Origin of the sequence: Nocardioides sp. JQ2195 (genome assembly GCF_012272695.1) — a bacterium.
Taxonomy (GTDB): Bacteria; Actinomycetota; Actinomycetes; order Propionibacteriales; family Nocardioidaceae; genus Nocardioides.
This window is the reverse complement of sequence record NZ_CP050902.1, coordinates 1,026,150-1,080,865: the sequence shown is the minus strand read 5'-3', so window position 1 is coordinate 1,080,865 and position 54,716 is coordinate 1,026,150. Positions and strand designations below refer to the sequence as shown.

The following is a 54,716-nucleotide window of genomic DNA, read 5'->3' as shown; positions in this document are numbered from 1 at the left end:
CGCGAGGTTCGCCCCCGCACTGTCGCCGTGCACGAACAGCGGGAGGCCTTCGGACACCGGGAACCGATCGCCGCGCGCTTCCTCGCGGTAGGTCACCGAGCTCTGGCCGGCGAGCGGCGAGTTGTCCTCGAGCCAGCGCAGCACGGTGTCGACGTCATCGGGAGCCGCGGGGAACCTGTGCTCCGGCGGTCGCCGGTAGTCCACACTGAGCACGGCCATGCCGCTGCGGTTCGCCAGACGGCGTACGGCGGCGTCGTGCACGTCGACGTCGTTGAACACGAACCCGCCGCCGTGCAGGTGGATGATCAGCGCCGGCGCCGCCCCACGCGGTCGGTAGAACCGGCACGGCACTCCCCCGGCGTCGACGTCACGCACCTCGTGCACGTCCTCGCGGGGCAGCAGGGCGGCCGTTGCCCGGGCCTCGGCACGAGCGGCGGCGATGTCGTACGACGGATCGGTGACCGGGAGCTGTGCGGCGTACGACTCGACCGCACGCCTGGCCTGGGGGTAGAGCACGCGTCGAGGCTACCGGGCCATCAGCGCGTCGAGGCCGACCGCCATGGCCGCCGCGACGCGGAAGTCGACGCGGTCGTCGTGGACGGTGACGGTGTACTTGTCGCGCAGTGACCCCTTGCGCTCGCTCGACATCAACGGCTTGCCGTTGGCGTCGTTGAAGTCGAAGTGGAACCGCAGGAAGGGGATGTCGGAGAAGCGACGCAGGATCGCGACCAGCTGGCTGCGCTCACTGCCGGTCCCGGCGAACCCGGGTCCCTCGATGTGGAAGGTGGAGTTGAAGAGGCTGGCCTTGAAGTCCTTGCGGAAGAACCCGATCGGTCGGCCCTGCTCATCGGTCACGTCGTAGCCGGCGTTGAGGTCCAGCTTCTTGCGGGCCTTGAAGCCGAAGACGGGACGCGTCTTCGAGGCATCGCTGAAGAACGTCACCTGCTCCTTGAAGGCCAGGCGCTTCTGCTCGGCCAGGGCCATCAGCTGGCCCTCCGTGCCGTCGGGGTTGGCTGCGATGACCTCGTAGCGGTTGACCATCATGGTGATCTTCTGCTTGACGAAGAACTGGGGCACGTACATCTCGGCTGTCATGCAGGGAGCCTGTCCAGCTCCGCCAGGTCCCAAACCCGGAATCACTGCGCTGCGTTCATTTCGGCAGGAAGTTCGTCATACGTCGCGAGTCGCTGAGCGCGCCACGCCTGAGGACGGTCTGAACGTCCTGCCGAAATGACCGGCCAGCGAGCCGCTCAGCTCTCGAGCCGCGCCAGCTCCTCGTCGATGACGGCAGTGTCGAGCTTGATGAAGACCGGCGTGGGCTTCGCCACTGGCGTGCCGACGGCGATCGGCACCCGCTTCCACTGCCGGACCCCGGAGTAGTCGCCGGTGATGATCGGGTAGCCGGCTCCCCCGTCGAGGTCGTCGGCCTCGTCGATGCGGGGCTGCGGCTGCACATCACCGGAACCACCGAAGACGAGGTCGACGGCGTTGGCCGAGAACGGCAGGAACGGCGAGAGGACCAGGTTCAGGTCGGCGACGCACTGCGCGACCACGTGCAGGACGGTGCCGAGGCGCTGGGGGTCGTCCTTGATCTTCCACGGCTCCGCGTCGGTGACGTACTTGTTCACCTCGGCGACGGTGCGCATCGCCTCTCCGATCGCCTGCTTCTGGCGGTGCGCGCCGATCAGGTCACCGACCGTGGCGAAGGACTTCTCCACCTCGGCCAGGATCGTGGCATCGGCCTCGGTCAGGTCACCGGCAGCGGGGATCTCGCCGAAGTTCTTCGCGATCAGGGTGGCGGTGCGGTTGACGAGGTTGCCCCAGCCGGCGACGAGCTCGTCGTTGTTGCGACGGACGAACTCCGACCAGGTGAAGTCGGAGTCCTGGTTCTCGGGGCCGGCGGAGGCCACGAAGTAGCGGAACGCGTCGGGCTGGTAGCGCGCGAGCAGGTCACGGACGTAGATCACGACCCGCTTGGACGAGGAGAACTTCTTGCCCTCCATCGTGAGGAACTCGCTGGAGACCACCTCGGTGGGCAGGTTGAGGTCGCCGTAGGTGTGCAGCTCGCCTCCCTTGCTGCCCTTGCCCGAGTAGGCCAACAGCTCGGCCGGCCAGATCTGGCTGTGGAAGGTGATGTTGTCCTTGCCCATGAAGTAGTAGGACAGCGCCTCCGGGTCGTTCCACCAGGTGCGCCACGCCTCCGGGTCACCCGAGCGGCGGGCCCACTCGATGCTCGCCGAGAGATAGCCGATCACCGCGTCGAACCAGACGTAGAGCTTCTTGGTCGGGTTGTCCTGCCACCCCTCCAGCGGAACCGCGATGCCCCAGTCGATGTCGCGCGTCATCGCTCGCGGCTTGATCTCCTTGAGGATGTTCTGGCTGAACCGGATCACGTTGGGGCGCCAGGTGCCCGAGGCCTCGCGCTCGTCGAGCCAACCGGTCAGTGCCTCGGCCAGCGCCGGCAGGTCGAGGAAGAAGTGCTGGGTCTCGATGAACTCGGGGGTCTCGCCGTTGATCTTCGACCTCGGGTCCTTCAGCTCGTGCGGGTCGAGCTGGTTGCCGCAGTTGTCGCACTGGTCGCCACGCGCACCCTCGGCGCCACAGATGGGACAGGTGCCCTCGATGTAGCGGTCGGGCAGGGTGCGGCCCGTCGACGGCGAGATCGCGCCGTACGTCGTCTGCTCGACGAAGTAGCCGTTGTCGTGCACCCCGCGGAACATCTCCTGCACCACGGCGTGGTGGTTGCGCGTCGTGGTCCGCGTGTAGAGGTCGTAGGAGATGCCGAGGGCGGCCAGGTCCTCGGCGATCATCCGGTGGTTCCTGTCCGCGAGCTCCTGCGGGCTGACCCCGGCCTCGTCGGCTGCGATCAGGATCGGCGTTCCGTGCTCGTCGGTGCCTGAGACCATGAGCACGTCGTGACCGGCCATCCGCATGTAGCGGCTGAACACGTCGGAGGGCACACCGAAACCGGCCACGTGGCCGATGTGGCGCGGGCCGTTTGCGTACGGCCAGGCGACGGCGGACAGAACTTTGCTCATGGGTGAATCCTAGGAGTACGCCGACCGCGGGCGCGCATCGGTTTCGTCACTGGACGGGAATCGACGACGCACGGCCACCTGGCCCCTGTTCCGCGCTGCTCGCCGGAGACCCCGAGCGACTACTGCGGAACGGCGTACTTGTCCATCCGCTTCTGCGTGCGCCGCCGGATGGTGGGCAGCTTGTCGTAGAGCTTCTGCCCCGGGCACGCGGTCTGGTTCGTGTCGCGGTGCCCGTCGATCCGCGGCAGCTTCACCGTGGTGCCGGCCGGGAAGCGATCGCTGCCCTTCGAGGTGATCCGGACCCTGCCGGTGGCCAGCCTCTTGCCGTTCTTGCCGAACTTCCACGCCGCGAGCTTGACGATCGCGGTGCGGGCCTCACGCCGCGGGTCGGCCGACTCGAAGTTGCCGATCATCGCGATGCCGACGCTCTTGTGGTTGAAGCCGAGGGTGTGGGCGCCCCGCACCAGCCGGTGCGCTCCCCCGGAGCGACCGACCCAGATCCGGGCGAACCGGTCGACGAGGAAGTTGTAGCCGATGTCGAACCAGCCCAGCGAGTCGGTGTGGTAGTTGTACATGCCGCGGATCATCCGTGGGACGTCCGAGCGCGAGTAGCCGTTGCCGCTCGCGGTGTGGTGGATGTGCACCTGCTTGAGCCGCTTCATGTAGACCGGCGTGCCGTTCAGCTTCCTCGGGTCCGGGTTCCACGTGCGGCGCGCGTTCAGGTTGGGCCGCGGGGCGTGACGCGTGCTCGTGGCGAGACGGGCCGTGACGGGTTCGTCCTCGGCTGCGGCCACACGGGCTGCCGCCGTCCTCTCCGCCTTGTTCGACTCGGTGGTCGAGGTCGTCCTGGCGCGGTCCGAGGAGGTCTCCCCCGGGTCGATCAGCACGAGGTCCACGTCGTCGGCACGCGCGTTGCTCGACCTCACCTGGACGCCATCGGCCGATCCGACCCACACGAGGTCGCTCGCTCGTCGGTCGACCGCCCGGCGTCCCTCGGCCGACCCTCGTTCGGGGCCGTCACCCAGGGGTTCGAGGTCCTTCCACGTCGACCAGTGACCGTTGCGGCGTACTCGGACGGACGCGCCGGGATCCTTGCCCCGCCAGGTCAGCGCGACCTGGGAGAAGGTGCTGGTGCTCAGCCGGGGCGACAGCGTGCCCTGCGACGAGCTGCGGGCGGCGGCCGGGGCGGCGTCGGCCAGCGGCACGGTCGCCTTGGAGACCAGTCCGTCCGCCTGGAGCTCGAGCATGATGTCGGGTTCGGCGCTGGTGGCGGACGGCGGGCTCGCGGCTGTGGCGACTCCCCCGGGAAGCACGGTCAGGGCGACGGCCAGCGTGGTGCCGACCAGGACTGAGAGGTGGGCACACGAGCCCCGAGTGAAAGACATAACCCCTTCATCATGCGTCACATCTGTCACAAATTCGACCCCGGAGGTCGAGAAGCGGACCTGGCCGGCCCGATCCTGGCGCCCGGTCAGGTGAAGTCGAGCTCGCCGGTCCGGGTGCGCTTCAGCTCGAAGAAGTGCGGGTACGCCGCGAGGCCGACCGTGGCATCCCAGAGCTTGCCCGCCTCTTCCCCACGAGGCGTCTTGGTGATCACCGGGCCGAAGAACGCGGTCCCCTCGATCGAGATCACAGGAGTGCCGACGTCCTCGCCGACCTGGTCCATTCCTTCGTGGTGGGACTGCTTCAGCAGCTCGTCGAACTCGGTCGACTCCATGGCGTCGGCCAGGTCGAGCGGAAGCCCGGCGACCTCGAGGGCGGTGACGACCATCTCCCGGTCGAGGGGCTTCTTCTCGAGGTGGATCTGGTTGCCCATCGCCGTGTAGAGCGGCAGGAGCACCTCGTTGCCGTGCGCCTGCTCCGCCGCGATGCACACGCGCACCGGCCCCCAGGCCGGCCTGAGCATCTCGCGGTAGTCGTCCGGGATGTCCTTGTCCTGGTTGAGGTAGGCCAGGCTCATCACGTGCCACGACACCTCGATGTCGCGGACCTTCTCCACCTCGAGGATCCATCGCGAGGTCAGCCAGGCGAACGGGCAGAGTGGGTCGAACCAGAAGTCAGCTCTCGTCATGACAACAGACAACCACCGCGGGCCACCATCTGTTCCCCGGCCCGCCGCTGCCCCGTTCGGCAGCCCGGTCCGGAGGCCCGTCCGGAGGCCCGTCCAGAGGCCGGTCCGGGAGGCCCCTCCGGGAGGCCCGTCAGGTAACAATTGGATCGCGCTGTGACGTGGGTGACATGATGCAAACCATGCCTGGAACAAACCTCACCCGCGAGGAGGCGCAGACCCGCGCCAAGATCCTCGCCGTCGAGTCCTACACCGTCGACCTCGACCTCGCCCCCAGCAGTGACCGTCCCGCGACCACCTTCGGGTCGACCACCACCATCAGGTTCAGCTGCCGCGAGCCCGGCGCCGAGACGTTCGCCGACCTGGTCGGTGCGACCGTCCACGAGATCACCCTCAACGGGCGAAGCCTCGACCCCGCAACGACGTACGCCGACTCGCGCATCGCGCTCGGCAACCTCGAGGCGGAGAACACCTTGGTGGTGGTCGCCGACTGCACCTACTCCAACACCGGGGAAGGCCTGCACCGCTTCGTCGACCCGGTCGACGACCGCGTCTACACCTACAGCCAGTTCGAGGTCCCCGACGCACGTCGGGTCTACACCACGTTCGAGCAGCCCGACCTGAAGTCGGTGTTCACCTTCAACGTCACCGCCCCGTCCGAGTGGGTCGTGGTCTCCAACGCCGCCACTCCCGAGCCGGTGCAGCTGCGCGACGGTGTCTCGGTGTGGAACTTCCCCGAGACCAAGAAGATGTCCACCTACATCACCGCGATCGTGGCCGGTGAGTACCACGCCGAGTTCGACACCTACGTCGGCAAGTACGGCGAGATCCCCCTCGGCCACTACTGCCGCCAGTCGCTCAAGGAGCACATGGACACCGCGGACCTGGTCCGCACCACCAAGCAGAGCTTCGAGTTCTTCGAGGAGCAGTTCGACTACCCCTACCCCTTCGGGAAGTACGACCAGCTCTACGTGCCGGAGTACAACATGGGGGCGATGGAGAACGCCGGCTGCGTGACGCTGCGTGACGAGTACCTCCCGCGCTCCCGTCAGCCCCGCTCGTTCTACGAGTTCCGCACCTCGGTGATCACCCACGAGATGGCGCACATGTGGTTCGGTGACCTGGTCACCATGAAGTGGTGGGACGACCTGTGGCTCAACGAGTCCTTCGCCGAGTGGGCCTGCTACTGGTGCGAGGCGGAGGCCACCGAGTTCACCGACGCGTGGACCGGTTTCGCGAACGCCCGCAAGCAGACCGGGTACCGCGCCGACCAGCTGCCGTCGACGCACCCCATCGCGGCCGACAACGTCGACCTGCACGCGGTCGAGGTCAACTTCGACATGATCACCTACGCCAAGGGCGCGTCGGTGCTCAAGCAGCTGGTCGCCTGGGTCGGGCTCGAGCCCTTCCTGGCCGGACTGCGCCAGTACTTCAAGGACTTCGCCTTCGGGAACCCCGAGTTCAAGGACCTGCTGGCCTCACTCGAGAAGGCCTCGGGGCGTGAGCTCCAGAGCTGGGCCCAGGAGTGGCTGCAGACCGCTGGTGTGAACACGCTGGCACCGTCGTTCGAGGTCGACAGCGACGGCAGGTACACCTCGTTCAGCGTGCAGCAGAGCGCCCACCCCGACTGGCCCACCCTGCGTCGTCACCGTCTCGGCATCGGCCTCTACAACCCGGTCGACACCGGCGACGGCCCGCGCCTGGTGCGCAGCGACTACTTCGAGGTCGATGTCGACGGCGCGGCCACCGACGTCAAGGAGCTGGTCGGAATCGCCCAGCCCGCCCTGCTCCTGCTCAACGACGAGGACCACGCCTACGCGAAGATTCGTCTCGACGAGTCGTCCCTCTCGACGGCGATCTCTGGCCTCTCCGACTTCGACGACTCCTTGGCTCGCGCGCTGGTCTGGGGCTCGGCCTGGGACATGACCCGTGACGGTGAGATGTCGACGAGCGCCTGGCTCGACCTGGTGCTGGCCAACATCGGCAACGAGACCGATGCCTGGGCAGTGACCAAGCTCCCGGCCTCCACGGCCCTGGCGGTGAACTTCTACTCCGACCCGGCCGGGCGTGACGCGCTCAAGGAGCGCTGGGAGTCCGGGCTGCGCGAGCTGTTCCTGGCTGCGGAGCCGGGCAGCGACCACCAGCTCACCTTCGCACGCAGCTGGGCCAGCGCCGCCAGGAGCAGCGCGGGCCTGGACGAGGTCGCCGGCCTGCTCGACGGGTCGTTCGTGGTCGATGGCCTGGCCGTCGACCAGGACCTGCGGTGGGGCCTGGTCACGGCGTTGGCCGCGTCCGGTCGCTTCGGCGAGTCCGAGATCGCCGCCGAGCTCGAGCGCGACAAGACCATCTCCGGCCAGGAGAGTGCCGCCGCAGCACGGGTGGCGCGCCCCGACGCCGACGCGAAGGCCGCTGGGTGGGCCGCGATCATGGATCCGGCCACGCCCAACGAGACCTCCCGCGAGATGGTCTTCTCGATCTTCCGCTTCGGCCAGGAGGACGTGCTCGAGGGCTACCTCGACAAGTACCTCGAGGCTGCGGAGACCGGCATCGACGTGCTCGGGTTCCACAAGGGCTCCGTCGTGCTCGAGTACGGCTTCCCCAAGCCGCTGGCCTCCCCGGCCGTGGTCGAGCGCCTCGATGCCTGGCTGGCCGGCACCACGGCCCCGAAGGGCGCGGTGCGCTACGTCAACGAGGCCCGTGACGAGATCGTCCGGGCCTTGGCTGCGCAGGCCTGCGACGCCGGCTGACCGTCGCACGCCGGGGGCGGGGCGAGCTGGCCCCGCCCCCCGGCCGAAACGGGAACTGCCCGGCCGAGATGTCGGCCGGGCAGTTCTCATGTCCCCGGGTGCCGGGGAAAGGTGGGACCAGTGGGGGTCGCGGGGTCAGACAGAGGCGTGCGCGTGCTCGGCGATCTGGCTGATGCCCTGGCGCAGACCGTCGGCGAGGTGACCCTCGGCGAAGAGTGCCTGCATCGCGGTCACGACGTGCTCGATCTCGGTGTCGCTGACCTTGCGGCGCACGGCGGCCCCGGTGACGATCTCGAGCACCCGTGAGGTCGGGTCGACCAGGATCAGGATGCTCTTGGTCGGGGCGACGAGCGTGTTGTGCAGCCGCGTCGCGAACGGACGCGCGGCTCCGTCCGTGTCGCCGACGTAGACCGAGAACTCGAAGCGGCACAGCTGCTCCGACTTGCGGATCGTGGTGTCGATGGCGAGCCGCTCGGCGTTGTTGAAGAAGTCACCACTTGCCACTTGCGCCACCCGCCTGCGACTCCTCGGTGTCGGGTGCGGCGAGCTCGTCGTTGCTCTTGCGCGGTCCACCGAACCACTCGGCGTCGCGGCCGGAGCCGGCCGAGTCCCTGTCGCGGCGCGCCATGGCCGGGAGGTAGACCAGCAGGGCGATCAGGATGAACAGCGCCAGGGGGCCACCGACCAGCAGCAGGATCGCGTGCACGGGGTCGACGTCAGCGGGGTTGCTCCAGCCCTCGGGAACGTTGGCGTGGGCCGGCGAGGCGAGCACCACCCCGGAGAGAGCAATGCTCAGCATGGCGGAGGTCGTTGCCATTCGTGCCGCGCGTCGCACCGCGCGTGTGTTCGTGGAGATCATCACATTCGCCATGTTATCGGCTCTGCACTTGGTGCGGGTCGTCGGTGCCCGTAGCCTCCCTCACATGTCTGCGCTCGATCGTTATTCCCCCCAGTGCGACCCCGACCAAGCGATCTCCTGTCGACTCACCTGGAAGCTCACCCACAACCAGACCGCGGCGGACGTCGCCGAGTGGGTTCTCGGCCGGCCCACCGCGATCCTGGTCCTCATCCTCATCGGGCTGATGGTCCGCTGGCTGATCCACCGCACCATCGACCGCACGGTGCGCCATGCCGAGGAGGGTCCGGTCCGCATGGGCCGGATCCCGTTGGGCGGCAACGCCACGCTCGGCTCCGCCCTGCGCCGGGGCGACAGCAAGAGTCACAGTCGCCGCGTCCAACGCGTCCGCACGATGGGCTCGCTCCTCAAGAGCATCACCACCGGCATCGTCTTCACGATCGTGGCGATGATGTCGATCGGCCAGCTCGGCTACGACATCGGCCCCCTGCTGGCCAGTGCCGGGATCCTTGGTGTCGCCCTGGGTTTCGGTGCCCAGGCCCTGGTCCGCGACTTCCTCTCGGGCATCTTCATGATCTTCGAGGACCAGTACGGCGTCGGCGACCAGGTCGACGTCGGCGAGGCCTCGGGCGCCGTCGAGGCAGTCGGGCTGCGCGTCACGCGCCTGCGCGATGTCAACGGCACCGTCTGGTACGTGCGCAACGGCGAGATCCTGCGGGTCGGCAACATGAGCCAGAACTGGGCGCGCACCGTGCTCGATGTCGCGGTTGCCTACCACGAGGACCTCGCCCGGGTCCGCCAGGTCCTGGGCGAGGTCGCCCACGACCTGTGGGAGGACGACGAGTTCAAGGGGCTCATCATCGAGCCGCCCGAGGTCTGGGGTGTCCAGGACATCGGGCCCGAGGGCGTGCACGTGCGGGTGGCCCTGAAGACGGCGCCCCTCGAGCAGTGGGGCATCGGTCGCGAGCTCCGTCAGCGGATCAAGGCACGTTTCGACTACGAGGGCATCGAGGTGCCCTACCCGGAATGGGTGGTGAAGGCATCAGGTTGGCAGGACGCTCCCGGACCGAGCACGCTCCCCGCCGACCACGGGGACGTGCCCGGTTGATCGCCGGTTGATCGAGGCCGCCACAATGGCCGCATGGTCAGTGAGGCTTCGACGTACTACGACGAGATCGGTGGGTTCGAGACGATCCGCCGCATCGTCGACCGGTTCTACGAGGGCGTCGCCACCGACCCGCTGCTGCGCCCGATGTATCCCGAGGAGGACCTCGGACCGGCGGCCGAGCGATTCACGTTGTTCCTCGTGCAGTACTGGGGTGGCCCCACGACGTACTCCGACAACCGTGGGCACCCACGGCTGCGGATGCGGCACGCGCCGTACGACGTGACCCCGGCGGCCGCCGAGCGGTGGCTGGTGCACTTCCGCGCCGGCCTGGACTCGGTGGAGCTGCCGCCGGAGCAGGACGCCAAGTTCTGGGACTACGTGACCCACGCAGCCCAGTTCATGGTCAACTCCCCCGGTTGAGCTCGCGTCGGAGGCTCTGCCGGTAGGCCTCGGGAGCCGGCGCTGCGCGCTGGGTCGCCGCGTCGAAGGTGACCATCACCACGCGGGCCCGGCTCAGCAGGGTGCCACCGGCTGCGGCGTCGCCGGTCGACGGATCGCGGATCTCGGACTCGATGACGAACGACGAGCCGCCCACGTGTGACACCCAGGAGTGGACGTCGTACTCCTCGGGCCGGAAGAGGATCGGGACGCGATAGTCGACATCCATCTGGGCCAGCACCACGGAGACGTCGTCTGTCTCTTCACTGTTCTCCTCCCAGATGCGCCGCATGTAGGCAACGCGCGCCTCCTGGAAGAACTCGAAGTACTTCACATTGTTGACGTGGCCGTAGATGTCCACGTCGGAGAAGCGGACCCGGAGCGGGTAGTGCCCCACCTCGTTGTGGCGCGCCGGTGAGGCCTCCGGGCCGGACGGAAGCGGGCTCGCCTCGAGGAAGCGGCCCAGTGTCTCCTTCTCCGCGGCGGAGATCCGACGGGGTCGCTCCTCGGCGAAGACGAACGGCGTGAGCACGCTCGTCGCGCGGAGGTAGACCACTCGACCCTCGGGGGTCTCGTCGTAGACCTCGTAGGCCATCGTGAAGGTGGCTGCCCTGATCTCACTGACCCAGCAGTCGATCATCACCGGCTGGCTGCGGAAGGTCAGCGGACGGAGGTACTTCACGTCGTGCCGGACGACCACCACGCCTTCGGCCAAGTCGGTGGCCCGACTGTCCGGGGCGTGGGTGAGCAGCATGTCGATCCTGGCTTCCTGCAGGTAGTCGACATAGGTCACGTTGTTGACGTGACCGAGCAGGTCGAGGTCGGCCCACCGGACGGGACATTCATAGACGTGGCGCACGGCGCAAGTGTCCCAGAGTCGAGGGCCGGACCGGCCAGTGGATCAGTGGCTGAGGGCGAGCCGCCGGTAGTAGGTCGGGATCGACTGGTTGCGGGCCACCCGGACCTCGTGGTTGGACACGAAGAAGGAGACCAGCATGCTGATCGCGAGGATGCCGGCCATCGCGGCAAGGCCGATGAAACCGGCGGCGAACCACGCTGCGTGGGGAAGGAGTTCGAAGGTCATGGCGAGATCCTTTCTACAAATGTAGTATCTCTACGCAAATGAAACTACATCTGTAGTGGATTGCAGGCAAGGTGAGCGGTAGTGTCCTCCCTCACAGCCCCCGCCCGACTCATCCCCCGGCCCACCCATCCGACCGATCTCACTTGAGAGCGACCATGCCCGGAACCGAGCTCAGCCCGCGCCGCCGCCAGCTCCTGGAGGCGGCCATCGACGTGGTGGCCGAGCACGGCATGCGCGGCCTGACCCACCGGGCCGTCGACCGTCGGGCCGGCCTCCCGGAGGGATCGTGCTCCAGCTACCTGCGCACCCGTCTGGCACTGCAGAACGCGCTGGCCGGCTTCGTCGCCGCCCGGTTGGCCGATGACGTGTGCGGCCTCTCCGAGCAGCTCTCGGCCAACACCGAAGGCGTCGCGTTCGCGGTCGAGGCGACCCGGAGCCTGTTCCTCGGGTGGCTCGCGACGCCGTCGCTCCTGGTCGCCAAGCTCGAGCTCACCATGGAGGCCTCGCGCAACGCAGCGCTTGCCGACCTCTTCGGCGACTGGCGGCGCGACCTCGTCGTCCAGGTCGACCGGATCATGGCCGACGCAGGACGCGATCACGGGACCGAGCGTGCCGAGGCGCTGGTCGCCGCGCTGGACGGCGTGCTCATGAGCGCGTTGCTCAAGCCCGAGGGCGAGCAGGCTGCCCACGTCACGAACTGCCTCTCCCACCTGATGCTCCCACTCCTCGGGGACGAGCCGAACTTGGCAGCGTCAACGCACTAGGCTGCAACAAGCCTGACCCCATTCCCCCAGATCGGAGAACCATGCCCGAGGCAGTCATCGTTTCTGTTGCCCGCTCCCCCATCGGTCGCGCGAACAAAGGGTCCCTCAAGGACTTCCGCCCCGACGACCTGTCCGCACTGATCGTCAAGGCCGCGCTGGACAAGATCCCGGCCCTCGACCGCAACACCGTCGACGACCTCTACCTCGGTTGCGGCCTGCCGGGTGGCGAGATGGGCAACAACATGGGACGCATCGTCAACGTCCTCAACGACATGGACCAGGTCCCCGGCGCCACGATCACGCGCTACTGCGCGTCGTCGGTGCAGACCACCCGGATGGCCTTCCACGCGATCAAGGCCGGCGAGGGCGACGTGTTCATCTCCGCCGGGGTCGAGACCGTCTCCCGCTTCAAGAACGGCACCTCCGACCACATCCCCAACACACGCAACTCGGTCTTCGACGACGCGGTGGCTCGCACGGAGGTGAATGCCAAGGGTGACGGCACCACCACGCCCGACTGGCACGACCCCCGTGAGGACGGCGTGCTTCCCGACGCCTACATCGCGATGGGCCAGACGGCGGAGAACGTCGCTCGGCTGCGCGGCCTGTCGCGCCAGGAGCTCGACGAGTTCGGCGTCCGCTCGCAGAACTTGGCCGAGAAGGCCATCGCTGACGGGTTCTGGGCCCGCGAGATCACCCCGGTGACCACCCCGGACGGCACCGTCGTCTCCGCAGACGACGGCCCGCGCGCGGGAGTCACCTACGACGCGATCTCCCAGCTGCAGCCGGTCTTCCGACCGGACGGCCTGGTCACCGCCGGCAACTGCTGCGCGCTCAACGACGGCGCGGCCGCCGTGGTGATCATGTCCGACACCAAGGCCGCCGAGCTCGGCCTGACGCCGCTGGCGCGGATCGTCTCCACCGGTGTCTCCGGGCTCTCCCCCGAGATCATGGGCCTGGGCCCGGTCGAGGCGACCAAGCGCGCGCTCGCCAACGCCAACATGAGCATCGGCGACATCGACCTCGTCGAGATCAACGAGGCGTTCGCCGCCCAGGTCGTGCCGTCCTACCAGGACCTCGGCATCGACATCGACCGACTCAACGTCAACGGCGGAGCGATCGCCGTGGGCCACCCGTTCGGCATGACCGGCGCGCGCCTGCAGAACACGATGGTCAACTCGCTCGACTGGCACGACAAGTCCACCGGCCTGATCACCATGTGCGTCGGTGGCGGCCAGGGCATGGCGCTCATCCTCGAACGCGTCTGATTCCCGTCCAGCTCGCGCAGCGGCCCCCGGGTTCCATCCCGGGGGCCGCTGTCGTCCGGCTCCGAGCCAACCTCGGCGTTGACTGAGCACGCACCGCTCGCCAGCACTAGACTGCGCTCCATGACGGACAGCACCTCGGAAGCTGCCGCCGCGAATACTCGTTGGCTGGAGCCGGAACAACAACGCGCTTGGCGCGCCTACATGGTCGCCACGACCCTTCTCACGGATCGGCTCGACGACGAGCTGCGTGACGAGTTCGGGATCGGGCTCAACGAGTACGAAGTGCTGGTGCGGCTCTCCGAGCGCGACGACCACGCGCTGCGCATGTCGGCGCTCGCAGACGCCATGCGCTTCAGTCGCAGCCGGATCACCCACACCATCAAGCGGATGGAGCTGGCCGGATGGGTCAAGCGCAGCGACGCCCACGATGACGGCCGCGGCATCTTCGCGCACCTCACTCCGGCCGGCCACGACCTGCTCGTGCGAGCTGCCCCGACGCACGTCGAGGGCGTGCGAAACCACTTGGTGGACCTCGTCTCCACCGATGACTTCGCCGCCATGGGCCGGGTCTTCGACGCGGTGGTCGACCAGCTGGCCCAGGCCCACCCCGAGGCCGACCTGCGCACCTCCGGTTCCTGAGCCGGAACCGACACGACCCGGATCGCGCACGAGCACGATCCGGGTCGCCTTGGGCCCTGCGCTCGGCGTCGAGCGGTCCCGTCGGGTCAGTCGCGGGTGAGGCGCCGGTGGGTGACCCGGTGCGGCCGGGCCGCCTCGACGCCCAGGCGCTCGACCTTGTTCTCCTCGTAGGCTGCGAAGTTGCCCTCGAACCAGAACCACTTGGCGGGGTTCTCGTCGTCGCCCTCCCAGGCCAGGATGTGGGTGGCCACCCGGTCGAGGAACCACCGGTCGTGGGAGGTGACCACGGCACAGCCCGGGAAGTCGAGGATTGCGTCCTCCAGTGACGACAGGGTCTCGACGTCGAGGTCGTTGGTGGGCTCGTCGAGCAGCAGCACGTTGCCGCCCATCTTCAGGGTCAGCGCCAGGTTGAGCCGGTTGCGCTCACCACCGGAGAGAACCCCGGCCTTCTTCTGCTGGTCCGGTCCCTTGAAGCCGAACGAGGCGACGTAGGCACGAGAGTTCATCTCGAAGTTGGCGACCTTGATGAAGTCGAGTCCGTCGGAGACGACCTCCCAGACGTTCTTCTCGGGGTCGATGCCGCCGCGGCTCTGGTCGACGTACGACAGCTTCACGGTCTGGCCCACCTTGAGCTCGCCGGCATCCGGCTGCTCGGTCCCGGTGATCATCCGGAACAGGGTGGTCTTGCCGACACCGTTCGGACCGATCACACCGACGATGCCGGCGCGTGGCAGGGAGAACGAGATGTCGTCGAAGAGAGTGCGACCCTCGAAGCCCTTCTCGAGGTTCGTGGCCTCGAGCACGATGTCACCGAGCCGCGGACCCGCGGGAATGTTGATCTCGGAGGTGTCGATCTTGCGCATCCGGTCGGCCTCGGCGGCCATCTCCTCGTAGCGCGCGAGACGGGAGCGGCTCTTGGTCTGCCGAGCCTTCGCGTTGGAGCGGACCCACTCGAGCTCCTTCTCCAGCATCTTGGCGCGCTTGGCGTCCTTCTGGCCCTCGATCTTGAGACGGTCCTTCTTGGTCTCGAGGTACGTCGTGTAGTTGCCCTCGTAGGGGTGCGCCTGGCCACGGTCGAGCTCGAGGATCCAGGTGGCGACGTTGTCGAGGAAGTAGCGGTCGTGGGTGACGGCCAGGACTGCGCCCGGGTAGTCCTTGAGGTGACCCTCGAGCCACTGCACCGACTCTGCGTCGAGGTGGTTGGTGGGCTCGTCGAGGAGGAGCAGGTTGGGCTGCTGCAGCAGGAGCTTGCACAGCGCGACCCGCCGACGCTCGCCACCCGACAGATTGTCGACGATCGCGTCCGGCGGGGGGCAGCGCAGTGCGTCCATGGCCTGCTCGAGACGGCTGTCGAGGTCCCACACGTTGGCGGCGTCGAGCTCGCTCTGGAGGTTGCCGGCCTCCTCGTTGACCTTGTCGAGATCGGCATCGGGGTTGCCCATCTCCATGTAGAGCGCGTCGAGGCGCGCCATCTTGGCCTTCGTCTCGGCCACTGCCTCCTCGACGTTCTCGAGGACGGTCTTGCCCTCGGACAGCGGCGGCTCCTGCTGCAGCATGCCGACGGTCATGCCGGGGGTCAGGATCGCGTCACCGTTGTTGGCCTTGTCGAGCCCGGCCATGATCTTGAGCAGCGAGGACTTGCCGGTGCCGTTGGGGCCGACGACGCCGATCTTGGCGTCGGGCAAGAACGAGAGGGTGACGTTCTCGAGGACGACCTTGTCGCCGTGCGCCTTGCGGACGTTACGCAGTGTGAAGACATACTCAGCCATGGGCGCGAGCCTACGGGGCTGGTCCCTCCTCCCACCAACCGGATCTCACGGACGTGACGGGCGGAGACCATTCCGGTGGCTGCCGGTTGGACCCACTTGACCCGTCGTCAGGTGGCTGGGTGCGCAAGAAGGGCCCTGAACCCGAGAGGGACGGGGCCCTTCTGCAGCGTGCACGCCACGTCGGCTGCCTCAGGCGGCCGGTTCCTTGCTCGGCTCGTCGGTGACGAAGTCCCCCAACGCCTGGCCGTCACTGCTGATCTGTGGGCCACCGATGCCGAGCTCGGCGTTGAACTCACGCAGGGCCCCGTCGTCGGCCTCACCACCGGCACCGACGGTGGTCTTGGTGAAGAAGCTGGTGCCCTTGTTGAGGTCGTGGCCGACGGAGGTCGCCTCCACGACCATCGTCTGGAAGCGACGCTTCTCCTCGTCCTCGTAGACCTGGGTGCTCAACCTGCCGTGGACGACCACCGCATCACCCTTCTTCAACGCCTCCATGCAGTTGCGGCCCAGGGACCGCCAGGCGTTGACCGTGTACCAGTTGGTCTCGCCGTCGACCCAGCCGTTCGCCAGCTTGTTGTACTTCCGCGGCGTGGACGCCACGCGGAAGCTGGCGACGACCGCCTCGCCCACGTAGCGATCGGTCACGTCCGTGCCGATCCAGCCCTGGAAGGTCACCATCGTCTCGTTCACCATTGCCTTGTCCCTTGTCTCTCGTTCGGTTGTCGATGGGACAAGACTGGAGAAGAACACCACCACGCACGGGTGACCTCCCGCAGACCTGTGGACAAGCTCACCAGGACCGAGGACGGTGCGCGGAAACCGGCTCGTGGGACGCCCCCCGTGCCGATGTGGCTCACTTCAGGGCAGTGGCGAGACCTTCGCGCACGCGCTCGTAGGAGTCCAGCTCGGCCTCGATCGGCTGGATCACCAGGTTCTGGCTGATCCCCCGGATCTCCGAGCGCAGCTGCCGGTCAGCAGCACGGGCCCGGGACCTGGCCGTGAGACGGACCAGCACCTTGCAGACCAGGGCCAGCAGGACGCCGAGGAGCACTCCCCCGGCCAGCAGCAGCGTGGGCAGCGGGAACCCTTCGACGTCCGGCGTGGTCGGCTCGGGAAGGCGCAGGTAGGAGCCTCCGGCGAGCAGTGCCAGCCAGAGTCCTCCGACGAGTGCGGTGATGATCAGCAACCACTGCAGGACGCGCACCAGGCTGGCCCACCACGGCAGCTTCGCCACGCCGAGATCGGTGCCGGCCAGGGCGACGTCGAGCTGGTCGCCGATCTGGGTGCTGCGCGAGAGCGACGCGCGCCGGATCGCCTCCTGCCACGGAGGCGTGAGCCCCTCGCCGACGTCGTCGGCGACCCCACGCACGGCGGCGTCCACGCGGGCACGTTGCACCTTGGTGGCCTGCGGGATCGAGGTGCGTGCCGCCTTGTTCAGCGCACGACCCTCCTTCCCGAGGTCGAGGTGGAGTCTCTTCAACGGGTCGGGCTTCAGCTTCGAGAGCCACGACGTGACCGGCCATCCCGTCGCCCGACCGGCACGCATGCGGGTCGATGCCTCGACCGCGTCGACCACGACGGGAACGCCGGCGGCGTCGGCGAAGGCGTCCTCGAGCTCGCGGACGCGTTCCTTGCTCGGCGACGAGGACTTCGTCGAGCCCGATGCGTCGGCCATCTCGCCGGCAACAGCCTTCACGTCGGCCTCGAGCCGGGTCTTGGTTGCCTTCTTGGTGGCCACCCGCCGGGCGAGCTCGTCCTTGAGGGCATCCAGGCCGATGCCCTGGCGGGCACTGACCGCGAAGACCGGCACCTCACCGAGTCCGTCCTCGGCGAGCAGCCGGCGTACGTCGGAGAGCATCGCCTCACGTCGATCGGGAGCGACCGTGTCGATGTGGTTGAGCACCACCATCATCACGCCCTCGTGGCCGACCAGCGGCTTGAGGTAGCGGTCGTGGATCGCTGCGTCGGCGTACTTCTGGGGGTCGAGCACCCAGACGAGCACGTCGGCCAGCTTGACCAGCCGATCGACCTCGAGGTGATGGGAGACCTCGGTCGAGTCGTGGTCGGGCAGGTCGAGCAGGACCGTGCCGTTGAGCCTCCTGTCCTCGCGTCCGGTGTCGAGCATCGAGTCGCGGGTGACTTGGTGGCGAGCCGGGATCCCGAGCCACTCGAGCAGCTCCTGGGCACCCTCGTGGCCCCAGACGCACGCGGTGGCCCAGGACGTCGTGGGACGGCGCACGCCGACGGCGGAGAGCTCCAGGCCGGTCAGCGCGTTGAACGTGGACGACTTGCCGGACCCGGTGGCACCGGCGATCGCGATCACGGTGTGCTCTGCGGAGAGTCGCAAGCGGCTGGACGCGCGGTCCACCATGTCCTGCCCGCGATCGACCAGCTCGTCGTCGAGACGGCCCTGGGCATGCGAGACAGCTGCCTCGAGCCCACTGACACGGGCTCCCAGGTCGGATCCTCGGGAGACCAGTTTCTTGGCTCCGTCCAGCAGGGACGTCATCTTCTCCCTCGGAGTCGTGTCAGGCGTGCGGATGGTGTGGTGCAACTCTATGCAACGGAGTCTGACGGGATGGAATCAGGCGCGCTCACGCCGAGTGGTCGCCTCCGTGACGCTCACGCGTGGCGAATCGTTCGTCCGTGACACGACGCGCCGCCTGACGGATCTTCTCCGGCGCGGCAAGGTCGACACCGAGACCGTCGACCAGCTGGGTGAAGCGAGCCTGCTCGGTTGCCAGCAGGCCCTCGACGCGACGGTTGAGGTCGCGGCGCGCACGCTCGGCCAGGGAGCGGACTGCCTGGTCCCCGAAGACCGCCTCGAGCAGCTTCTGGCCGATCACCGCGCTCCCGCCGGCGATGCCGGCCTCCGCACCCGTCACGCCGGCCGTGTGGGCGAAGACGATCACCATCAGGGCGACGGACAACCCGTTCACACCGAAGGCGAGGAACCTGGCCGTGCCGCGCTTGTCGGCGCCCTCGGTGCGGACCATGTCGAGCACGCCCTGCTGCCACTCGCGGACCGCACGCTCGGCCTCGCGGCGGAACTCACGCGAGGCGCGCCCCAGGTCCGTGTGGCCGGCGGTGGCCAGCGACTTGCCCTGGGCGGTGGAACGCCACGACGCGACCGCCTTCTCAGCAGCCGCCTCCGCGTGCTCGAGCAGGAGCGTCTCGAGTCCGGACTCGACGGCCACGGTGACGCGTTCGGCCTGCTGCGGCTTGCCCTTGATCGCGGCGACGAGCCGGTCGCGCACCCGCCCGACCTTGGACTCGAGGGAGCGGAGCAGCTCGCCGGTCCCGACGAACTCCTGCCAGCGCGCCAGCACCTCGCCGCGCAACAGCGTGCCGTCGGCGGTCGCCGTGTTGATCGCCTCGAGCGCCTGTGCGTAGGCCTGTTCGACGTCCTCCCGAAGGGCGGTCGTCGCCGCGACCTGCTCCTCGCTGGCGTCCGCGACGGCGTACGCACGGGAGGACACGGAGCGGATCGCGCCTTCCAGGGTCTGCTTGACCACGGCAGCCCGGGCGTCGGCGTCAGCGGCCAAGGACTCGAGCCAACCGCGGATGTCCTTGACCGCGGCTGCGGGAAGCAGTCCGTCGTCGTCGACGGTGCCCTCGGTGACCACGAACAGCGGCGAGTCCTTGAGGCCGCGGCTCGCCAGCATCCGGGCGAGGTGGGCCGACACGGTGTCGACGGCCTCGGGGGCGGTGCGGTCGAGCACGATGGCGACCGCCGTGCTGCGCTCGGCCGCCTGCTTGAGGAACTCCCACGGGACCTGGTCTGCGTAACGTGCTGCCGAGGTGACGAACAACCAGAGGTCTGCCGCGGCGAGCAGCTGCGCGGCCAGCGTGCGATTGCGCTCCTCGACCGAGTCGATGTCAGGTGCGTCGAGAACGGCCAGTCCTGCCGGGATCGTCTCGGACGCGACCAGTTGCAGCGCGCTGGGATCACCGGTCGCGCGCTGGGTGCGTTCGAGGTCGGGCAGGATGCGGTCCTGGCCGAACCAGTGTGCGTCCTCCGGGTTGTGCACCAGGACGGGCGACCGCGTCGTGGGCCGGAGCACTCCGGGTTCGGTGACCCGCCTGCCCACCACGGAGTTGACCAACGTGGACTTGCCGGCACCGGTCGATCCTCCGACGACGGTGAGCAAGGGTGCATCGATCGTCATCAGCCGAGGGATCATGTAGTCCTCGAGCTGGTCGACCATCTCGGAGCGCGCTGCGCGTTGCTCGTCGACACCCGGGACGTCGAGCGGGAGTGTCGTCTCCTGCAGGGCACCCCGCAGGCGCACCAGCGCTGTGAGCATCTTCGTGGAGTCACTCATCGGTGACGACCTCCTGCGGGGAACGGGGGCGGAAAGGAAATCCACGGCCGGACCGCGTGCATCCGCTCGACGAAGTCCTGGCCACGGCGAACGGAGTTGCGCGGCGCGGTGCCCTGGAGGACCCGGTGGTGAAGGTACCCCAGCTCGATCGCGGCCTGCTGATAGTCACGCATGGCGTCGAGACCACGCTTGCCGCCGTTGGTCCTGGCGAACGCGCGGGCGCGGCGCCGCGCGCCGAGGTCGACGACGTGGGGGATGTCCTGGTCGGGGATCAGGCCCCAAACCGATGCGTCGCGCAGGGCCGCGGCCAGCACACCACGCTCCCGGCCACGGATCCAGACCGCCAGACCGACCACCAGCAGGAACATCGGGATCATCACGACCACGTAGACGCCGATGAAACCGGCTCCGTCGGCGAGCAGGGTGGAACCGTTCCAGGCGGCGTGCATGCCCACGGCCAACGCGTAGCCGAGCACCGGGCCGAGGATGCGTACGACGGTCGAACGGCTCGAGACGGCCAGGCCGAGGCCGATGCCGATGAAGGCGGTGAACAACGGGTGCGCGAACGGGCTCGCGATGCACCGGATCAGGAACAGGACGCCCAGGCCCGGGAGCCCGCCGGGGGCGCCACCCTCGGTGCCGTTGTAGGCGGCGCTGAGATAGAGGATGTTCTCGGTGAAGGCGAACCCGATCCCGACGACGCCGGCGTAGACGATCCCGTCGAGCACCCCGTCGAACTCCTGACGGCGCCAGATCAGGAGGAGCAGGAGGAACAGGCCCTTGGTGCCCTCTTCGGTGACCGGGGCGACGACGGTTATCGAGGCCTCGTCGGACCAGCCGGCCACGAAGCCACCGATGCCCTGCACCAGCAGGGCCAGCAGCGTCGACACGAAGGCGCCCCAGGCGAGGCCGAGCGCCAGCAACGTCTTCGGCTCGGGCTCGTAGCGATCCAGCCACAGGTAGCAGGCCAGCAACGGACCCACCGGGACCAGCGCGAAGATGGCCGCCAGGACCAGTGACGGTCCTTCCCCCGAGACCGCCAGCACGACGGCCATCGGCACGGCGGCGAGCCCGGCAACGACGGACACCACGATCGTGAAGATGAGGTTCTCGTGGCGGCGGGCAGGCATGGGGGGAAGCGTATCGGCTCCCTTGGTCCAGCCCACGTATGGTGGAGGGGTGAGTGAGATCGAGAACACACCCCCCGAGCCCTCTGACGAATCAGCGACATCCCAGCTGAAGACCGAGTCACACGACCCGAAGGTCCCCGAAGCCTGGTCCGCGTTCATGCGCCAGGGTTGGGGTGAACGCGAGCTGGAGCTGCCGCCGCATCCGGTCAGCACTCCGGCGGCCGCGCGACGGCGTCGACTGGCCGATGCCTTCCCCGGTGAGCGACTCGTGCTCCCGGCCGGCAACTACAAGGTGCGCTCCTACGACACGGACTACCGCTTCCGTCCGGACACCGCGCACACCTACTTCTCCGGCAACCAGACCTCCGACGCCGTCCTGGTCATCGACGACGGCGAGTCCGTGCTCTACGCCCGGCCGCGCTCCAGCCGCGAGACCGACGAGTTCTTCCGGGACCGCCAGTACGGCGAGCTGTGGGCCGGCCGCCGGCCGTCCCTCGGTGAGATCTCCGACTCCCTCGGCATCGAGTGCCGTCACATCGACGAGCTGGCCGGCGTGCTGTCCACCACCGGCAAGACCCGCGTGCTGCGTGGCATCGACCGCTCGGTCGACGGCCTGGCCCCGGCCGACGAGGAGCGCGACCGCGAGTTCTCGCGGGTGGCCTCCGAGATGCGCCTGGTCAAGGACGCGTGGGAGATCGGCGAGCTCGCCGAGGCCTGCGACATCACCGCCCTCGGCTTCGAGGACTCGGTGCGCGACTGGAGCAACGTGCTCAAGTACGGCGAACGGTGGATCGAGGGCACCTTCTTCCGTCGGGCACGGGCCATGGGCAACGACATCGGCTACGACTCGATCGTCGGTGGCGGCAAGCACGCCACGACGCTGCACTGGATCGAGAACTCCGGGCCCGTCACCCAGGGCGAGCTGCTCCTGCTCGACATGGGCGTGGAGGGGCACAACCTCTACACAGCCGACGTCACTCGCACCCTTCCCGTCAACGGCACCTTCACGACGCTGCAGCGCGACCTCTACGACCTTGTCCACAACGCCCAGGAAGCCGGCATCGCTGCGATCCGTCCGGCCACCCCCTTCCTCGGGGCGCACGAGGCAGCCATGAAGGTCCTGGCCCATGGCCTGGGCGACATGGGACTGCTGCCGGTCTCGGTGGAGGAGGCGCTCGACCCGGAGTCGAAGGTCTACTCCCGGTGGACCCTCCACGGGACCAGCCACATGCTCGGCCTCGACGTGCACGACTGTGGCCAGGCCGCCCAGGAGGTCTACCCGAAGGGTGACCTCGAGGAGGGCATGGTGCTCACCGTCGAGCCCGGGCTCTACTTCCAGGAGGACGACCTGCTGGTGCCCGAGGAGCTGCGCGGCATCGGCATCCGGATCGAGGACGACATCGTGGTCACCCGCGACGGCCACCACAACCTGTCTGCTTCACTCCCCCGCACGTCCTCGGCGGTGGAGGAGTGGATGGGCGGCCTCACCAGCTGACGCGTCGCGGCGACCCGTCGACGGTGGCCACGGTGCACCGGGAAACTTCTTCGCGGATCGAGGTTTGAGGTGCCCGGTGGCAGCGCATGGTGTCTTTCGGCATGACAGTATCCGTGCCGATAGTTCACCGACACAACGGGAGACACCATGTCCTACGAGAACCCCGCCCCGGCCTACGGCCAGCCGAGCCAGCCCAAGCCTGACTCCAACCTGGTCTGGGGCATCCTCACCACGATCCTGTGCTGCCTGCCGCTGGGCATCGTCTCCATCGTCAAGGCTTCCAAGGTCGACAGCCTGTGGGCCCAGGGCGACTTCGCCGGCGCCCAGGCTGCCTCCGAGGATGCCAAGAAGTGGGCGATCTACTCGGCCGTTGCCGGCATCGTGGTCAGCGTTCTCTACGCCATCTTGATGTTCACGGTGCTCGGCACCAGCTGAACTTGAGCCAGTCCTTCTCCATGACGCGCACCCGGTCTCTCGACCGGGTGCGCGTCGTCTCCCTGGGCGCAGCGACCGCAGCCTTCGGCGCCGCGCTGGTGCTTCGCGACCCGCACGGGGACGGGTCGTGGGCGAAGTGCCCCTCTCTTCTCCTCGGCTTCTACTGTCCGGGATGTGGCAGCCTGCGAGGCATCCACGACTTGCTGACCGGTCACCTCGTCGAGTCGGTCGGTCACAACCTCCTGCTGCTTCCCGCGCTCGTCTGGCTCGGCTGGTGGTGGGTGGCGAGGGTCGGTGCGGCCTGGAGTCGTCCGCTGACCGGTCCACCGGACAACTCGCGCTTCGCGATCGGGCTGCTCGTGGTCCTGCCGATCTTCATGATCTTGCGCAACCTTCCCGGCTCACCGCTCGCACCCTGACCGGCGTGGGGCATAATCTCCGCCTGTGGCCGACTGGTTCGGTCCCGACCTGCAAGGATTTCGCAACCCTGCCCGGGTGGCAAGCTGGATACAGAACGTGGAGCCCCCCCCACGACGAGAACGTAGACTCTCCGATTCACGGACGACGTCGGGACGCTCATCGAGAGCGCGCGGCTGGCTGGCTCGAACACTCATGCTTCACCTGTGCACGAGAACGACGCCGAGGCACTCGAAAACTGGACCCGGCCTCGACGAGAGCTGATCAGGTAGCCCAGTCGTTGCAGAAGCACTGTTGCCTCAACACTGATCACCGCCCTGGCCTTCGAACCCGAAACCTCCTTCGCAACTCCGTGCCCATCAACGACGCAACTGTGCGACTATTTCCCCTCACCATCCGTGCGAAAGTTCCGTTACGGGTATCGCAGAGAGGCATCCGTGCATATGACTCGCACTAGACGATGGCGACCCATGTTCGTGGTCATGGCAGCGCTGACCGGGACGATGATGGTGACCGCGGGCGTCTTCCTGACCACTGTGAGCGTTCGGGACCAAGGTCCTGCGCCAGTCGACGGATTGTCGTGCCAGCTCACCGAGCCTGACGGTGCCGCGGTCAAGCTGCAGGGTGAAGACTGTGAGGATCTATTCCTCAAGCACGGACAAACACGAGACGGCGGACCTCAAGCAAGGTGAGGCGTTGAATGTGTGATCGGCTCGTAGGATCGAAGCGCTTCGGTGCTGGCTGAGGCGCTCGAAGATCACAGAGGGCGCCGAATGGCTCAGGTGTCAACCAAACTATGGGCAGACCCGTTGCCCATCTACGCGCCGAGCGCGGGGCGCCTGAGCAACCCACTGAGGTATCGAACCAGCGGCAGACCCGCCAAGGCCACCCCGACGAAAATGAGTCGCACCGGCGAGGGGCTCGTGACGTAGTGTCCGTAGCCGCGCAGCTCCCAGGTGCACGTGGTGCCGGGAGGGAACCAGCTACGCGAGGCCTCCCCGTAGACCGAACCCCCTGGCGTCAGTTCGCAGCCAGACTCGCCGACCATCGATGGTGCGGCCAGGCAGGCGACGACATAGACGACGCTCGCGACCCAGAGCACGTAGCCCAAGATGATGAGCCAGCGGCCAGGGTAATGAGGCATGCGCACATCATGCCCGGCACTCCCTGCCGTGCAGTCGGAATTGCAGAATTCTGGGCTGTGGCCTCACCCAACTCACGCGAGCCGCTCCAATCCTGGGCGAAGTGCGACATAACGAGTGCGCGGGGCCACCCACCAGACACAGTGGTAGGTATGAGCCGCACCGATACGAGCACGACCCAGCAGACACCGAGCACCCTCGATCGTCCGATCCTCGTCAGCAACCTCGTTGCCGCAGCCGTCTTCCTCGCTGTCCTCGCCCTCCTGTCCGGGTCTGCTGCACGGATAGGTGACATCTGATCTGCGTCGATGTGTGTCGACGCTGGAAGGATGTGCACCATGCCGAAGGCGTTTCCCAAGGAGTTCCGCGAACGACCTCTACGCACGCTGTGCCAGAGGGCAACACGCACTCGTTGTTGCCACTGTTCGTCGTTCTGTCTGCGCTCGCAGCGGTTGTCTATCTCGTTCGCACCGGGCGCAGTTCCTGATCGAGATCAAGGGCTGCTCTCACGGCCCAACGCGAACCATGGACGTGCGTGAGTTCCGGTCACAGTTTTGAAAACGCTGATCCGAAGCGGCGTCCAAGATTCTCGCCTATACCTACAGTCACGGCAATCGGCTCGCAGACAGGAAAGCCTATGACCACCATCAGCCCGACAACCACCAGCAGGCTGGAACGCGTCATGAGTCTTCTCCTCGGACTCATCACCGGCACCGCACTGGTAGCACTGGTGTTCTTCGGCCCCAGCCTGCTCGGGATCCCGGAGTCCGGCAACTGGGACTTCTTCTACTCCTGGATCTTCATGTTCCTCGAAGTCGCAGCCATCGCGGGCATCGGCGTCGCCATCCACAAGAAGGCACGCCAGCGAACCCTCTTCGGGCTGGGTCTGGCACTCGGCTCCGTAGTCCCATTCCTTGCGTTCTTCGCATTCCTCGCCGCATTGGGGATGGCGATTGGCTCATGAGTACCCACACCGGAGTTCAGCGCCAACGCCCAACTCTGAGCACCGGATTGCACGCAAACATCGCGCTTAGGTCATCGAGTAGCTCATGAACCGTCCACGGGAATGACAGCGATTTCGCCCCACGTCACATGAACACAGGCGAAGGATGCATCTCGCCGACCCTCGCTCCGAGAACACCGTCAGACGACCGGAGTCCGGCGTAGTCCCCGGTTGGTGCATAATCGCCCCGGGAGTTGGACGAACGGCTGGGTGTAACGACACGGGTGCTTTCCCGATGTTTATCCCGACTGTAACCCCGACCCCCGGCCTCCGTAGCTCAGCTGGATAGAGCATCGGCCTTCTAATCCGACGGTCGCAGGTTCGAATCCTGCCGGGGGCGCCCACTTCTTCCGTGGAACGCGGTGTCCAGGTCACTCAGCACGCAACCGGTCACCCGCACAGTGACCACACCACCGCGACAGTGCACGGGGTCGAGGACCGAAACGTCAGCGACCAACGGCCGCGTACGCGGCTCGGGTGCGCTCGAGCGCGTGCGACGCTCCCGCTTCGGCGACGTCGCTTCGGCAGCCGACGAGGTGGATCTCTCGCGCGCGGACCCCAGGTGGCCGCATCATGGCGTGGCGCTGGCTCCCACCCTGGCGATCTCGTCGCGCACCTCGGACTTGACGAGCTCCGGCGCGAAGGACGCATCCACCGCGGCCCGGGCCAGGTCGGCGACACCTCGTGCGTCGAGCCCGAGCAGGTCCGCGGCGATCTCGTACTCACGATTGAGCGAGGTGCCGAACATCGGCGGGTCGTCGGAGTTGATCGTGACGGTGACTCCGGCGTCGCGGAAGAGCCCGATCGGGTGCTGGTCGAGCGACTCGACCGCGCGGGTGGCGATGTTGGAGGACGGGCACACCTCCAGGGCGATCCCGGTCTCGGCCAGGTGGGCCAACAGCTCCGGGTCCTGCGCAGCCGTCGTACCGTGGCCGATGCGTTCGGCACCGAGCAGTCGCACGGCGTCCCACACCGTCTCGGGGCCGGTGGTCTCCCCCGCGTGCGGAACGCTGTGCAGGCCCGCGGCGCGTGCGGCGTCGAAGTGGGGCTGGAACTGCGGGCGGGGTACGCCGATCTCGGGGCCGCCGAGACCGAAGCCGACCAGTGCGTCGGTGCGGTGGTTGAGCACGTAGTCGAGAGTCGCGTCGGCGGCGGGAATGCCGCTCTCCCCCGGGATGTCATAGATCCAGCGCAGCACGAGGCCGAAGTCGCGCTCCGCCTTGCGCCGCGCCTCCTCGATGGCCTCGGTGTAGGCCTCGATCGGGATGCCGCGGATCACGGAGGTGTACGGCGTGCAGGTCAGCTCGGCGTACTTCACGTTCTGACCGTTCGACATCTCTCGGGCGACCTCATAGGTCAGCAGCTCGACGTCCTCCGGGGTCCGGATCAGGTCGACGACGGCGAGGTAGACCTCGATGAAGTGCGCGAAGTCGCGGAACGCGAAGAACGACGTCAGCTCGTCGGGGTCGCTGGGCACGACACCGGGGTGGCGCTGGGCCAGCTCACTGACGATCCGTGGCGAGGCGGAGCCCACGTGGTGCACGTGCAGCTCCGCCTTGGGCAGGCGCGCGATGAAGGCAGACAGGGCGAGCTCGGACGAATCAGTCACCCCGGCAGTCTGCCAGCGGAGGGCACGCGGGCCAAAGAACGGGCCCGACGATCAGCGTTGCGCCGTGGCCAGCCGGTCGTCCGCGACCACACAGCTTGACGACCTCCTCGAGGAGCTTCGGGCCTTCGGCCGCGTCGAGCAGGTCGACGCCGCACCACCGGAGTGATCAGCTCAGCAGCAGGAACCATGCCCCGATGGCCGCCGGCAGGAGCCCGACCACCAACCACGGCGAGAGAATGCTGCGTTGGTTGATCGTGCGCACCCCTGCGACGGTCACGACGCCGACGGCAGCAGCCACGGCCAGCAGCCCCGGGCGGCCACCCGGGCGGTCCGCGATCGAGGCGAGCAGGCAGAGTCCGCCGGCGAAGACGAAGCCGACGGTTCCCAGCAGCGCGGACATCACCAGGCGCTGGACCTGCTCGATCTGCATCAGCCTGCGTCGATCGCCGAGATGGTGTTGTCGACCAGCTCCTGGATCGAGTTGCCCGTGACGGGCTCCCCGTCGACGACGATGGTCGGTGTCTGGTGGACACCACGCTTGGACGTGTCCTCGTTGCCGTTGACCACCCACTGGGCGAAGTCGTGGTTCTCGATCCCGTCCCGCACGTCGTCCTCGTCCGCTCCGGCCTCTACGGCCAGGTCGACCAGCTCGTCGTCGCTCGGCCACGGCCCGGACTCGGAGGGCTGTCGGTCGAAGAGCAGGTCGTGGAACGCCAGGGCGACCTCGCCGCCGGAGGCGTCGAGGACGACTCCGAAGGCGTTCAGTGCTCTCTCGGAGTAGTCGTTGAGGAAGGCGAAGGGCCGGTAGACGACGTAGGCGTCCCCATTGGCGGCAGCCTCGTGCAGCTGGTCGCGCGAGGCGACCTCGAACTGCATGCAGAACGGACACTGGAAGTCCTCGAACACCTCGACCTTGACCGGCGCCTCGGGGTCGCCGACCCCGAGGCCGTAGGTGTCGGCCACCCCGGCCGAGGCCGCGTCGGACGATGCTCCGGTCGCGTTCGTGGTTGCTGACTCCCCCGGGTTCCGGGCGTCCTCACCCGTGGTGTCCCGCTGCGACTGGACGGCCCAGCCGATCACGACGATCGCCACGAGGAGCAGGACGATCCCTCCGCCCACCAGGAGGTTGCGCTTGCCGGGAGTCGCTCGTCGATCGTTGGCATGGGGCATGTCTTGTCACCTTTCGTGGACGAAGATCACATTGTCGAGTGCGAGTCGGGTGCGGGGGCGCCGGACGAGGAACGCGGAGACGAGGAGCAGGCCGACGTCGCGGGCGATCTCCCACGGATAGTCGTCGGTGGCACTCGACGAGAAGCCGCCACCGCCGAAGCAGCCACACTCGATCTGGAGGCCACGGGCCCACGCGGAAGCGATGCCGACGATGAAGGCGAGGAAGAGCAGCCCGGAGACGACCGCCATCGACCTCGTCATCAACCCGAGCACCAGGGCAACCCCGACGACGACCTCCACGATGGGCAGGACGTGCCCGGTGACGGTGACCACGGACTCCGGGAGAAGCTCATAGGCACGCACCGCCCGCACGCTCGCCGCGGGGTCGGGCAGCTTCAGCGCTCCCGCGACGATCCAGACGACACCGACCAGCAACCGTGCCACCAGCCCGAACCAAGCACCCATGCCAGCGAGCATATGGTTGTTGCCTGAGCCGAGACTGAATCTGCTCCCGCACCATGACGCGTTAGTGTCGTGCGAGTGAATGAACGACTTGTGTGGATCGACTGCGAAATGACCGGACTCGACCTGGTCAACGACGCGCTGATCGAGGTGGCCGCCCTGGTGACCGACTTCGACCTCAACGTGCTCGGTGACGGCATCGACCTGATCATCAAGCCACCGGCCGCGGCCCTGGACCAGATGAACGAGTTCGTGCGTGACATGCACACGAAGTCGGGCCTGCTCGAGGAGCTCAACCACGGCATCACGATGGCCGAGGCGGAGCAACAGGTGCTCGACTACGTCAAGTCGCACTGCCCCGACGGGTCAAGGCCTCCGCTGGCCGGCAACACGGTCGCCACCGACCGTGCCTTCCTGGCCCGTGACATGACCGAGCTCGAGTCGTTCCTGCACTACCGGATCGTCGACGTCTCCTCCATCAAGGAGCTGTCGCGGCGTTGGTTCCCCAAGGCCTACTTCGCCTCGCCGCCCAAGCGTGGCAACCACCGTGCCCTGGCCGACATCCAGGAGAGCATCGAGGAGCTGCGCTACTACCGCGAAGCTGTCTTCGTGCCCGCGCCCGGCCCCGCCAGCGACGCGGCCCGCGAGATCGCGAGTCGCCACGGTGGTTCACTGACCGGGTTGACCGACCCCGATTCGCCGAACACCCCCTGACTATGGCTACAATTCTCACCGGTCACGCCGCAACGGCTGCGTGCCCATGGTGGGTATAGCTCAGCTGGTAGAGCGCCGCCTTGTGGTGGCGGATGTCGCGGGTTCAAGTCCCGTTACTCACCCCAGCCGGAGGCCCTGTCCGAACGGACAGGGCCTCCGCCCATTTCGGCGGCCACGAGCCGTCACCGTGGACGGTTGGTCCCGTTCGCCCGTGCGCAACGCCGGCCCTGCTCCCTCGTCGATCGCCGCTAGGCTCGGCCCATGACTCCCGCGACCAGCCCCAGCCGTTCGTCGTACGACGTGGTCATCGTCGGTGGCGGCCACAACGGACTCACCGCAGCGGCCTATCTGGCCCGGGCCGGGCTCTCCACCCTCCTGCTCGAGCGACTGCCGGCAACCGGCGGTGCCGCGGTGTCGAAGGTGGCCTTCACGGGCCACGACGCGCGCCTGTCCCGCTACTCCTACCTGGTGTCGCTGATGCCGAAGGAGCTGGTCACCGACCTCGACCTCTCCCTCGACCTCGCCTCGCGCACCACCGCGTCGTACACCCCGTGGCTGCGCGACGGCGTCGCCGGCGGACTGCTCGCCGAGCGCCCCGAGGGTTCGCGGACCCGCGAGTCCTTCGAGAAGCTCACCGGCTCCAACGACGAGTACGCCGCGTGGCAGCAGTTCTACGGCGACGTGGCGAAGCTGGCGGCCGTGGTCTCGCCCACCTTGTTGCAGCCCCTGGAGAAGGAGTCGGACATCGCCTCCCGGGTCGACCCCGACCTGTGGCGGGAGTTCGTCCGCGAACCCCTCGGTGCCTCGGTGGAACGGCGTTTCCGCGACGACACCGTCCGCGGCATCGTCGCCACCGACGGACTGATCGGCACCTTCGCCGACCTCAACGATCCGTCCCTGGTCCAGAACCGGTGCTTCCTCTACCACCTGATCGGCAACGGCGACGGCGAGTGGCGCGTGCCGATCGGTGGCATGGGAGCGGTCACCGACGCCCTGCTCAAGGCCGCTGTCGAGGCAGGCGCCGAGGTGATCACCGGCGCCGGGGTCAGCCGGATCGAGGCCGACGGCGTCGACGGCGAGGTCACCTGGCACGACGGCACGGCCTACCGCTCGGTCCGGACCCGCCACGTGCTCTCCAACGTCGCCCCCTGGGTGCTGCGCATCCTGCTCGGCCAGGAACCCGACGAGGAGTCCAAGCCCGTCGGCGCCCAGCTCAAGATCAACTTCCTCCTCGACCGGCTGCCGGCGCTCAGGTCAGGCGCCGACCCCGAGGTCGCCTTCGCCGGCACCCTGCACCTCTCCGAGGACTACTCCCAGCTCCAGAGGTCGTACGCCGAGGCGGCCGCCGGCCGGGTGCCGACCGAGATGCCGGGGGAGGTCTACTGCCACTCCCTCAGCGACCGCTCGATCATGGGGTCGTTCCCGGGGCACACCTTGACCTACTTCGGCCTGCACACCCCGGCCACCCTCTTCGAGGACCCGGCCAACAAGGACGTGGCCGTCTCCCGGGCGCTGGCGTCGCTCAACCAGCACCTGGCCGAGCCGATCGAGGACTGCCTGGCCAAGGACGCCGACGGCAGGCCGTGCATCGAGGCGAAGGTGCCGCAGGACATCGAGGCCGACCTCGCCATGCCCGGTGGCCACATCTTCCACGGCGACCTGGCCTGGCCGTGGGCAGCCAACCGGTCGATGCTCGAGACCCCGGCCCAGCAGTGGGGCGTGGCCACCGACATCGACAACCTCTACCTCTGCGGCTCCGGCGCTCGACGCGGCGGAGCGGTCTCCGGGCTCGGCGGCCACAACGCCGCCCAGGCCGTGCTCGCGGCGGTGCGCTAGGCCTGCCTCTCACGCGGTCCACGAACAGCAGAAGGCCGGACCCTCGGGAGGATCCGGCCTTCTGGTTGGTACGGCATCAGGGACTCGAACCCCGAACCCGCTGATTAAGAGTCAGCTGCTCTGCCAATTGAGCTAATGCCGCGCAATGCGTTTGAAGCGAGATGAACTTTAGCAGTCAGCGGCGCGGGAGAAAAATCGGGGCGCACACCGACGATGAGCACCGGATCAGTGGAGGATTTCACGCACCAGGTGCGTGAGATCCTCCACCGTAGGCGGCGTCAGAGATAGAGGCCGGTCGACTCGTCGGAGAGACGGTCGGCGGCCACGGCGTGGACGTCGCGCTCGCGCACCACGACGTACACCTCACCGTTGACCTCGACCTCCGCCTTCTCGTCGGGATCGAACAGCACGCGGTCGCCGATCTCCACGGCACGGGCGTGCGGGCCGACGCCGACGACCTTCGACCACGCCAGGCGTCGACCGCCCATGGCGGCGGTCGCGGGGATCACGATCCCGCCCGAGGAGCGCCGCTCCCCCGCATCCTTGTCGAGCTCGACCAGGATGCGGTCGTGCAGCATCTTGATCGGTGTCTTCTCACCCACGGTTCAGTTGACGACCTTGCGAATCACGCCGAGGAGGACGACCACGCCGACCACGCCACCGACGACCTTGAGGATGTTGTCGGTGCGCGGGGCACCGGTGTTCACGTCGACGAAGTGTGCCTTCACCGAGGCGATCTCACGGCTCACGATCGTCTTCGGGTGTGCCCGGTGGGCGAGCTGGTCGATGGTCTGGGCAAGACGCTCGCGCGTCTGCTCGATCTCGCTCTCGATCGAGCTGATCTCGTTGGCCACGATCAATCTCCTGGTTCCTCGCCGGACGGGGTGCGCCACGTGGTGCGTCAGTTGGGAAGGCTATCAATGGTGCGCGGATCGAAGCCGAACGGCAGTTCCAGACGGTTCTCGGCCATCAGCTCGTCGTTGGTCAGGATGTCGTACGTCGCCCCGTCGGCGGCCACCACGCCGCCCTGGAGCACGACGGCGCGCGAGCAGAGCTCCAGCGCGTAGGGAAGATCGTGGGTGACCATCAGCACGGTCACGTCGAGGGAGCGCAGGATGTCGGCCAGTTCCCGACGCGAGGCGGGGTCGAGGTTCGAGGACGGCTCGTCGAGCACCAGGATCTCGGGCTCCATCGCCAGCACGGTTGCCACCGCCACCCGGCGGCGCTGGCCGAAGGACAGGTGGTGCGGTGGGCGATCCACGAAGTCGGCCATGCCGACCCGGTCCAGGGCGTCGAGCACGACCTTGTCGAGCGCGGCTCCCCTGACGCCGAGGTTGGCCGGCCCGAAGCCGACGTCCTGGCGCACGGTGGGCATGAACAGCTGGTCGTCCGGGTCCTGGAAGACGATGCCGACCCGGCGACGGATCTCCTGCAGGTTCTTCTTCTCCACCGGCAGCCCGCTGACGGTCACCGAGCCGGCACCGGCGCTGAGGATCCCGTTGAGGTGCAGCACCAGCGTGGTCTTGCCGGCACCGTTGGGGCCGAGCAGGGCGACGCGTTCCCCGCGGTGCACGTGCAGGTCGACGCCGAACAACGCCTGGTGTCCGTCGGGGTAGGCGAAGGCCAGGCCACGGACGTCGAGGATCGGGGTGCTCACCGGGGGCTCGTCTCGGGCATCGTGCCGTCGTACCCTCGGGAAAGCATCGCCAGGTGGACGCGTTCGCCGCGCTCGTAGGAGCGGATGAACAGGGCACCGAGGGTGCGGGCCAGGGCCGGCCAGTGCCGCGGGGAACGCGGGTCACAGCCACGGGATCGCATGCCGACGACCATACGGCGCAGCTCGTCGGTGACCACGTCGAGGTAGCGGATCATGAAGCTCATGATCTGCACGATCTGGTCGGGCATGCGCAGCGTGCGCAGGCCGCGCAGCAGGTCGACCGGCTCGGTGGTCGAGGCCAGGGTGAGCGAGGCCATCACACCCAGGGTGGCCTTGGCCAGGAAGACGCCGGCGGCGACCAGTCCGGGCTCGGACACGCTCACGCCGAGCACCTCGACGCGCGGTCCGGTCGAGATGAACGGCATCAGCACCGCGAAGAGCACGAACGGCACCTCGACCACCATGCGGCGCACGATGTGGAGCGGGGGCACCCGGGACACCGCGATCACCGTGAGGAGCACGAGGAGGAACCCGCCGAAGGCCATCCACCAGCGGTGCGGCGTGGCCACCACGAGCAACATGAAGACGACCAGGGCGACCAGCTTCAGGTGGGCCGGCGCCCCGTGGATCGGGCTGTGGCCGTGGAAGAACAGCCGGTGACCGTGACCGGCGCCCACCTCAGGCCTCGTCGCTGCGTCGTCGTACGACGAGGAACAAGCCACCGGCCAGCACGAGGACGACCACGGATCCGACCACCCCGGCCAGTCCGGCACTGAGCCGGTCGTTGTCGACACCCTTCACGCCGTAGTCGGCGAACGGACTGTCCGCCGTCGCAGAGTCCTTCGCGGAGTCGCCGAAGCCGGTCTTGCTGGCGACGTACTCCAGGCCGTCGGGGTGAGAGCTGGCATAGAAGCTGCCCACGCCCGCGACCAGCAGCGACACGAGCAGGAAGATGGCGAAGAACCTGCGCGACTTCATGCCACGGCCTTCCGGATCTCGAGGTGCTCTGCGGAGGACAGGTGTCGCGCGCCGTGCACCAGGTCAGGGCGCGAGGCGACGACGGCTCCGACGACCAGGGCCGTGATCACTGCCTCGCCGATGCCGATCACGACGTGCCAGGCGACCATCGCGGTGAGCACCGTGCCGGTCTCGACCGGAGCCGTGCCACCGATCGCGAAGAGCACGGTGAATGCCAGCGCTGCGGCGGGCACACTGACCAGGGCCGCCAGCGCGGCAGCCGGAGGCACCGAGGCCCGGGTGCGCGGCAGCACGGCGACCAGGCCCTTGAAGACCAGCCAGCCCGCGGCGACACCGACCAACCCCATCAGGGTGATGTTGGTGCCGAGGGCCGTCACACCGCCGTCGGCCATCAGCAACGACTGCACCAGCAGGACGACGCTGATGCAGAGCACTGCGGTCCACGGACCGGCCAGGACTGCGGCCAGCACACCTCCGAGGAGGTGGCCACTCGTCCCACCGGCGACGGGGAAGTTGATCATCTGCGCCGCGAAGACGAAGGTGGCGACCAGCCCCGCCAACGGGGCGGTACGGTCATCGAGTTCCTTGCGCGCTCCGCGCAGTGCGACGGCGACGCCGGCGACGGCGACCACCCCTGTCGCGATCGACGTCGGAGCGTCGAGGAATCCATCAGGTACGTGCATGACGCTGACACTACGCCATTGCGAACTCTTCGCAACAAGGAGGCAATCCATGACCACCGCCACTCCCGACCGTCTCTCCGTCGGTGACCCGGCCCCCGACTTCACGCTGTCCTCGGACACCGGCGAGGAGGTCTCCCTGTCCGACCTGCGTGGTCGCAAGGTGATCGTCTACTTCTACCCGGCGGCGATGACCCCCGGCTGCACGAAGCAGGCCTGCGACTTCACCGAGTCACTCGACTCGCTCGAGGCGGCCGGCTTCGAGGTGCTCGGCATCTCCCCCGACAAGCCGGAGAAGCTGGCGAAGTTCCGCGAGCGCGACCACCTCACCATCACCCTGCTCTCGGACCCCGACAAGGCCGTGATGGCGTCGTACGCCGCCTTCGGTGAGAAGAAGCTCTACGGCAAGATCGTGCAGGGCGTGATCCGCTCGACGTTCGTCGTCGACGAGGAGGGCCGCATCGAGCTCGCCCAGTACAACGTCAAGGCCACCGGGCACGTCGCCAAGCTCCGGCGCGACCTCGCCCTCGACTGACGTCGAGGCGATCACGGCACCTACACTTCGGGGTGCAGCCGGAGTGGTGGAATTGGCAGACACGCAGGTTTTAGGTACCTGTGCTCCAGGGCGTGGGGGTTCGAGTCCCCCCTCCGGCACCCGGGGCCGATGGGCCGGATACCAGGAGAACGAATGAGCAGGCGGTTGTCGCGGGGGCGGACGGACCTGCGTGGCGCGCCCGGCCGGCCGAGCAGGACGCCCCTCGTGGCCCTGGTCGCAGCCGTCGTGGCGGTGGCCCTGGTCTGCGTCGCCGTGGTCGTGGCCCTGGTGCTCACCCTCGGTGGCGACGACAGCAGCCCGGTCGCAGATGACCCGAGCTCGTCCGTCGAGCCGTCGGACGGGCCGAGCAGCCCCAGGACACCTGATGCCAGCACCGTCGCCGGCGTCGGCTACTCCTACCTGCTCCCGGGGGGATGGTCCGACGTCTCGGACGACGTCGAAGGGGTGGGCTCCGGCGACGCCATCGACTCCGTGTCCGCGTGGGGCTCGCAGTTCCAGGGCGCCCGGGCGAACTTCATCGTCAACGTCACCCCGGCAGGGCCGTCGGAGACGCCTGAGGACCTGGCGGACGGGTGGAAGGAGGCGATGCGCAAGGAGCTCGACGCCCAGCCGCACGACATCGCCGGTCTGGTCATCGATGGTCAGGAGTCCGTCGGGGTGCGCTTCGCCCGCACGAACGAGCACGGAGTCGAGATCGTCCAGGTCGCCCATCTCGTGGTCAACGACGGCAAGGCCTACACCCTGGGGATGTCCACCACCCCCGAGCGTGAGTCCGACACCGACGAGGCCCTGGCCCAGATCGTCGACTCGTGGGTCTGGAGCTGACCGTCAGGATCCGCAGAGCACGGCCACGACGTGCGGTGCGATCTCGCGCAGTGCCTTTCCGCGGTGGGAGATCGCGTCCTTCTCCTCGCGGGACAGCTCGGCCGTCGTGACGTCGTGGCCGTCCGCCGCGAAGAGCACGTCATAGCCGAAGCCTCCTGTGCCACGCACCTCCCGGAGGATGCGTCCGTCCATGCGCCCGTGCACGACCCGTTCGACCACGCCGTTCGAGCCGCCCGGGTGGCAGAAGGCGACCGCACACGTGAAGTGGGCGCTGCGCCGCTCGTCAGGAACGTCGGACATCTGCGCGAGCAACAGCTCGTTGTTTCGCTGGTCCTGCCCGGAGGCCGCACCCAGCGGCGGTCCCGACCAGCGCGCCGAGAGCACGCCGGGCATGCCGTTGAGCGCGTCCACGCAGATGCCCGAGTCGTCGGCCAGCGACGGAAGGCCGGTGGCCGCGACGCCGGCCCGGGCCTTGAGCAAGGCATTGCCCGCGAAGTCGGGCTGGTCCTCGACGGGTTCGGCGTACGCCGCGACGTCGTCGAGCCCGAGCACCCGGACCCCCGTGACCAGGGGAGCCAGGATCCGCTCCATCTCCTCCAGCTTCTTGGCGTTCCGTGACGCCAGGAAGACGTCAGGCACCGAGTGCCTCGCGCTGCATGCGGGTCAGGTCGGCGCACCCCTTCTCACCGAGGGCCAGCAGCGCATCGAGCTCGGCACGGTCGAACGCCGCACCCTCGGCGGTCCCCTGCACCTCGATGAACTTGCCGTCGCCGGTCATCACGATGTTCATGTCGGTCTCGGCACGCACGTCCTCCTCGTAGGGCAGGTCGAGGCGCGGTGACCCGTCGATGATGCCCACGGAGACCGCGGCCACCGAGCCGGTGAGCGCGCCCCCGACGCCGAGGTGGGCGCACGCGTCGGCGAGGGCGACGTAGGCCCCGGTGATCGCCGCCGTGCGCGTGCCGCCGTCGGCCTGGAGCACGTCACAGTCGAGCTGGATGGTGTTCTCGCCCAGCGCCTTGTAGTCGATGACCGCCCTCAGGGACCGGCCGACCAGCCGGGAGATCTCGTGGGTGCGACCACCGATGCGCCCCTTCACGGACTCCCGGTCCGAGCGGGTGTTCGTGGAGGCGGGCAGCATCGCGTACTCGGCGGTCACCCAACCCAGCCCGGAGCCCTTGCGCCAGCGCGGCACACCCTCCGAGGCGGAGGCCGCACACAGCACCCGGGTCCGGCCGAACTCCACCAGCACGGAACCGGCCGGGTGGTCGAGCCAGTCGCGGGTGATCCTGATCGGGCGGAGTTCGTCGTCGGCGCGGCCGTCAGCACGGCTCTCAGCTGGGTTGCTCATGTGCGCACCCTAACCGGCAGCGCGCCGACGACGAACGGCCCGGACCTCCCCCGATTGGCAGGTCCGGGCCGTTCGACGGCACGAGATGCGTTACTTGATCTCGGTGCGGGTGATGCGCCACACGCCGATCGCGAGCGGCAGCACGATCCAGATCAGGACGCCGGTGCCGACCTGGGCCCACTGCTCACCGCTCATGCCATCGGGGTTGAACAGCTGGCTGGAGGAGCTCTGCAGGTCGAACCACAGGAGCTTGTCCTGCATGGTGGCCCAGATGGAGGTGACGATCGAGATCACGGTGGGCACCGCGAAGTAGGCCACGATCGCGAAGGCGCTGTTGAGCAGGGCGGCACCGAACGCGAAGCCCCAGACGGCGCCGAGCAGGAGCGCCAGGACGACTCGGCTCAGGTAGGCGACCGTGACGTCCTGCCACGGGTCGGTTGCCCCGGCGATCGGCGTCAGCACGAGCGCCACGACGAACGCGACCACGAAGGCGGCCAGCACGAACAACACTGCGGCGGCGAGCTTGGCGACCGTCACTCGGCCGCGGTGCGGCACGAGCGAGAAGGTGACCAGCCCGGTCCGCTGGCCCCACTCCTGCGTGACCAGCAGTATCGCGAGGACGGGCAGCAACATTCCCTGCGGCATCGCCGAGAACTGCAGGAAGGCCAGGAACGTCAGCTCCGAGGAGTCCCCGAAGATCAGGAAGAGTGTGTTCACCAGGACGGTGACCACCCCGATCGTGATCAGCAACCACAACCCGGCCCTGGTGTCGGTCATCTTCCGCATCTCGACGCCCACCAAGCGGGCGAACGAGGGCCGGCGGCTCTGGGAGATGTCGATGTAGCCGGGGTCGCCGGCTGCCACGGGTGCGGCGACGGTGCTCGTGCCAGCACTCATTTCTGGCCTCCTTCGGTGTAGGTCTCACGCTGGGTGTCGGCGGTCAGCTCGAGGAAGAGGTCCTCGAGGCCACCGTCCGCCAGCTTCAGCTCGACGAGGGTGATCTGGTGCTCGGCGGCGACCTTGCCGACCTGCACGGGCTCGGCGTCGGTCCGGAAGCCATCGGCCACCGGGTTCGTCCCGATGCCGGCGTCGGCGAGCGCCTTGACCAGCTGGTCCGACTCGAGAGCGCGGAAGAACGTGCCGCTGTCGCGCAACAGCTCCTCAGGCGTCCCCTCGGCCACGATCTCACCGCGACCGATCATCACCAGGTCGTCGGCGATCTGCTGCACCTCGTGCAGGAGGTGACTGGAGAGCAGCACGGTGCCCCCGCGCTGCGCATAACCCTTCAGCAGTCCGCGCATCCAGCGGATGCCGGCCGGGTCCAGCCCGTTGGCGGGCTCGTCCAGGATCAGCACGGACGGATCTCCCATCAGCGCATTCGCGATGCCGAGCCGCTGGCGCATGCCGAGCGAGTAGTTCTTCACGCGACGCCTGGACTCGCTGCCCGTCAGCGAGACCAGCTCGAGCATCTCGTCGACACGCGACGTGGGGAGCCCCATCGTCGCGGCGCTCAGTGCGAGCACCTCACGGCCGGTCCGGCCGGCGTGCTGGGCGGACGCGTCGAGCAGCACGCCGACGTGCCGGCCCGGGTCGGGGATGTCCAGGTAGTCGTGGCCACCGACGGTGACCGATCCGGCGTCGGCCTTGGTGAGCCCGACCATCATCCGCATGCTGGTGCTCTTGCCTGCGCCGTTCGGGCCCAGGAAGCCGGTGACGCGGCCGGGTTGGGCCACGAAGCTGATGTCCTTGACGGCGGTGAAGCCGCCGTACTTCTTGGTGAGGTTCTCGACCTTGATCATGGGAACCACTCTGGCGCGTCGCGGCCTGCCGGGAATCGGTCCAGGGGATGGTTCTCGAGCGACCAAAGTAGGGGGTGCTCCAGCCCCGGGGAGGGCCCGGGGCGGCCCGGACGGCCCTACGCTGGCGGCGTGCCGCAGACCGCCTCTCCCTCACAGCCCCCGTTGACCCGCTGGGGCAGCTTCTGGCGCTACGCCGGCTGCCTGGCGATCGCGGGACTGGTCTGGCCCACCTACCTCGACGCCCGCGACAACAACACCGGAGCGGTCTTCGTCATCGACGTCGTGATGGGCCTGGCCTCCTTCGCGGTGCTGTTCCTGCGTCGTCGTCAACCGGTCACGATCGGTGTGGTCACCGGGCTGATGGCCGGCTTCTCCCCCCTGGCTGCCGGGCCGGCCACCCTGGCTGCGGTGTCGGTCGCGACCAGCCGGCGTTGGCGCCCGGTCATCGTCGTCGGCCTGGCCCAGTGGCTGGGCGCTGAGATGCTGCTCTACTACCAGCCGGTGGACGACGGCCTCCCCGGCTGGATCAGCAGCGCCATCAACCTCGTGGTGATCAGCGCCTGCATGGGCTGGGGCATGTTCATCGGCTCGCGTCGCGAACTGTTGTGGACACTGCGCGAGCGGGCCGAGCGGGCCGAGGCGGAGCAGGAGCTGCGGGCTGGCAAGGCACGTGGCGACGAGCGCTCGCGGATCGCCCGGGAGATGCACGACCTGCTGGCGCACCGGATCTCCCAGGTGTCCATGCACGCCGGTGCACTCGCCTTCCGCGACGACCTCACCGCCGAGCAGATGCGTTCGTCGGCGGGGGTCATCCAGGAGCAGGCGAACCTGGCGCTCACCGACCTCCGTGCGGTGCTCGGCGTGCTCCGTGATCCCGAGACCGGTGAGCTGCTCGACAAGCCACAACCGACCTACACCGACATCCTCGACCTCGTCGAGGAGGCACGGGCCGGCGGCATGCAGGTGGAGTACGACGCGATCCTGGCGGACGGCGAGCCGGTCCCGGACCAGATCGGTCGCACGCTCTTCCGCATCGTCCAGGAGGGACTCACCAACGCCCGCAAGCACGCGCCGGGAACCACCGTGTTCGTGCACGTCAGCGGGTCGCTCCAGGACGGGGTCACCCTCCTCATGCGCAATCCGCTGGGCTTCGGCCCGAAGCCCGAGACCCCCCGCTCCGGGCTGGGGCTCATCGGCCTCGCGGAGCGTGCCGAGCTGGTCGGTGGCCGGCTCGAGCACGGCCGCGACGGCTCCATGTTCGTGTTGCACACATGGATACCGTGGGCCCCGTGATCCGCGTCCTGATCGTCGACGACGACCCCTTGGTCCGTTCCGCCTTGGCCCTGATGATCGGCGGGCAGGCAGACATCGACGTGATCGGGGAGGCTCCCGACGGCAGCGAGGCGATCGGCCTGGCCCGCCGGAGGAGTCCCGATGTCGTGCTCATGGACATCCGGATGCCGGTCCTCAACGGGCTCGATGCCACCCGCCAGCTGCAGACCTGGGAGCACCCGCCACGCGTGATCGTGCTGACCACGTTCGACGCCGACGACTACGTGCTCGAGGCACTCTCCGCGGGCGCGGACGGGTTCCTGCTCAAGGACACTCCCCCGGCCGAGATCGTGGCCGCCATCCGCAAGGTCTCGGCCGGCGAACCGATGCTGTCACCCTCGGTGACTGCCACGTTGATCCGCCAGGTCCGCAACGGGGCACCCGACGACCGGCAGGCTCGCGCGCTGACTCGGATCGCCCGGCTCACCGACCGGGAGCGAGAGGTCGCCATCGAGGTCGGTCGCGGCTTGAGCAACGCCGACATCGCCGGCACGCTCCATCTCTCCGTTCCCACCGTGAAGGCCCACGTCTCCCGGCTCTTCGACAAGCTCGACGTCACGAACCGGGTGCAGATCGCGATCTGTGTCCACGACGCCGACCTGGTCTGACCGCTACCGTCCTCCGCACCAACGGCACGCTGCCGCGCAGGATCCGCGTCGACGTCCAGACCGACGAGGCGGCTGGTACGGCGACCACGCACCGGGCCGCAAGGGGTGCAGCCCGTTCATCCACCGGGGCTGAGCGAACCCCCGTCAGACGTCGTACGTCGCGCCGGTGCGCGCCAGGTCGAGCGGCCCGTCCCAGAGCGTGCGCGCCTCGTCGTGGGCGACCTGCTTGTCGTGCCACGGCGGGATGTGGGTGAGCACGAGACGGTCGACCTTGGCGCGCAGGGCGAGCTCGGCGACCTCGACACCGGTCAGGTGGAGGTCGTCGGGGTTCTCGTCGCCGTCGCAGAAGGCGGCTTCGGCCAGGAGCAGGTCGGCACCCCGGGCGGCGCGATCCAACCCGTCACACGGACCGCAGTCGCCGGTGTAGACCAGCAGCCGCTCGCCACCGGTGACCCTGAGCGAGTAGGCCGGAACCGGGTGGACGACGCCGATCGCCTCGACCGTGAACGGGCCGAGATCGAACGGGTCCGCCGGGTAGGTGCGGAACTCGAACTCCTCGTGCATGCCCGGGTCGAGCGGCAGGTCATAGGAGCGCGCCAACCGATCGGCGGTCTCGGGCGGGCCCCACACCGGGATCCGTGGCTGGGCACCGAGCGGGTGGTACTTGCGCAGCACGTAGTAGCCGCACAGGTCCATGAAGTGGTCGGCGTGCAGGTGGCTGAGCATCACTGCGTCGATGGTGAGCGGGTCGACGTGGTTGTGCAGCTCCCCGAGCGCCCCGTTGCCCAGGTCGAGCAGGATCCGCCAGGTGCGGCCCTCCCACTCCTCCTCCACGAGGTAGCAGCTCGCGGGCGAGTCCGGCCCGGGGTAGGACCCCGAGCAACCGATCACGGTCACCTTCATCCACGAACCCCCACGAATTGGCTGGCCACGTGCAGCTCCGGACCGAGGAACCGTCGGCCGATGCTCTCGAACTCATCGGGGTTCCCTGTCGTCACGAAACGGTACGACGGATCGCCCCCTGCTCGCATCAGGTCGTTGCGCACGAGGAGCTTGTAGACGTCCTTGGCACACTCCTCCGCGCTGCTGACCAGGGTGACCTGGTCGCCCATCACGTAGGAGATCACTCCGGTGAGCAGCGGGTAGTGGGTGCAGCCGAGGATCAGGGTGTCGACACCGTCCGAGATCAGCGGGTCGAGGTAGGTGTGGGCGACCGAGATCAGCTCCTCGCCCGCGGTGATGCCCTGCTCCACGAAGTCCACGAAGCGCGGGCAGGCACGGGTGGTCAGCTCCACGTGTGGCGCTGCCGCGAACGCGTCCTCGTAGGCCATCGAGTCCGCGGTGGCACGAGTGCAGATGACGCCGATCCGGCCGGTGCGACTGGCGGCGACCGCGCGCCGCGCCGCCGGGAAGATCACCTCGACCACGGGTACGTCGTACCGCTCGCGGGCGTCACGCAGCATCGCGGCACTGGCGCTGTTGCAGGCGATCACGAGTGCCTTGACGCCCTGGTCGACCAGGTGGTCGAGGCACTCCAGGGCGTACTCGCGCACCTCGCCGATCGGCTTGGGGCCGTAGGGCTGTCGCGCCGTGTCGCCGACGTAGAGGATCGACTCGTGCGGCAGCTGGTCGATCACGGACCGGGCCACGGTGAGTCCACCGAAGCCTGAGTCGAAGATGCCAATGGGAAGTTCCACCACGATCGGACAATCGTAGACGGCGTGGCCGCCGATTGCGCCCAATGGCGACCGACATCACGATCGCGACCATGGACGCCAGCGGGCGGAGTAGGGTCGCGGCCATGCGATCGACGCCTCTTGTCCGCGCCTGCTCCGTCGTCCTCGGGTTGCTCCTGGCCGCCAGCGGTTGCAGCACCTCATCGGATGCGCCCCGGGAGCAGAACTCGGCGGTGATGGCCAGCTCGAGCGGCCAACCTGGCGCCGAGACCGCGGCCACCAGTCGCTACGTGCTCGCGATCTCGGTCGACGGACTCAACCGCAGGGCCATCACGAAGCTCGGCAAGGAGGGGGCACCCAACTTCCACCGGCTGATCCGCCGGGGTGCCTCGACCCTCAACGCACGGACCGAGCTCGAGCGCACGATCACACTCCCCAACCACACCGGGATGCTCACCGGCCGTCGCGTCGACAAGGACCGTGGTGGGCACGGCGTCTTCTTCAACGACGACAACGGACGCACCGTGCACGACGCGGCTGGCCACCACGTCAGCTCGGTGTTCCGCGAGGTGCATGCCCACGGCCGGAAGACCGCCCTGTTCGCGTCGAAGACGAAGTTCCGGTTCTTCAAGCGCAGCTGGCCGGCCTCCGTCGACACGATCACCATCGACCTCGACAACGCCCGCCTGGTGGACAGGACCCGGGCCGACCTGGTCGCCCACCCCCACGCCTTCACGTTCCTCCACCTGTCCCTGCCGGACGTGGTCGGTCACGCCAAGGACTTCATGTCCCGCCCCTACCTCCGGGCTGTCCGGTCGACCGACAAGCGCCTGGGCGAGCTGCTGCGCACCATCCGCCACCACACCCGCCTGCGCGAGGGCATGACGGTGATCCTGACCGCCGACCACGGCGGACCGACCGGGTCCGGCAACCACGGTGACATGACCAGGCGAGCCAACTACCAGGTGCCGTTCATCATGTGGGGCGCCGGTGTGACCAAGGGTGCCGATCTCTATGACCTCAACCCCGCCTACCGCAACCCCGGCAAGGACCGTCGTGGCTACGCAGCCGAACGCCAGCCGATTCGCAACGGTGACGTGGCCAACGTCGCCCTGACGATGCTGGGCATGTCAGAGGTCAGGGGCAGCGAGCACGACGTGCGACAGGACCTGCGGCCCTAGTCTCGGGTCGGTCAGCTCCACCGCGCGGGCCAACCGGACCGCATCGGGACTACGCCCACAGCTGACCTTCGAGGCGGTCCTCCGCCTCGTCGATCGTGCCCTCGTAGGCACCGGTGGAGAGGTACTTCCAGCCCGCGTCGGCCACCACGAACGCGATGTCGGCCGCCTCCCCCGCCTTGACCGCCTTGGCGGCCTGGCCCATCGCGGCGTGCAGGATCGCGCCGGTGGAGATGCCGGCGAAGATTCCTTCGAGCTCGAGCAGCTCGCGGACCCGGCGTACGGCGTCACGCGGGCCGACCGAGAAGCGCGAGTCGATGAGGGAGGCGTCGTACAGCTCGGGGACGAAGCCCTCGTCGAGGTTGCGCAGGCCGTAGACCAGCTCGCCGTAGCGGGGCTCGGCGGCGACGATCCTCACCTCGGGCTTGGCGGTGCGGAAGAAGCGCGAGACGCCCATCAGGGTGCCGGTCGTGCCGAGCCCGGCCACGAAGTGGGTGATCTCGGGAAGGTCGGCCAGGAGCTCCGGACCGGTCCCCTCCTCGTGCGCGAGGGCGTTCGCGGCGTTGCCGTACTGGTAGAGCATCACCCAGTCCGGGTGCTCCTCGGCAACCCGCTTGGCCACGCGGACCGCTTCGTTGGAGCCACCGGCAGCGGGCGAGGAGACGATCTCGGCACCCCACATGCGCAGCAGCAGCCGACGTTCCTCGGAGGTGTTCTCCGGCATCACGCAGACCAGCCGGTAGCCCTTGAGCTTGGCCGCCATCGCCAGGGAGATGCCGGTGTTCCCCGAGGTCGGCTCGAGGATCGTGCAGCCGGGCCGCAACGTCCCGTCCTTCTCGGCCTGCTCGATCATCCTCAGTGCCGGACGGTCCTTGATGGAACCGGTCGGGTTGCGGTCCTCGAGCTTGGCCCAGATGCGGACGTCCGGGCTCGGGGACAACCGAGGGAGCCCGACCAGCGGAGTGCCGCCGACGGACGCCAGGAGATTGTCGAAACGAACCATCGACTAGCGAGCCGTCGGCTCGGCCCCATTGCCGGCACCGCCGGCGACGGCGGGCAGGACGACGACCTGGTCGCCGTCGTTCAGGGTGGCGTCGAGGCCACCGATGAACCGGACGTCCTCGTCATTGACGTAGACGTTCACGAACCGGCGCAGGTCGCTCTTGCCGTCCTTGTCCTCGAGGAGTCGCTCGCCGATGCCGGGGTGGTTGGCATCGAGGTTCTCGATCAACGCCGAGAGGTTCGTGCCTTCGGCGTTCACCGCCTTCTCGCCGTTGGTGTAGGTGCGCAGGATGGTGGGGATCCGGACCTCGATGGCCATCAGGAGTCACTCCTCGTGTCTGGGGTGGTGACGGTGACGTCTTCCTCGGTCACTTCACCGTCGATGATTCTGTAGGACCTGAACTCCACAGGGCCCTCGTTATTCCCGTGCTCTCGTGTGGAGACGAGCACATAGTGGGCATTGGGCTCGCTGGCCAGGCCGATGTCGGTGCGACTCGGGTAGGCCTCGGTGGCCGTGTGGGAGTGGTAGACCACCACCGGCTCCTCGTCGTTGTCCCACATCTCCTTGTAGAGCGCGAGGAGCTCGGTGGAGTCGAACTCGTAGAACGTGGGACTTCCCGCGGCGTTGACCATCTCGACGAACCGGGTGGGACGGTCGCTGCCCTCGGGGCCGGCGACGATGCCGCAGGCCTCGTCGGGGTGGTCCCGCTTGGCGTGGGCGACGATCGAGTCGTAGGTCGCCTGGTCGATGGTCAACACGGGCCCAAGCGTAGGCGAGGGCCCAACGGCGAGACACGGATGACCACTCCCCGGGACGCGACCTCACGACCTCACGGGGCGACGTACCGTGCTGGCATGAACGATCTCGACCCGGCGCTGCAGCGCGTCTTCCAGACCGTCCTCGACCGCAACCCCGGAGAGGCCGAGTTCCACCAGGCCGTCCGCGAGGTCCTCGAGTCGCTCAACGCAGTCGTGGCCCGTCACCCGGAGTACGTCGACGGCTCCATCATCGAGCGCCTCTGTGAGCCCGAGCGGCAGCTCATGTTCCGGGTGCCGTGGACCGACGACCAGGGCAACATCCACATCAACCGTGGCTTCCGCGTCGAGTTCAACTCCGCTCTCGGCCCGTTCAAGGGTGGGCTCCGCTTCCACCCGACGGTCAACCTCGGGATCGTGAAGTTCCTCGGCTTCGAGCAGATCTTCAAGAACGCGCTGACCGGCCTGCCCATCGGTGGCGGCAAGGGTGGTTCGGACTTCGACCCGAAGGGTCGCAGCGACGCCGAGGTGATGCGGTTCTGCCAGTCCCTGATGACCGAGCTCTACCGCCACATCGGTGAGTACACCGACGTTCCCGCCGGCGACATCGGCGTGGGCGGCCGCGAGATCGGCTACCTCTTCGGGCAGTACAAGCGGATCACCAACCGCTACGAGTCCGGCGTCCTCACGGGCAAGGGCCTGTCCTACGGTGGCTCGCAGGTACGCACCGAGGCAACGGGCTACGGCACGGTGATCTTCGCCCGCGAGATGCTGGCCACCCGCAACCAGGCCCTGTCCGGCCGCCGGGTGATCGTCTCCGGCTCCGGCAACGTCGCGATCTATGCCGCACAGAAGGCCCAGCAGCTCGGCGCCCACGTGGTGGCCTGCTCCGACTCCGGCGGCTACGTGGTCGACGAGGACGGCATCGACGTGGACCTGCTCCGCCAGGTCAAGGACGTCGAGCGCGGCCGGGTCGCCGACTACGCCGCGCGGCGTCCGAAGGCCGTGCACCACGAGGGCGGTTCCGTGTGGGACGTCCCGTGCGAGATCGCGCTGCCCTGCGCCACCCAGAACGAGCTCGACGGCGACGCGGCGCGCACGCTGGTCGGCAACGGGCTGCTCGCCCTCGCCGAAGGTGCCAACATGCCCTCGACCCCGGAGGCCGTCCAGGTCTTCCAGGAGGCGGGCATCCTCTTCGCCCCGGGCAAGGCTGCCAACGCCGGTGGTGTGGCGACCAGCGCCCTGGAGATGCAGCAGAACGCCTCCCGCGACTCGTGGCACTTCGACCACACCGAGAAGCGTCTCGACCAGATCATGGTCGACGTGCACCAGCGGTGTGCCGAGGCTGCCGACACCTACGGCCAGCCGGGCAACTACGTGGCCGGCGCCAACATCTCGAGCTTCATGCAGGTCGCCGACGCGATGCTGGCCCACGGCGTCATCTGACGCCTGGACCGACCGGCCCACGCCCGTCAGCTCATCAGGGCCTCGACGAGCGTCTCCTGCAGGTAGCCGACCCACTCATAGATGTCGTGGGCCTGCGCCTCGGGGTCGTCGTCGGGGAGGCCGTGCCAGTAGTCCTCGTCGCCCTCCTCCACACCGAGCCGCGTGGCCAGCGCCAGCCGCAGGTCGGTGAAGGAGCGCAGCCAGGCGTCAGCCGTTGCCTCGTCGAGCTCCACGTCGAAGTGGAGCCCGGCCTCGGTGAGCTCCTGCGGGAGCCCCGCCTGCTCGAGGCCGTCGATGATCGCGATCGCCGCCTGGGACTTGCCGTCCCTCAGCGAGCCCTCGGTGAACCGGCGGAACTCTCCGGCGGCCTCCTCGTCATCGGCGTACGCCGTGGGGAACAGCCTGGCGAGCACCGGGTCCTCGGGCGCGTTCGTCGGGCCGGAGAAGTCCATCAACGCCTCGAACGGGTCCGTCGTGTCGGACGGCATGGCCTCCTCGTTGCGCAACAGCTCGACCAGCTGCGCGGCCAACGAGCGCAGCAGCTCGGCCTCGAACCCCGCGAACTCGGCAATGATGTTGCCGCTGCGGCGGTGCCGCGCAAACCCACTCATGCTGCCGTCCTCCGAACTTCGCTCACTGCTTCTCCATCGTCGCCCACAGGCCGTAGCCGTGCATCGCCTGCACGTCGCGCTCCATCTCCTCACGAGTGCCGGAGGAGACCGCGGAACGCCCGTCGTTGTGCACCTCGAGCATGAGCTTCTCGCACTTCTTCCGGTCATAGCCGAAGTACTTGTTGAAGACGTAGGTCACGTAGGACATCAGGTTGACCGGGTCGTTCCAGACGATGGTCACCCACGGCTTGGCCAGGAAGGTGATCTCGTCCGGGGAGACGACCTCTTCGACGTCTGGATCCGCGTGGACGGGGCTGGCTGCTGACACGGCTACATCGTGGCACAGTGTCCTGCGTGACCGAACCAACCGGCTCGACATCGACCGCCCTGCTGACCGACCACTACGAGCTGACGATGCTGCAGGCCACCTTGGCTGCCGGCACCGCACACCGACGCTCGGTCTTCGAGCTCTTCCCACGCCGGCTGCCCGAGGGACGACGCTATGGCGTGGTCGCCGGGGTCGGCCGTGCCCTGGACGCCGTTCGCGACTTCCGCTTCGACGACCACGTGCTCGACGTGCTCCGCTCCGGTGAGGTGGTGAACAGCCAGACCCTGGACTGGCTCGCCGACTTCCGGTTCAGCGGCGACATCTGGGGCTACGCGGAGGGCGACCTCTACTTCCCCTACTCCCCCCTGCTGATCGTCGAGTCGTCGTTCGCCGAGGCGGTCCTGCTGGAGACCGTGCTGCTCTCGATCTACAACCATGACGGGGCCATCGCCAGTGCCGCCTCGCGCATGACGATGGCGGCCGGTGATCGTCCGTGCATCGAGATGGGCTCGCGGCGAACCCACGAGGAAGCCGCCGTTGCCGCCGCCCGCGCGGCCTACGTCGCCGGCTTCGCCACCACGTCCAACCTCGCGGCCCGCGAGCGGTACGGCGTCCCGACGGCCGGCACCTCCGCGCACAGCTTCACGCTGCTCCACGACACGGAGGAGGATGCCTTCCGGGCCCAGGTCTCGTCGCTCGGCAAGGGCACGTCGCTGCTGGTCGACACCTATGACGTCGCCGAGGCGGTGCGCCTCGGCGTCGAGGTCGCCGGCCCCGAGCTGGGCGCCGTACGCCTCGACTCCGGGGACCTGGGTGCGCTGGCGCACCAGGTGCGCAAGCAGCTCGACGACCTCGGCGCCGAGAAAACCAGGATCATCGTGACCAGCGACCTGGACGAGCATGCGATCGCCGCGCTCGCCGCCGCCCCCGTCGACGGGTACGGCGTGGGCACCCAGCTGGTCACCGGCTCCGGGCACCCGACCTGCGGCTTCGTCTACAAGCTGGTCGCCCGCGAGGGCGACGACGGCGAGATGGTCTCGGTGGCGAAGAAGAGCAAGGACAAGATCTCGATCGGCGGTCGCAAGTACGCCCTGCGCAGGCTCGGCCCGGACGGGCGGGCGCAGGCCGAGGTCATCGGCATCGGCGAAGCCCCGGAGAACGACGGGAACGACCGCCCCCTCCTGGTTCCGCTCGTTCGGGACGGCGAGATCGTCGGCCGCGAGCCACTCGAGGACGCCCGCACCCGCCACACCCGGGCCCGCGCGGAGCTGCCCCTCAACGCGCAGATGCTCTCCAGGGGAGAGCCCGTCATCGAGACGATCCACGCCTGAGACCCCGTTAGGCTGGCCCCATGACCCGTGCACTGATCGTCGTTGACGTCCAGAACGACTTCTGCGAGGGCGGCTCGTTGGCCGTGGCCGGCGGCGCCGAGGTGGCCCATCGCGCGTCGGCACTGCTGGCCCGCTGGACCGCCAAGGGCCCCGACGCGCCGGACTACTCCCACGTCGTGGCGACCAAGGACCACCACATCGACCCGGGTGCGCACTGGTCCGACGACCCCGACTTCGTCGACTCATGGCCGGTGCACTGCAAGGTCGGCACGGATGGCGAGGCGTTCCACCCGAACCTCGACCCCCAACCCTTCGACGCGATCTTCCTCAAGGGCGAGTACGCCGCCGCCTACTCCGGCTTCGAGGGGCGCAACGGCGACGGCCACGGCCTGAGCGGCTGGTTGCGCGAGCACGGTGTCACCGAGGTCGACGTCTGCGGCATCGCCACCGACCACTGCGTGCGCGCCACCGCCCTCGATGGTGTGTCCGAGGGCTTTGCGGTGCGCCTCCTGCCTGACCTGTGTGCCGGGGTCGGGCCCGAGTCGACCGACCGGGCCCTGGCCGAGATGACGGCTGCCGGAGTCACGCTCGGCTGAGGCGCGACCGATCCGGTGATCCCGGAGCGATCGTGCCGAGGTCACTCGCCCGTGAACCGGGCGTGGCGCTTCTCCGAGAAGGCTCGCATCCCCTCGGCGGCATCGGCCGTGCGAAGCAGCATCGTCTGCGTGGTGCGCTCGTTCTCCAGGGCCGGCTCGAGGCTCGTCAACGAGGCCGTGTTGATGGCCCGCTTCATTGCGGCCTGGGCCAGCGGCGCGCCGTGGCGCAGGCGCTTGACGACCGAGGCCAGCCCCTCGGCGTACTCCTCGTCGGGCAGCACGTGGGAGACCAGCCCGGCGTCGTGGGCCTCGCGCGCAGGCAACGGCTCGGCCAGCAGGGCCAGCCGCATCGCTCGAGCCCGGCCGACCGAGGCAGCGACGGTGGCGGTGGCTCCCCCGTCGGGCATCAGGCCCACCCGGGCAAAGGCCAGCAGGAAGGCCGCCGACTCCGCACACACGGTCAGGTCACACGCGAGAGCGGCCGAGAGCCCGACACCGGCTGCGATGCCGTTGACGCCGGCCACGACCGGCTTGTCGCAGCCGATGATCGCGCGGACCAAGGCGTTGGCGGCGTCCAGGGCGCTGATGTCGAAGCCCTCGTGGGCATTCTCCCCCGCGATGTCGGCACCGGTGCTGAATGCCCCGCCGGAACCCGTCAGCACCACCACGCGGACGTCGTCACGCCCGTTCACCGCGTGCAGCTGCTCGATCACTCCGACCACCATCTCGCCAGTGAAGGCGTTGAGTGCCTCCGGCCGATCGAACCGGATGGTCAGGACCCCGTCGGCCTCGCTGACAGCCAACCCGGGCGCGGTCTGAATCGTCATGTCCGCAACCTATACGCGCGAGCCGGCCCGCGTGGCGACGATCGACTCCCCAACGACTGCTTGACAGTTGGTCCCCTCATCCGCCAAACTCCCCAACAACCCTTGGAGAGTGAGCCTGTCGTGAGCAACGAGAAGACGCCGGTGTCGGCCCTGCGCGCGATCGCGCACCCGGTGCGGCTGCAGATGCTCTCCCTGCTGACCAGCACGGAGATGAGCGCCGCCGAGGTCGCCCGCGAGCTCGACCTGACCCACGCCAACGCGAGCTACCACCTGCGTGTCCTGGTCGATGCCGGCGAGATCGTGGTGGCCGGCGAGGAGAAGATCCGCGGCGGCATCGCGAAGCGCTACCGGCACCCGTGGCAGAGCGAAGCCCGGCCAGCCTCCGCGCCCACCCCACCTTCCGAGGACGATCCACAGCTCTACATCCGGGCTGTCGCCGAGGAGCTGGTCCGCCGGTTCGGTCAACGTGCGCGGGGCACCCGTTCGTTGCTCACCGACGCCGAGATGTGGGTCGAGCCCGAGGTGTGGGAGCAGGTGATGGCGCACGTGGTGGCCGCCTCCGAGCTGGTGCACGACCGAGCCCGGCCACCTCGCACCCCAGGCACGGTGCACGTCAACCTCACCGCCCTGGCCTTCGCGTTGGACGGCGAGCGGTGAGCTGGTCGGCGTCCTTCGCCCCACTGCGCGAGACGAACTTCCGGTGGTTCTTCGCGGCCCGCCTCATCAGCACGGCCGGCTCGATGATGGCCCCGATCGCCCTCGCCTTCGCCGTGCTCGACGTGAGCAACTCGGCCGCTGCCCTGGGCCAGGTGCTGGCCGCCCGCAGCATCCCCCTGGTGCTCTTCCTGCTGGTCGGCGGTGTCATTGCCGACCGCATCGACCGGGCCCTGGTCATGCAGGTCTCCAACCTGCTGGCCGGGCTCACCCAGGGCATCGTGGCCTGGCTGGTGATCTCGGGCCAGGCCGAGCTGTGGCAGCTGATCGCACTGGAGGCCGTCAACGGAACCGTCTCCGCGGCGAGCTTCCCTGCGATGTCCAGCGTCGTTCCCCAGCTCGTGCCCCGCTCCCAGCTCCAGCCCGCGAACGTCCTGCTGTCGATGACCCGTGGCGGCCTGGCCATCATCGGCCCCTCCGTCGCGGCCATCCTGGTGGTCACGGTCGGGTCCGGCTGCGCGCTGGCCGTCGACGCCGCGACGTGGCTGATCGCCTCCCTCTGTCTCACCAGGGTGCGGATCCCCCGTCGCGACCGTTCCGGCGACGCGCCACCGAACATGATCCGGGAGCTCAAGGAGGGCTGGACCGTCTTCTCCGGGACCACGTGGCTGTGGATCGTCGTGCTCGCCTTCGGCATCCTCAACGCCATCCACGCCGGGGCGTGGTTCACCCTCGGGCCCGTGGTCGCCAAGGCGACCTTCGGCGAGCAGGGCTGGGGTTACGTCGTCTCCGCCGAGGCGATCGGCCTGCTCCTGATGACCGTGGTGATGCTGCGCGTCTCGTTCAGGTTCCCCCTGCGCGCGGGGATGGTGGGCATGGCCTGCTTCGCCGCACCCCTGATGATGCTCGGGCTCGACCCGCAGCTGCTGCCGCTGGTCGGAGCCACCTTCATCGCCGGTGCCGGGGTCGAGGTCTTCTCCATCGGCTGGAGCCTGGCCATGCAGGAGAACATCGACGAGTCCGTGCTGTCCCGCGCCTACTCCTACGACGCCCTCGGCTCGTTCGTCGCCATGCCGTTGGGCCAGCTGGTCTACGGGCCCCTCGGGGAGTGGTTCGGCCCCCGCGACGTGCTGGTCACGAGCGCCGTCGTCTATGCCGCGGTCGCCCTGCTCACGTTGACCTCGCGGTCGGTGCGCAACCTCGAACGCGCCCAGCTGGAGAAGGTCAGCTGACGGCCTCGCAGGTCGCCCGGCCACGCTCGATCGAGACACAGGTGTCCGACCCCTTGCCCAGCCGAGCCACGTCCTCCCCCGCGCCTCCATGGGCGAAGTCGTCGAAGCGACCGCTGACGAACTGGTCGTCGCCGCCCCGCCCGCGGGCGACCAGGCGGACCGTGCGGGCGTCGATGAACTCGCGGGCGGAGGTGCCGTTGACCGTCCAGGTGCCCTTGGCCATCGTGTCCGCAGTGCTTCCCGAAGGAGCGCGCAGAAGAAGTCGGGTGAAGTCCTCGAGGCCGATGGTGTCCGCCCCACCCGCGAAGCGGGACGAGCCGGTGCCCAGGTCTGTGACGAGGTGGCTCGCGCTGCCACGCCAGTCGAAGGTCAGCACGTCCGCCCCGTCGCCACCGTGGAGACGCTGACGCCCAGCCGGCACCAGGACGTCGCTGATCCGGTCCTTCCCCGGACCTCCGCGGATGGCGTCTGCGGAGTCAGCGGTGTCCACCAGGACGTCGGGGCCGTCGGCGCCATGGAGGACGTCAGAGCCCGGGCCGCCCTCGAGACGATCGGCGCCGCCCTGGCCGAACATCTCGTCATCGCCCGGGCCGCCAATCAGCTTGTCGACCTGTCCGGCACCCCAGATGCGGTCGTCCCCACCTATTCCGAGGATGACCTCACGGGCACGGCTCCCCTGGATCACGTCGTCGTGGGGACTACCCACCAGCGTGTAGATCCGCTGACCGTCACCGGCGAGCTCCCTCGGCAGTCGGTCCCTGCCGTCCCCCCGGACGACACCTCTCCCGAGCTCCGCGTCGATCGCCGCGGGCGACTCGTCGTACGCGATCCTGTCCGCCTTGTCGCGGGCTCCGCCCCTGCCCGGGAGGAACGTGTCGTCCCCTTGACCGCCCCTGAGGGTGTCGGCACCCCGGCCGCCGCAGATCACGTCATCACCGTCGAGGCCACGGATGCGATCGCCACCGGCCAGGCCGTGGATGACGTCCGGGCCCGGTGTGCCGTCGATCACGTCAGCCCCCGGCGTGCCGACGATGGTGACCCTCTTGCCCTCGCAGGTCAGCGCTGCGGCCGACGCCGGTGCGCCGCCGAGCGGAACGACCAGTGCGCCGAGCAGCGCGACGACCCCGGCGATCGGCAGGCGCTTCGGAACCTTCAAGGTGTGACTCGTGGTTTCCCCGGGCATCTGGGTCTCCTCGGACTCGACGAAGCGATCGGCCTGCGTCCCGAGCACACTACCGGCGTAGCCGGCCCGTCAACACCACTTCCGTGCCAGCGTCGTGACCACGTTGAAGTTGCGGTTGGTGGCGACACCGAGCAGCTTCTCCGTGCGCAACGGGTCCACGGCGCCCTGCTCGTAGCCCTCGGCGAGCAACAGGTGACAGGCCCTCCCGCGGATCACCGCACGATGACCGTCGCCGTCCAGGGCATGGACCCGGTCGACGACCTCGGCCGACGGCTCATCCTTGAGCAACCAGATGTAGTGCCGGGCCAGGTCGGGGCGGTTCAGCTCTTCCGCGTCACGCCCCACCTGGGCCAGCTCCGCGGTCGGGAAGACGATCGTCGGCACCTCGAACCCACGGTCGGTGAGGAACGCGTCCTCGAGCGTCGTCTCGATCCTGGCGCGCGAGCGCATCGACGTGGTCAGCCTGACGTTGCCGGTGTTGATGTGGGTCTCGACGTCGGTGCACCCGGCACCTTCGACGGCCGCACGGATGGCGTCCTTGGGGAACTTGCGGTTGGCGCCCAGGTTGATGGCGCGCAGGAAGGCGACGTACG

61 protein-coding genes and 4 tRNA genes (2 of these 65 cut by a window edge) are annotated in these 54,716 nt (G+C 68.5%); 26 read left to right on the top strand and 39 right to left on the bottom strand.

The window, feature by feature from the left end; translation table 11 throughout:
* From ncot_RS05170 to ncot_RS05150, 5 genes are all read right to left on the bottom strand, one after another.
* Positions 1-516, bottom strand: the 5' portion of a protein-coding gene (locus ncot_RS05170) for an alpha/beta hydrolase (RefSeq protein ID WP_168616648.1). The gene continues 423 nt to the left of window position 1, outside the view; the window shows 516 of its 939 coding nt (coding positions 1-516); its start codon is at positions 514-516; the stop codon falls past the left edge of the window.
* 9 nt (positions 517-525) lie between these two features.
* On the bottom strand, positions 526-1,095 hold the full coding sequence (locus ncot_RS05165; protein ID WP_168616647.1) for a hypothetical protein: 570 nt from the start codon (positions 1,093-1,095) through the stop codon (positions 526-528).
* Positions 1,096-1,250: 155 nt separating this feature from the next.
* The gene (gene metG / locus ncot_RS05160; protein WP_168616646.1) at positions 1,251-3,038 is read right to left on the bottom strand and encodes a methionine--tRNA ligase; all 1,788 of its coding nucleotides are present in this window, start codon (positions 3,036-3,038) and stop codon (positions 1,251-1,253) included.
* Positions 3,039-3,157: 119 nt separating this feature from the next.
* Positions 3,158-4,423: an N-acetylmuramoyl-L-alanine amidase gene (locus ncot_RS05155; RefSeq protein WP_168616645.1), complete on the bottom strand. Its 1,266-nt coding sequence runs from the start codon at positions 4,421-4,423 to the stop codon at positions 3,158-3,160.
* 86 nt (positions 4,424-4,509) lie between these two features.
* Positions 4,510-5,109: a disulfide bond formation protein DsbA gene (locus tag ncot_RS05150; protein ID WP_168616644.1), complete on the bottom strand. Its 600-nt coding sequence runs from the start codon at positions 5,107-5,109 to the stop codon at positions 4,510-4,512.
* A gap of 179 nt (positions 5,110-5,288) precedes the next feature.
* On the opposite strand from ncot_RS05150, the gene pepN reads away from it, so the two are divergent.
* The gene (pepN, locus tag ncot_RS05145; RefSeq protein ID WP_168616643.1) at positions 5,289-7,853 is read left to right on the top strand and encodes an aminopeptidase N; all 2,565 of its coding nucleotides are present in this window, start codon (positions 5,289-5,291) and stop codon (positions 7,851-7,853) included.
* 135 nt (positions 7,854-7,988) lie between these two features.
* On the opposite strand, the gene ncot_RS05140 is transcribed toward pepN, so the two are convergent.
* Both ncot_RS05140 and ncot_RS05135 read right to left on the bottom strand, forming a co-directional pair.
* A complete protein-coding gene (locus tag ncot_RS05140; protein WP_168616642.1) occupies positions 7,989-8,366 on the bottom strand; it encodes a DUF5130 family protein in 378 nt (125 codons plus the stop codon).
* On the bottom strand, positions 8,344-8,652 hold the full coding sequence (locus tag ncot_RS05135; protein WP_168616641.1) for a hypothetical protein: 309 nt from the start codon (positions 8,650-8,652) through the stop codon (positions 8,344-8,346). Before ncot_RS05135 ends, ncot_RS05140 begins: the two co-directional genes overlap by 23 nt.
* A 124-nt stretch (positions 8,653-8,776) precedes the next feature.
* Between ncot_RS05135 and ncot_RS05130 the strand changes: the two genes are divergently transcribed.
* Both ncot_RS05130 and ncot_RS05125 read left to right on the top strand, forming a co-directional pair.
* Positions 8,777-9,817 carry a mechanosensitive ion channel family protein gene (locus ncot_RS05130; protein ID WP_168616640.1) on the top strand — a complete coding sequence of 347 codons (1,041 nt, stop codon included), beginning with the start codon at positions 8,777-8,779 and terminating at the stop codon, positions 9,815-9,817.
* Between the two features lie 33 nt (positions 9,818-9,850).
* On the top strand, positions 9,851-10,237 hold the full coding sequence (locus tag ncot_RS05125; protein WP_168616639.1) for a globin: 387 nt from the start codon (positions 9,851-9,853) through the stop codon (positions 10,235-10,237).
* On the opposite strand, the gene ncot_RS05120 is transcribed toward ncot_RS05125, so the two are convergent.
* Together ncot_RS05120 and ncot_RS05115 are read right to left on the bottom strand one after the other, a co-directional pair.
* Positions 10,221-11,114, bottom strand: a complete 894-nt coding sequence (locus ncot_RS05120) for a thioesterase family protein (protein WP_168616638.1) — start codon at positions 11,112-11,114, stop codon at positions 10,221-10,223. The genes ncot_RS05125 and ncot_RS05120 overlap by 17 nt on opposite strands.
* Positions 11,115-11,156: 42 nt before the next feature.
* Positions 11,157-11,339 (bottom strand): hypothetical protein, encoded by a 183-nt coding sequence (locus ncot_RS05115; protein ID WP_168616637.1) that lies wholly within the window; start codon positions 11,337-11,339, stop codon positions 11,157-11,159.
* 155 nt (positions 11,340-11,494) lie between these two features.
* On the opposite strand from ncot_RS05115, the gene ncot_RS05110 reads away from it, so the two are divergent.
* From ncot_RS05110 to ncot_RS05100, 3 genes are all read left to right on the top strand, one after another.
* The gene (locus ncot_RS05110) at positions 11,495-12,103 is read left to right on the top strand and encodes a TetR/AcrR family transcriptional regulator (protein ID WP_168616636.1); all 609 of its coding nucleotides are present in this window, start codon (positions 11,495-11,497) and stop codon (positions 12,101-12,103) included.
* 41 nt (positions 12,104-12,144) lie between these two features.
* Positions 12,145-13,371 carry an acetyl-CoA C-acetyltransferase gene (locus tag ncot_RS05105; protein ID WP_168616635.1) on the top strand — a complete coding sequence of 409 codons (1,227 nt, stop codon included), beginning with the start codon at positions 12,145-12,147 and terminating at the stop codon, positions 13,369-13,371.
* A 120-nt stretch (positions 13,372-13,491) separates the two neighbouring features.
* Positions 13,492-14,010, top strand: coding sequence for a MarR family transcriptional regulator (locus ncot_RS05100; protein WP_168616634.1), 519 nt, complete (start codon positions 13,492-13,494; stop codon positions 14,008-14,010).
* A gap of 86 nt (positions 14,011-14,096) precedes the next feature.
* On the opposite strand, the gene ettA is transcribed toward ncot_RS05100, so the two are convergent.
* The 5 genes from ettA to ncot_RS05075 all read right to left on the bottom strand — a co-directional run bounded on the left by ettA (position 14,097) and on the right by ncot_RS05075 (position 21,234).
* Positions 14,097-15,779, bottom strand: a complete 1,683-nt coding sequence (ettA, locus tag ncot_RS05095) for an energy-dependent translational throttle protein EttA (protein WP_168616633.1) — start codon at positions 15,777-15,779, stop codon at positions 14,097-14,099.
* A gap of 189 nt (positions 15,780-15,968) precedes the next feature.
* On the bottom strand, positions 15,969-16,472 hold the full coding sequence (ssb, locus tag ncot_RS05090) for a single-stranded DNA-binding protein (protein ID WP_168616632.1): 504 nt from the start codon (positions 16,470-16,472) through the stop codon (positions 15,969-15,971).
* Between the two features lie 160 nt (positions 16,473-16,632).
* Positions 16,633-18,288 carry a GTPase gene (locus ncot_RS05085; RefSeq protein WP_168616631.1) on the bottom strand — a complete coding sequence of 552 codons (1,656 nt, stop codon included), beginning with the start codon at positions 18,286-18,288 and terminating at the stop codon, positions 16,633-16,635.
* A gap of 85 nt (positions 18,289-18,373) precedes the next feature.
* The gene (locus ncot_RS05080) at positions 18,374-20,104 is read right to left on the bottom strand and encodes a dynamin family protein (protein WP_240938076.1); all 1,731 of its coding nucleotides are present in this window, start codon (positions 20,102-20,104) and stop codon (positions 18,374-18,376) included.
* On the bottom strand, positions 20,101-21,234 hold the full coding sequence (locus ncot_RS05075; RefSeq protein ID WP_168616630.1) for a PrsW family intramembrane metalloprotease: 1,134 nt from the start codon (positions 21,232-21,234) through the stop codon (positions 20,101-20,103). The genes ncot_RS05080 and ncot_RS05075 overlap by 4 nt, the downstream gene beginning before the upstream one ends.
* A 49-nt stretch (positions 21,235-21,283) precedes the next feature.
* Between ncot_RS05075 and ncot_RS05070 the strand changes: the two genes are divergently transcribed.
* The 6 genes from ncot_RS05070 (at position 21,284) to ncot_RS05045 (ending at position 26,066) form a co-directional block, all read left to right on the top strand.
* Positions 21,284-22,729 carry an aminopeptidase P family protein gene (locus tag ncot_RS05070; RefSeq protein ID WP_346766632.1) on the top strand — a complete coding sequence of 482 codons (1,446 nt, stop codon included), beginning with the start codon at positions 21,284-21,286 and terminating at the stop codon, positions 22,727-22,729.
* 147 nt (positions 22,730-22,876) lie between these two features.
* A complete protein-coding gene (locus ncot_RS05065) occupies positions 22,877-23,164 on the top strand; it encodes a CD225/dispanin family protein (RefSeq protein WP_168616628.1) in 288 nt (95 codons plus the stop codon).
* Positions 23,165-23,184: 20 nt separating this feature from the next.
* Positions 23,185-23,583 (top strand): DUF2752 domain-containing protein, encoded by a 399-nt coding sequence (locus ncot_RS05060; protein WP_168616627.1) that lies wholly within the window; start codon positions 23,185-23,187, stop codon positions 23,581-23,583.
* 1,292 nt (positions 23,584-24,875) lie between these two features.
* A complete protein-coding gene (locus ncot_RS05055) occupies positions 24,876-25,022 on the top strand; it encodes a hypothetical protein (RefSeq protein WP_168616626.1) in 147 nt (48 codons plus the stop codon).
* 338 nt (positions 25,023-25,360) lie between these two features.
* Entirely contained in the window at positions 25,361-25,687 is a 327-nt protein-coding gene (locus tag ncot_RS05050) for a hypothetical protein (protein WP_168616625.1), read from the top strand.
* 305 nt (positions 25,688-25,992) lie between these two features.
* Positions 25,993-26,066: transfer RNA gene (locus ncot_RS05045), tRNA-Arg, on the top strand.
* Positions 26,067-26,297: 231 nt separating this feature from the next.
* Here the strand turns inward: ncot_RS05045 and ncot_RS05040 are convergent.
* From ncot_RS05040 to ncot_RS05025, 4 genes are all read right to left on the bottom strand, one after another.
* Complete coding sequence (locus ncot_RS05040) at positions 26,298-27,335, bottom strand: adenosine deaminase (RefSeq protein WP_240938075.1); 1,038 nt, start codon at positions 27,333-27,335, stop codon at positions 26,298-26,300.
* 166 nt (positions 27,336-27,501) lie between these two features.
* The gene (locus tag ncot_RS05035) at positions 27,502-27,765 is read right to left on the bottom strand and encodes a transcriptional regulator (RefSeq protein WP_168616624.1); all 264 of its coding nucleotides are present in this window, start codon (positions 27,763-27,765) and stop codon (positions 27,502-27,504) included.
* Complete coding sequence (locus ncot_RS05030) at positions 27,765-28,505, bottom strand: thioredoxin domain-containing protein (protein WP_168616623.1); 741 nt, start codon at positions 28,503-28,505, stop codon at positions 27,765-27,767. The genes ncot_RS05035 and ncot_RS05030 overlap by 1 nt, the downstream gene beginning before the upstream one ends.
* Positions 28,506-28,511: 6 nt before the next feature.
* Positions 28,512-28,970, bottom strand: a complete 459-nt coding sequence (locus ncot_RS05025) for a MauE/DoxX family redox-associated membrane protein (protein ID WP_240938074.1) — start codon at positions 28,968-28,970, stop codon at positions 28,512-28,514.
* A gap of 75 nt (positions 28,971-29,045) precedes the next feature.
* Between ncot_RS05025 and orn the strand changes: the two genes are divergently transcribed.
* The 3 genes from orn to ncot_RS05010 all read left to right on the top strand — a co-directional run bounded on the left by orn (position 29,046) and on the right by ncot_RS05010 (position 31,517).
* Complete coding sequence (orn, locus tag ncot_RS05020; RefSeq protein ID WP_168616621.1) at positions 29,046-29,681, top strand: oligoribonuclease; 636 nt, start codon at positions 29,046-29,048, stop codon at positions 29,679-29,681.
* A 49-nt stretch (positions 29,682-29,730) separates the two neighbouring features.
* Positions 29,731-29,806, top strand: a tRNA-His gene (locus ncot_RS05015).
* A 136-nt stretch (positions 29,807-29,942) separates the two neighbouring features.
* Complete coding sequence (locus tag ncot_RS05010; protein ID WP_168616620.1) at positions 29,943-31,517, top strand: NAD(P)/FAD-dependent oxidoreductase; 1,575 nt, start codon at positions 29,943-29,945, stop codon at positions 31,515-31,517.
* Between the two features lie 66 nt (positions 31,518-31,583).
* Here the strand turns inward: ncot_RS05010 and ncot_RS05005 are convergent.
* The 7 genes from ncot_RS05005 to ncot_RS04975 all read right to left on the bottom strand — a co-directional run bounded on the left by ncot_RS05005 (position 31,584) and on the right by ncot_RS04975 (position 34,835).
* A tRNA-Lys gene (locus ncot_RS05005) sits at positions 31,584-31,659 on the bottom strand.
* Between the two features lie 136 nt (positions 31,660-31,795).
* Positions 31,796-32,095, bottom strand: coding sequence for a co-chaperone GroES (locus ncot_RS05000; RefSeq protein ID WP_168619172.1), 300 nt, complete (start codon positions 32,093-32,095; stop codon positions 31,796-31,798).
* A 27-nt stretch (positions 32,096-32,122) separates the two neighbouring features.
* A complete protein-coding gene (locus ncot_RS04995) occupies positions 32,123-32,371 on the bottom strand; it encodes a DUF3618 domain-containing protein (RefSeq protein WP_240938073.1) in 249 nt (82 codons plus the stop codon).
* Positions 32,372-32,418: 47 nt separating this feature from the next.
* A complete protein-coding gene (locus ncot_RS04990; RefSeq protein WP_168616618.1) occupies positions 32,419-33,174 on the bottom strand; it encodes an ABC transporter ATP-binding protein in 756 nt (251 codons plus the stop codon).
* Complete coding sequence (gene cbiQ, locus ncot_RS04985; RefSeq protein ID WP_168616617.1) at positions 33,171-33,851, bottom strand: cobalt ECF transporter T component CbiQ; 681 nt, start codon at positions 33,849-33,851, stop codon at positions 33,171-33,173. The genes ncot_RS04990 and cbiQ overlap by 4 nt, the downstream gene beginning before the upstream one ends.
* A 1-nt stretch (position 33,852) precedes the next feature.
* Positions 33,853-34,152 (bottom strand): PDGLE domain-containing protein, encoded by a 300-nt coding sequence (locus ncot_RS04980; protein ID WP_168616616.1) that lies wholly within the window; start codon positions 34,150-34,152, stop codon positions 33,853-33,855.
* Positions 34,149-34,835: an energy-coupling factor ABC transporter permease gene (locus tag ncot_RS04975; protein ID WP_168616615.1), complete on the bottom strand. Its 687-nt coding sequence runs from the start codon at positions 34,833-34,835 to the stop codon at positions 34,149-34,151. Before ncot_RS04975 ends, ncot_RS04980 begins: the two co-directional genes overlap by 4 nt.
* Before the next feature lie 49 nt (positions 34,836-34,884).
* Here ncot_RS04975 and bcp point away from each other — a divergent pair, with 49 nt between their 5' ends.
* The 3 genes from bcp (at position 34,885) to ncot_RS04960 (ending at position 36,213) form a co-directional block, all read left to right on the top strand.
* Positions 34,885-35,367, top strand: a complete 483-nt coding sequence (gene bcp, locus ncot_RS04970; RefSeq protein ID WP_168616614.1) for a thioredoxin-dependent thiol peroxidase — start codon at positions 34,885-34,887, stop codon at positions 35,365-35,367.
* A gap of 37 nt (positions 35,368-35,404) precedes the next feature.
* A tRNA-Leu gene (locus ncot_RS04965) sits at positions 35,405-35,486 on the top strand.
* Between the two features lie 34 nt (positions 35,487-35,520).
* Positions 35,521-36,213 (top strand): hypothetical protein, encoded by a 693-nt coding sequence (locus tag ncot_RS04960; protein ID WP_168616613.1) that lies wholly within the window; start codon positions 35,521-35,523, stop codon positions 36,211-36,213.
* Between the two features lie 3 nt (positions 36,214-36,216).
* Here the strand turns inward: ncot_RS04960 and rdgB are convergent, their stop codons facing one another.
* The 4 genes from rdgB to ncot_RS04940 all read right to left on the bottom strand — a co-directional run bounded on the left by rdgB (position 36,217) and on the right by ncot_RS04940 (position 39,363).
* Complete coding sequence (gene rdgB, locus ncot_RS04955) at positions 36,217-36,852, bottom strand: RdgB/HAM1 family non-canonical purine NTP pyrophosphatase (protein ID WP_168616612.1); 636 nt, start codon at positions 36,850-36,852, stop codon at positions 36,217-36,219.
* The gene (gene rph, locus ncot_RS04950; protein ID WP_168616611.1) at positions 36,845-37,564 is read right to left on the bottom strand and encodes a ribonuclease PH; all 720 of its coding nucleotides are present in this window, start codon (positions 37,562-37,564) and stop codon (positions 36,845-36,847) included. Before rph ends, rdgB begins: the two co-directional genes overlap by 8 nt.
* Positions 37,565-37,654: 90 nt before the next feature.
* Positions 37,655-38,461, bottom strand: coding sequence for an ABC transporter permease (locus ncot_RS04945; protein ID WP_168616610.1), 807 nt, complete (start codon positions 38,459-38,461; stop codon positions 37,655-37,657).
* A complete protein-coding gene (locus ncot_RS04940) occupies positions 38,458-39,363 on the bottom strand; it encodes an ATP-binding cassette domain-containing protein (RefSeq protein WP_206065156.1) in 906 nt (301 codons plus the stop codon). Before ncot_RS04940 ends, ncot_RS04945 begins: the two co-directional genes overlap by 4 nt.
* A 129-nt stretch (positions 39,364-39,492) precedes the next feature.
* Between ncot_RS04940 and ncot_RS04935 the strand changes: the two genes are divergently transcribed.
* Both ncot_RS04935 and ncot_RS04930 read left to right on the top strand, forming a co-directional pair.
* Positions 39,493-40,656: a histidine kinase gene (locus ncot_RS04935; RefSeq protein ID WP_168616608.1), complete on the top strand. Its 1,164-nt coding sequence runs from the start codon at positions 39,493-39,495 to the stop codon at positions 40,654-40,656.
* Positions 40,653-41,303 (top strand): response regulator transcription factor, encoded by a 651-nt coding sequence (locus ncot_RS04930; RefSeq protein ID WP_240938072.1) that lies wholly within the window; start codon positions 40,653-40,655, stop codon positions 41,301-41,303. The genes ncot_RS04935 and ncot_RS04930 overlap by 4 nt, the downstream gene beginning before the upstream one ends.
* A 144-nt stretch (positions 41,304-41,447) precedes the next feature.
* On the opposite strand, the gene ncot_RS04925 is transcribed toward ncot_RS04930, so the two are convergent.
* Complete coding sequence (locus tag ncot_RS04925) at positions 41,448-42,206, bottom strand: MBL fold metallo-hydrolase (protein ID WP_168616606.1); 759 nt, start codon at positions 42,204-42,206, stop codon at positions 41,448-41,450.
* Positions 42,203-43,003 carry a glutamate racemase gene (gene murI / locus ncot_RS04920; RefSeq protein WP_168616605.1) on the bottom strand — a complete coding sequence of 267 codons (801 nt, stop codon included), beginning with the start codon at positions 43,001-43,003 and terminating at the stop codon, positions 42,203-42,205. The genes ncot_RS04925 and murI overlap by 4 nt, the downstream gene beginning before the upstream one ends.
* Before the next feature lie 101 nt (positions 43,004-43,104).
* Between murI and ncot_RS04915 the strand changes: the two genes are divergently transcribed.
* Positions 43,105-44,160, top strand: coding sequence for an alkaline phosphatase family protein (locus tag ncot_RS04915; protein ID WP_168616604.1), 1,056 nt, complete (start codon positions 43,105-43,107; stop codon positions 44,158-44,160).
* A gap of 49 nt (positions 44,161-44,209) precedes the next feature.
* Here the strand turns inward: ncot_RS04915 and ncot_RS04910 are convergent, their stop codons facing one another.
* The 3 genes from ncot_RS04910 to ncot_RS04900 are packed head-to-tail and all read right to left on the bottom strand — an operon-like array spanning position 44,210 to position 45,918.
* Positions 44,210-45,160, bottom strand: coding sequence for a pyridoxal-phosphate dependent enzyme (locus ncot_RS04910; RefSeq protein WP_168616603.1), 951 nt, complete (start codon positions 45,158-45,160; stop codon positions 44,210-44,212).
* 3 nt (positions 45,161-45,163) lie between these two features.
* Entirely contained in the window at positions 45,164-45,478 is a 315-nt protein-coding gene (locus tag ncot_RS04905) for a MoaD/ThiS family protein (RefSeq protein ID WP_168616602.1), read from the bottom strand.
* Positions 45,478-45,918, bottom strand: a complete 441-nt coding sequence (locus ncot_RS04900; protein ID WP_168616601.1) for a M67 family metallopeptidase — start codon at positions 45,916-45,918, stop codon at positions 45,478-45,480. The genes ncot_RS04905 and ncot_RS04900 overlap by 1 nt, the downstream gene beginning before the upstream one ends.
* A gap of 96 nt (positions 45,919-46,014) precedes the next feature.
* Here ncot_RS04900 and gdhA point away from each other — a divergent pair, with 96 nt between their 5' ends.
* Positions 46,015-47,361, top strand: a complete 1,347-nt coding sequence (gene gdhA, locus ncot_RS04895; RefSeq protein WP_168616600.1) for an NADP-specific glutamate dehydrogenase — start codon at positions 46,015-46,017, stop codon at positions 47,359-47,361.
* A 26-nt stretch (positions 47,362-47,387) separates the two neighbouring features.
* Here the strand turns inward: gdhA and ncot_RS04890 are convergent, their stop codons facing one another.
* Together ncot_RS04890 and clpS are read right to left on the bottom strand one after the other, a co-directional pair.
* Positions 47,388-47,972: a DUF2017 domain-containing protein gene (locus ncot_RS04890; protein WP_168616599.1), complete on the bottom strand. Its 585-nt coding sequence runs from the start codon at positions 47,970-47,972 to the stop codon at positions 47,388-47,390.
* A gap of 22 nt (positions 47,973-47,994) precedes the next feature.
* The gene (gene clpS, locus ncot_RS04885) at positions 47,995-48,237 is read right to left on the bottom strand and encodes an ATP-dependent Clp protease adapter ClpS (protein ID WP_240938161.1); all 243 of its coding nucleotides are present in this window, start codon (positions 48,235-48,237) and stop codon (positions 47,995-47,997) included.
* Between the two features lie 89 nt (positions 48,238-48,326).
* Here clpS and ncot_RS04880 point away from each other — a divergent pair, with 89 nt between their 5' ends.
* Positions 48,327-49,631: a nicotinate phosphoribosyltransferase gene (locus ncot_RS04880; RefSeq protein WP_168616597.1), complete on the top strand. Its 1,305-nt coding sequence runs from the start codon at positions 48,327-48,329 to the stop codon at positions 49,629-49,631.
* 20 nt (positions 49,632-49,651) lie between these two features.
* Positions 49,652-50,227, top strand: a complete 576-nt coding sequence (locus ncot_RS04875; protein ID WP_168616596.1) for a nicotinamidase — start codon at positions 49,652-49,654, stop codon at positions 50,225-50,227.
* A 41-nt stretch (positions 50,228-50,268) separates the two neighbouring features.
* Here ncot_RS04875 and ncot_RS04870 read toward each other — a convergent pair whose 3' ends face one another.
* Positions 50,269-51,054 (bottom strand): enoyl-CoA hydratase, encoded by a 786-nt coding sequence (locus ncot_RS04870; protein WP_168616595.1) that lies wholly within the window; start codon positions 51,052-51,054, stop codon positions 50,269-50,271.
* A 120-nt stretch (positions 51,055-51,174) separates the two neighbouring features.
* Between ncot_RS04870 and ncot_RS04865 the strand changes: the two genes are divergently transcribed.
* Positions 51,175-51,711 (top strand): metalloregulator ArsR/SmtB family transcription factor, encoded by a 537-nt coding sequence (locus ncot_RS04865; protein WP_206065154.1) that lies wholly within the window; start codon positions 51,175-51,177, stop codon positions 51,709-51,711.
* The gene (locus tag ncot_RS04860; protein WP_168616594.1) at positions 51,708-52,940 is read left to right on the top strand and encodes an MFS transporter; all 1,233 of its coding nucleotides are present in this window, start codon (positions 51,708-51,710) and stop codon (positions 52,938-52,940) included. Before ncot_RS04865 ends, ncot_RS04860 begins: the two co-directional genes overlap by 4 nt.
* Here ncot_RS04860 and ncot_RS04855 read toward each other — a convergent pair.
* Entirely contained in the window at positions 52,933-54,096 is a 1,164-nt protein-coding gene (locus tag ncot_RS04855) for a calcium-binding protein (protein WP_168616593.1), read from the bottom strand. The two genes, ncot_RS04860 and ncot_RS04855, sit on opposite strands and share 8 nt — an antisense overlap.
* A gap of 96 nt (positions 54,097-54,192) precedes the next feature.
* Positions 54,193-54,716: the 3' portion of a DUF1697 domain-containing protein gene (locus tag ncot_RS04850; protein WP_168616592.1), read on the bottom strand. It continues 7 nt past the right edge of the window; 524 of the gene's 531 nt are visible here — the last part of the coding sequence; its start codon lies off the right edge, out of view; the stop codon is at positions 54,193-54,195.

Excerpts from the sequence above, each read along its gene's own strand:
- ncot_RS05165 (WP_168616647.1), bottom strand. The coding sequence starts at position 1,095 with ATGACAGCCGAGATGTACGTGCCCCAGTTCTTCGTCAAGCAGAAGATC.
- metG (WP_168616646.1), bottom strand. The coding sequence starts at position 3,038 with ATGAGCAAAGTTCTGTCCGCCGTCGCCTGGCCGTACGCAAACGGCCCG.
- ncot_RS05155 (WP_168616645.1), bottom strand. The coding sequence starts at position 4,423 with ATGTCTTTCACTCGGGGCTCGTGTGCCCACCTCTCAGTCCTGGTCGGC.
- ncot_RS05150 (WP_168616644.1), bottom strand. The coding sequence starts at position 5,109 with ATGACGAGAGCTGACTTCTGGTTCGACCCACTCTGCCCGTTCGCCTGG.
- pepN (WP_168616643.1), top strand. The coding sequence starts at position 5,289 with ATGCCTGGAACAAACCTCACCCGCGAGGAGGCGCAGACCCGCGCCAAG.
- ncot_RS05135 (WP_168616641.1), bottom strand. The coding sequence starts at position 8,652 with ATGCTGAGCATTGCTCTCTCCGGGGTGGTGCTCGCCTCGCCGGCCCAC.
- ncot_RS05130 (WP_168616640.1), top strand. The coding sequence starts at position 8,777 with ATGTCTGCGCTCGATCGTTATTCCCCCCAGTGCGACCCCGACCAAGCG.
- ncot_RS05125 (WP_168616639.1), top strand. The coding sequence starts at position 9,851 with ATGGTCAGTGAGGCTTCGACGTACTACGACGAGATCGGTGGGTTCGAG.
- ncot_RS05115 (WP_168616637.1), bottom strand. The coding sequence starts at position 11,339 with ATGACCTTCGAACTCCTTCCCCACGCAGCGTGGTTCGCCGCCGGTTTC.
- ncot_RS05110 (WP_168616636.1), top strand. The coding sequence starts at position 11,495 with ATGCCCGGAACCGAGCTCAGCCCGCGCCGCCGCCAGCTCCTGGAGGCG.
- ncot_RS05105 (WP_168616635.1), top strand. The coding sequence starts at position 12,145 with ATGCCCGAGGCAGTCATCGTTTCTGTTGCCCGCTCCCCCATCGGTCGC.
- ncot_RS05100 (WP_168616634.1), top strand. The coding sequence starts at position 13,492 with ATGACGGACAGCACCTCGGAAGCTGCCGCCGCGAATACTCGTTGGCTG.
- ettA (WP_168616633.1), bottom strand. The coding sequence starts at position 15,779 with ATGGCTGAGTATGTCTTCACACTGCGTAACGTCCGCAAGGCGCACGGC.
- ssb (WP_168616632.1), bottom strand. The coding sequence starts at position 16,472 with ATGGTGAACGAGACGATGGTGACCTTCCAGGGCTGGATCGGCACGGAC.
- ncot_RS05085 (WP_168616631.1), bottom strand. The coding sequence starts at position 18,288 with ATGACGTCCCTGCTGGACGGAGCCAAGAAACTGGTCTCCCGAGGATCC.
- ncot_RS05080 (WP_240938076.1), bottom strand. The coding sequence starts at position 20,104 with ATGAGTGACTCCACGAAGATGCTCACAGCGCTGGTGCGCCTGCGGGGT.
- ncot_RS05075 (WP_168616630.1), bottom strand. The coding sequence starts at position 21,234 with ATGCCTGCCCGCCGCCACGAGAACCTCATCTTCACGATCGTGGTGTCC.
- ncot_RS05065 (WP_168616628.1), top strand. The coding sequence starts at position 22,877 with ATGTCCTACGAGAACCCCGCCCCGGCCTACGGCCAGCCGAGCCAGCCC.
- ncot_RS05060 (WP_168616627.1), top strand. The coding sequence starts at position 23,185 with ATGACGCGCACCCGGTCTCTCGACCGGGTGCGCGTCGTCTCCCTGGGC.
- ncot_RS05055 (WP_168616626.1), top strand. The coding sequence starts at position 24,876 with ATGAGCCGCACCGATACGAGCACGACCCAGCAGACACCGAGCACCCTC.
- ncot_RS05050 (WP_168616625.1), top strand. The coding sequence starts at position 25,361 with ATGACCACCATCAGCCCGACAACCACCAGCAGGCTGGAACGCGTCATG.
- ncot_RS05035 (WP_168616624.1), bottom strand. The coding sequence starts at position 27,765 with ATGCAGATCGAGCAGGTCCAGCGCCTGGTGATGTCCGCGCTGCTGGGA.
- ncot_RS05030 (WP_168616623.1), bottom strand. The coding sequence starts at position 28,505 with ATGCCCCATGCCAACGATCGACGAGCGACTCCCGGCAAGCGCAACCTC.
- ncot_RS05025 (WP_240938074.1), bottom strand. The coding sequence starts at position 28,970 with ATGGGTGCTTGGTTCGGGCTGGTGGCACGGTTGCTGGTCGGTGTCGTC.
- ncot_RS05010 (WP_168616620.1), top strand. The coding sequence starts at position 29,943 with ATGACTCCCGCGACCAGCCCCAGCCGTTCGTCGTACGACGTGGTCATC.
- ncot_RS05000 (WP_168619172.1), bottom strand. The coding sequence starts at position 32,095 with ATGCTGCACGACCGCATCCTGGTCGAGCTCGACAAGGATGCGGGGGAG.
- ncot_RS04980 (WP_168616616.1), bottom strand. The coding sequence starts at position 34,152 with ATGAAGTCGCGCAGGTTCTTCGCCATCTTCCTGCTCGTGTCGCTGCTG.
- ncot_RS04975 (WP_168616615.1), bottom strand. The coding sequence starts at position 34,835 with ATGCACGTACCTGATGGATTCCTCGACGCTCCGACGTCGATCGCGACA.
- bcp (WP_168616614.1), top strand. The coding sequence starts at position 34,885 with ATGACCACCGCCACTCCCGACCGTCTCTCCGTCGGTGACCCGGCCCCC.
- ncot_RS04960 (WP_168616613.1), top strand. The coding sequence starts at position 35,521 with ATGAGCAGGCGGTTGTCGCGGGGGCGGACGGACCTGCGTGGCGCGCCC.
- rph (WP_168616611.1), bottom strand. The coding sequence starts at position 37,564 with ATGAGCAACCCAGCTGAGAGCCGTGCTGACGGCCGCGCCGACGACGAA.
- ncot_RS04945 (WP_168616610.1), bottom strand. The coding sequence starts at position 38,461 with ATGAGTGCTGGCACGAGCACCGTCGCCGCACCCGTGGCAGCCGGCGAC.
- ncot_RS04940 (WP_206065156.1), bottom strand. The coding sequence starts at position 39,363 with ATGATCAAGGTCGAGAACCTCACCAAGAAGTACGGCGGCTTCACCGCC.
- ncot_RS04925 (WP_168616606.1), bottom strand. The coding sequence starts at position 42,206 with ATGAAGGTGACCGTGATCGGTTGCTCGGGGTCCTACCCCGGGCCGGAC.
- ncot_RS04915 (WP_168616604.1), top strand. The coding sequence starts at position 43,105 with ATGCGATCGACGCCTCTTGTCCGCGCCTGCTCCGTCGTCCTCGGGTTG.
- ncot_RS04910 (WP_168616603.1), bottom strand. The coding sequence starts at position 45,160 with ATGGTTCGTTTCGACAATCTCCTGGCGTCCGTCGGCGGCACTCCGCTG.
- ncot_RS04905 (WP_168616602.1), bottom strand. The coding sequence starts at position 45,478 with ATGGCCATCGAGGTCCGGATCCCCACCATCCTGCGCACCTACACCAAC.
- gdhA (WP_168616600.1), top strand. The coding sequence starts at position 46,015 with ATGAACGATCTCGACCCGGCGCTGCAGCGCGTCTTCCAGACCGTCCTC.
- ncot_RS04890 (WP_168616599.1), bottom strand. The coding sequence starts at position 47,972 with ATGAGTGGGTTTGCGCGGCACCGCCGCAGCGGCAACATCATTGCCGAG.
- ncot_RS04875 (WP_168616596.1), top strand. The coding sequence starts at position 49,652 with ATGACCCGTGCACTGATCGTCGTTGACGTCCAGAACGACTTCTGCGAG.
- ncot_RS04870 (WP_168616595.1), bottom strand. The coding sequence starts at position 51,054 with ATGACGATTCAGACCGCGCCCGGGTTGGCTGTCAGCGAGGCCGACGGG.